Raw genomic sequence first — 56847 nt, 5'->3', positions numbered from 1 at the left:
GATCGTGCACTCGCTGCGGGGGCTGAACGCGAAGCTGGTGATCGCCGAGGACGACCCGTCGTTCGTCGTGGTCGGCTCGGCCGACGTCACCGCCGCCGGCCCGCGGCAGCTGTTCGAGGCCGTGACGCTCTCGCACGAGCGGCACACCGTCGAGGAGGCCCAGGAGGCCTGGCTCGAGTGGTGCGACCTCGCCGGCCCGTCGCTGACCGCCGGTGACCTGGAGCCGCTGCTGGAGCAGTACGGCGCCGGCAAGCCGGTCACGGCCCGCCCGGCCGCGACCCGGCCCGCCCCCACGCCCGTCCGGCCGGTGGTGACCAGCCGCCCGGCGACGCCGGTCCGCCCCGCGGCCGCGACGCCGCAGCCGTCGCCGGTGCGCCCGGCGACCCCGCCCGCTTCCCCGGTCCGCCCGGCAGCCACGACTCCGCCGCCCTCGCCGGTCCGGCCCGCGGCTCCGGCGCCTTCGCCCGTCCGGCCGGCCACGCCGCCCGCTGCCCCGGCCGCCGCCCCGCAGCCGAGCACGCCCGCAGCCGCCGAGCCGGACACCCCGGCCACCGAGCAGCCCGCCGTGCCCGCTGCCGCCCCCGAGCACCCCTCCGCGGCGCCTGCCACCACGGAACCGGTGGCACCCGAGCCGGAAGCCACCGAAGCCGGCGAAAACGCCGCCGACGTGCCCCGCCCGGCCTGGCCGCGCCCGGCCGAGCTGTACCTGGTCAGCCTCGTCGAAGGCGGCGAGCCGTCGGCCGAGGCCGAATACCGGCTCGAAGAGCTGGCCCGCGAGTACACCCACCCGGGCGACGACGGCGAATCGCCGTTCCGGGTCGAGCTGCTGTGGGCCGACGACGGCCAGGGCCAGGACCCGCCGCGCACGCTGCGCGCGGGGGTGCACGTGATCCCCGTCTACAGCCAGAAGCAGGGCCGGCCCCTCGTCGGGTCGCGGATCGAGGCCCCCGGTCTCGTCCTGCAGGCGCACATCGACGAATTCGCCTACCCCCGTCGCACGTACTGCTACGTCCTGACCCGGCAGTCGGCCGCCAAGCCGGCCTTCGGCGACCTCCGCAAGGCCCTCGCCGCGATCGGCGAGAAGCCGAACTTCCGGAACAGCTTCCAGGTCCCGCGGAAGATCGAAGCCCTGCTGGGCCTGTGGCCCGACCTGGGCTACGACCCCCGTTAGGGGCGGCGCACGCCACTCCGGGAGCGACAGCGCGCGGAAACTGTCGGGGCGGGCGGATATCCTGCACTACGGTGCAGGCGAGTCCGCACCACCACCAGCACTTTCGCGAGCCACGATCCGGGAGAACGACCCTGTGACTGCCGAGACCTTGTACGGGGCCGACGACCTGACGCATCTCGAGGGTCTCGAAGCCGTCCGCAAACGCCCCGGGATGTACATCGGCTCCACCGACAGCCGCGGCATCAACCACCTCTTCTCCGAGGTGGTGGACAACTCGACCGACGAGGGTGTCGCGGGCCACGCGACGAAGATCGTCGTCACGCTGCACGCCGACGGGAGCGTCCAGGTCGACGACGACGGCCGCGGCATCCCCACCGGCACCCACGCCAAGTCCGGTTTGTCCGGCGTCGAGCTGGTGCTGACGCGGCTGCACGCCGGCGGCAAGTTCGGCGGCTCCGGCTACAAGACCTCCGGCGGCCTGCACGGCGTCGGCGCTTCGGCGGTCAACGCGCTGTCCCACCGCTTCGACGTCACGGTGAAGCAGGACGGCAAGGTCCACCAGATGTCGTTCAAGCACGGCGTGCCGGGCACGTTCGACGCGCCCGGCCCGAAGGCGAAGTTCACCCGCCGGTCCGGGCTGAACGTCGTCGGCAAGATGAAGCGCGGCGAGCGCAGCGGCACCTCCATCCGCTACTGGTACGACTCGCGCTACTTCGAGTCCGGCGCGGCGCTCGACGTCGAAGGCGTGCGGGCCAAGCTGCGCAACACCGCCTTCCTCGTCCCGGGCGTCACGTACGTGCTGCGCACCGCGATCGAAGACACGATCAACGAGGAGACCTTCCACTTCCCCCACGGCCTGGCCGACATGGTCGACTTCCTGGCGCCGTCGGGCGAGAAGCCGGTCTGCGGCACGCTGCTGATCACCGGCGAAGGCACGTACAAGGAGAACGCGGCCGACGCCGCCGGCGTCATGCAGTCCAATGTGGAGCGCCACGCCGAGGTCGAGGTGGCGCTGCGCTGGGGCACCGGCTACGAGCGCACGGTCGAGTGCTTCACCAACACGATCCGCAACGTCCACGGCGGCACGCACCGCCGCGGCTTCGACCGCGCGGTCACGAAGGCTTTGCAAGAGGCCATCTCCAAGACCCGCGGGCTGCTGAAGCCCAAGGAGGACATGCCGACGATCGAGGACGTCCTCGAGGGCATGACGGCCGTGATCCACGTCCGGCTGCCGGAGCCGCAGTTCACCTCGCAGACCAAGGACGAGCTGTCCACCGCCGGCATCACCCGGGTCCTGCAGGGCATCGTCGACAAGCACGTCAAGGCGTGGACCGAGGATCGCAAGACCAAGTCCGAGGCCAAGGTCGTGCTGCAGAAGGTCGTCGACGCCTCGCGCGTCCGGCTCACCCAGAAGCAGCAGAAGGACGCCGCCCGGCGCAAGACCGCGCTCGAAGGCGCGGCGATGCCGCCGAAGCTCGTCGACTGCCGCACCACCGGCGTCTCCCGCAGCGAGCTGTTCCTGGTCGAGGGCGACAGCGCGCTGGGGTCGGCGCGGATGGCGCGCGTGTCCGAGTACCAGGCGCTGCTGCCGCTGCGCGGCAAGATCCTGAACGTCCAGAAGGCATCGCTGGGCGACACGCTGAAGAACGCCGAGATCGCGTCGATCGTCCAGGTGCTCGGCGCGGGCACCGGGCGCACGTTCGACCTGTCGACCATGCGCTACGGCCGGGTGATCCTGATGGCCGACGCCGATGTCGACGGCTCGCACATCCGCACGCTGCTGATCACGCTGTTCGCGAAGTACATGCGCCCGGTGATCGAAGACGGCCGGCTGTACGCGGCGATGCCGCCGCTGCACAAGCTCGTCACGAAGGGCCGCAACCCGGAGACGCACTTCACCTTCACCCAGCGGGAGATGGAGCAGAAGTTCGCCGAGCTGGAGCGGGCGGGCAAGAACATCGTCACGCCGGTGCCGCGGTTCAAGGGTCTCGGCGAGATGGACGCCGACGAGCTGTGGGAGACCACGATGAACCCGGCGACGCGCTCGGTGCGCCGCATCACCATGGACGACGCCGAGGCCGCGGAGGCGGCGCTGGAACTGCTGATGGGCGAGAAGGTCGAGCCCCGGCGGAACTGGCTGGTCGCCTCCTCCGACCGGGTCGACCGCGAAGCCATCGACGCCTGATTTTTCGTAGCTACCAAGGAGTTCTGCCGTGGCACGCCGCAAGGGCACCACCACCAAGGTCGATCCCAGCGCGTTCGACTCCCCCGGTGCGCACGTCTTCGACAACTCGCTGAAGACCGAGATCGAAGACTCCTACCTGGAGTACGCGTACTCGGTCATCCACTCGCGTGCCCTGCCGGACGCGCGGGACGGGCTGAAGCCGGTGCACCGCCGGATCCTGTACTCGATGAACGAAAACGGCTACCGCCCGACGCACGCGTACGTGAAGTCGTCGCGCGTGGTCGGCGACGTGATGGGCAAGTACCACCCCCACGGCGACGTCGCGATCTACGACGCGATGGTGCGGCTGGCGCAGGACTTCTCGCTGAACGTCCCGCTGATCGACGGCCACGGCAACTTCGGCTCCCCCGACGACGGCCCGGCCGCCTCGCGGTACACCGAAGCCCGCATGTCGCCCGAGGCGATGCAGCTGGTCGGCGAGCTCGGCGAGGACACCGTCGACTTCCGGCCCAACTACGACGGCTCGCTCGAAGAGCCGTCCGTGCTGCCCGCGGCGTTCCCGAACCTGCTGGTCAACGGCACGTCCGGGATCGCGGTCGGGATGGCGACCAACATGATCCCGCACAACCTCGGCGAGGTCATCGCCGCGGCGCGGTGGCTGATCACGCACCCGTCGGCGACGCTCGACAAGCTGATGGAGTTCGTGCCCGGCCCCGACCTGCCCACCGGCGGCAAGCTGCTGGGCCTCGACGAGGTGCGCCGCGCGTACGAGACCGGTCGCGGTGTGGTCCGGATGCGCGCGAACGTCGAGACCGGGCCCCTCGAGGGCAGCCGCGGGCGGCAGGCGATCACCGTCACCGAGCTGCCGTACGGCGTCGGCCCGGAGAAGGTGATCGAGAAGATCACCGACGAGGTCAACAAGTCCAAGCGGCTCACCGGCATCGCCGACGTCAAGGACCTCACCGACCGCGAGAACGGCACGCGGCTGGTCATCGAGTGCAAGGTCGGCGTCAACCCGCAGGCGCTGCTGGCCGATCTTTACCGGCTCACGCCGCTGGAGCAGTCGTTCGGCATCAACAACCTGGTGCTCGTCGACGGCCAGCCGCAGACCCTCGGGCTCAAGGAGCTGCTGGAGGTCTTCCTCCGCCACCGCTACGACGTCGTCACGCGGCGCACGAAGTACCGCCGCCGCAAGCGCGAAGAGCGTCTGCACCTGGTCGACGGCCTGCTGATCGCGCTGCTGAACATCGACAAGGTGATCAAGCTCATCCGCGAAAGCGAGAACGCGCAGGCCGCGAAGGACGGCCTGATGACGCGTTTCAAGCTGTCGGAGATCCAGGCCACGTACATCCTGGACACGCCGCTGCGCCGGCTGACCAAGTACGACCGCCTCGAACTCGAGTCCGAGCAGGAGCGGCTGCGCGAGGAGATCGCCGAGCTGACCAAGATCCTCGACGACGAGTCGGTGCTGAAGAAGCTCGTCTCGTCCGAGCTGGCGAAGATCGCGAAGGACTTCCCGACCGAGCGCCGCACCGCGCTGATCGACGGCGACCTGAAGGAGGTCCTGGCCGCGTCGAAGCCCTCGGGCCCCCTGGAGGTCGCGGACGACCCGTGCCAGGTGATCCTCTCGGCGACCGGGCTGGTGGCACGCACCGCGGCCGAGTCCGAAGAGGCGACCGAGACGCGTCGCCGCAACGGCCGGGTGAAGCACGACGCCGTGGCGGCCCTGGTCCACACGACCGCGCGCGGGCAGGTGCTGCTGGTCACCAGCCGCGGCCGGGCGTTCAAGACCGACGTGCTCCCGCTGCCGGTGCTGCCCGAGCAGGCCGGCACGGTGTCGCTGCGCGGCGGCATGGCGGCGCGCGAGCTGGTCCCGCTGGAAAAGGGCGAGACGGTCATCGGCATCGCGCCGCTCGGCGAGCAGGCGGCGGGCTCACCGGGCCTGGCGCTGGGCACGAAGGCCGGCGTCGTGAAGGTGTGCGCGCCGGAGTGGCCGGTCCGCTCGGACGAGTTCGAAGTGATCTCGCTGAAGGACGGCGACGAGGTCGTCGGCGCCACGTGGCTGACGGACGGCTCGGAGACGCTGGCGTTCGTGTCGTCGGAGGCGTCGCTGCTGAAGTACGCGGCGTCCCTGGTCCGCCCGCAGGGCCTGAAGGGCGGCGGCATGGCGGGCATGAACGTGGGTTCGGGGTCGGTGGTGTTCTTCGGCGCGGTCCGCACGGACGACGACGAGCACGGCGAGCCGCTGGTGATCACCTCGACGGGCCAGAGCGTGAAGGTGACACCGTTCAGCGAGTACCCGGCGAAGGGCCGCGCCACGGGCGGCGTCCGGGCCCAGCGCTTCCTCAAGGGCGAGACGGCGCTGCGGGTGGCCTGGATCGGCCCCCGCCCGGCCGGCGCGGCACGCAACGGCGACCCGGTGGAGCTCCCGGAGATCGACGTCCGCCGAGATGGTTCCGGGCACGCCCACCCCGGCCCGGACGTGGTGGGTCACCTCATCGAACGCGACTGACCGGCGGGCCGTAGAACTCCCGCAGCCTGCGGACCAGTTCTGCGGCCGCCGCCGGGTCGGCTTCACGCGGCGCGGCACCGGCGGGATCGTCGTCCCCGAACACGACGACCATCCCGCCGGTCCGCTGACCGGCTTCCGCCGCCGCGAAGATCGCCCGCACCGCACCCTCCGACCGTTCATGAAGAATGTTCATGTTAGCCAGGGTCGCGAGCCGAACGCTAGGCGACCTTGAACGACTGAGCGGCGCTGCCGCTACAGGCCGCCTGGACGAGCTGGACGCTGTCCGCGGTGGAGGCGCCCGGCACGGTCAGGCACCTGCCGCTGTGGCGGGCGACGAAGTGGTAGTACCCACCACCCTCGGCCACCGGCTGCCACTGCTGGTTGCCACCCCCGCTGTAGGACCACAGCTGCAGCCCGGCGTTGTCCGCGGCCGAGACGTCGGTGACGTCGATGACCTGCGCCGGGTTGGTCCGGTTGTCGATCCGGTCGTAGCCACCACTGGTCGGCGCGAACCGGTACTGCTGGGCCGCGGTGCCGTTGCACGTGTACTGCTGGATCACCGTGCCGTTGGCACTGCCGGCCGCGCGGGCGTCGACGCACTTGCCGGACGCCTTGTTCGTCACCGCGTACCAGGCCGCGGGGTCGATCGCGCCCGGGTCGGTCGGGGTCGTCGAACCGCCGCCGAGCCACTTCAGGCCGTCGAGCACGAACCGGTTCTGGCCGGCGCTCTCGAACGTCGACGACAGCGCGGTGTTCGTCTCGTAGTTCATCGCGTTGTGGCCGAAGTTGGCGTAGAGCATCTTGTAGTTCTTGTTCGTCCACGCGATCGGGTAGTAGCCGCTGTACCAGGTCTGGTTCGGGTCGGTGCCGATCGGGAAGGTGGAGCTGTCCATCGACGCCAGGACCGAAATGTTCGCGTTCTGGCGCAGGTCGTACTGCCAGGCGTACCACTCCGACGTCGACGACCGGATCGTCGCCGGCAGGTTCGCCGTCGACGGGTGCGTGCGGTTCTCGATCTTCAGCGTCTCCGGGGTCGGGCCCCACGTGTTCGACGTGAACCGGCCGGTGCCGAGGAAGTCGTTGTGGAACCAGTTCGCGTAGGACGGCGTGGAGCTGTCGTTGTAGGCCGTGACGTGGAAGCCGAAGAACCCGCCGCCGGCCTGCATGTACCGCTGGAAGCCCTGGAACTGCGCCTGCGACTGCGGCTGGTCGTCGAGGAACAGCACGACCTGGTACTGGTCCGGGGTGATCGTGGTGAGCTGGTTCCAGTTGGTCGTCGCGGTGTAGGTGAACCCGGTGGCCGCCGCCTGCTGCGGGAACCAGGCGTTCGCTTCCTTTTCGAAGCTGATGTGCGCGGCATCGTAGGTGCCGCTGTAGAAGGCGAGCACCTTGAACGGCGTGGCGGCTTCCACCGCGGGGGCTCCGAGCGAAAGCCCCAAGCAGGCGGCGAAGAAAGCCAGGACTCTGAACAGGGGACGGCGGGGCATGCGTGTTCCTTCCGGTGGGGACGGGGATCACCAAGGGAGGTGCGGGCACCGCACCCCGAGCCGTTCGGCCTGCGTCATCTGGCCAAGCAACCCGACGGCCGGCACATCGATGCCCAGCCCGCATCCGAGGCGCATCCGGTCCTCCTCGTCGAGAGACCAAAATTCACGCCTTGGATTAAGACACAGGCCGCGGTGGTTGGTCCAGACCTCTCAACGAACTCGGGTGCCGCTCACCGGGACGCCGACCAGCACGAAACTGTCGGTGCCCTGCCGTAACGTTGAAAACGGGGGCTGCTCAGCGGTCCGAGCGCAGCGAAGCCGGGTCGAAGCTCTCCCAGTACGCGTCCTCGTCCTCGGCACTCGCCACCGGTTCAGGTGATTCCGCGGGCGCCGACCCGAGCCGCTCCGCGCGCAGCCGCTGGAACTCCTCCACCGTCATCCCCGGGTCGTCGTCCTCCGCCCGGGCCGGCGCCGGCATGCCCGTCATCTGCTCGATCATCGCCGTCATGTCCTCGCCGAGCAGCAAGGCCACCTTGTTGTACCCGTCCTGGGTCGCCTCGCGCATGGCCGCCTGGGCGACCTCCACGATCAGCGGTCCCAGCTGCTCCCCCACGTTCACCGCCGAGGGTGCCAGCCACAACCGCAGCAGCTTGCCCCGGGCGTCGACCGTCACCTCGACCTGGCCGTCGCGGTCGTGCGCCGTGCCCGAGGCCGACGCCAACAGTTCCTCCACGCGGGCCATCGCCTCTTCGCGGGCGCGGGCCTGGGCGATCAGCTGGCGGGTCGTGATCACCGCGATCCCCCTCCGTACGAATACGTTTCGGCGTCCGGGTCGTCGTCCGGGATCGGCTCGTAGCCCAACGTCTCCAGCTGCGCAGCGTCCACCACCGGAGCGAGAGCGTGGTACATCCGGTCCCCCGCCCGCCGGGTCGCGCGCTGGGCCAGCTCGACGATCTGGTCGGCCAGCACCGCGGACCCGTGCCGCAGCGCCGAGCGGTGGATCGTCAGCCCCGTCAGCAGTCCGCCGGGCGCGACCTGGACCTCGATCCCGTCGGAAGCCGCCTTGCCCACCACCGGGCCCGAACGCGCGAACCGCGCGGACGCCTCGGATTCCGCCCGCGCCGCCTGCTCCGCGATCCGCGCGGAAGCCAGCTCGACGTCGAATTCAGCCACAACTCACCCCGTAGGCCGGTAGAAGCCGATGAACGACTGCCCCGCGTTCGTGGTGCGGATCTTGCTGATCTGCACCGGGTCGCCCGCCTCGACCATCTGGCCGTCGCCGATCACCATCGCCACGTGGCCGGACCACACGACGAGGTCGCCGGGCAGCAGCTGGTCGATCGACGGCACCTCGGCGCCGACCGTCTGCTGCGCCGCCGTGCGCGGCAGCTGCATCCCCGCGTCCTGGTAGGACGTCATGACCAGGCCGCTGCAGTCGAGGCCGACACCGCGCGCGGTCCCGCCCCAGACGTACGGCACGCCGAGCTGCGAAAGCGCCGCGCGCACGGCCTTCGCCGCCGTCTCGTTCGGCGCCATCACCTGCTTGCCGCCGGGCAGGTTGATCGCGACGCCGGAGCCGGGCTGCGGCGGGATCGCCACCGGCAGCCGCGGCTTGTGGACGGCGCCCCCGCCGCCGCCACCGCCCCCACCGCCGTCGGAGCCGCCCGAATAGCCGCTGCTGCTGTTGAACGACGACCCGACCTTGGTCGAGGACGCCGAAGACGACGACGTCGTCTGCTCCTCGCCGCCGAGGCGGGTGCCGATCGCGGTGAGCTCGTTGATCGTCTGCTCGCTGAACGTCGCGGCCTGGCCGGTCAGCTGGCTGATCTTGGTCTGCAGCTTCATCAGGATGTCGCGCGACGCGGCCGCGCGGCTCTCCGGCGGCTGGATCGACTTCACGGCCGCCAGCGCCTTCATCGACGCCGCGATCTCCTTGACGATCTGGTCGCGGACCTGGTCGTTCTTGATCTCGCCGACGTGCAGTGCCTCGGCCGCCTCGGTGACGGCCTTCTCGATCTCGGCGCTCTCGTCGAGGAGGTCCTGGACCTCCTTCTCCAGGCTCTGCGACGTCGCGGTGGCGCGGTCGGTCGTCGAGCCCGAGCTGGCCGAGGCCAGGTTGACGCGCTGCTCCGAGGCGACGTCGCGGGTGCGGCCCACCGACGTCTGCAGGGCGTAGTGCGCGTCACGGGCGCCGCCGATCGCGGCCGGGTCGTGGCGCAGCTTCTGCGCGAACTGGTTCGTGGTGTCCAGGCCGTGCCGGACGAGCTGGTCGGATTCGTGCTCGGTCACGCGCGGTCCTGCCCGAGGTCGCCGCCGAGCCGCCGGACGACGTCGCCGTGCTCGCCCTCGACCGCCGCGTAGTTGCGGTCGGTCTGCCGGGCGGCTTCGCCGACCTGCCGCCAGCCGCCGCCGACGCGGTGCATCTTCTCCTGCAGCGCGCGCATCCGGCCGCTGTAGGCACCGGAGAAGCCGGACTCGCCGCCCATCTCCGAAAAGCCGTGGCCGCCGAGCGTCACGTGCGGGCCGACGTGCTTGTCGGCCGCCCCTTTGACGTCGTCCCCGAGCGGGTCGACTTCGCGCGCGTACCGCGTGTACGCGCCGTCATCGACGTGAAACCCCGAACCGTCCACTGGCCCTCCCTGTCACCGGGGGTGCGACGTGCGCACGGCACCCCCGGTTCCCCTGCTGTGACATCCGGGCTTCGCCCGGGCCGGGGGCTCCGCCACCCGGACCCCCGAAAGATGTCGTGGGAATCAGCCTAGTCCACGGTCCGTACCCGAGTGGGCGAATTGCCCCGAGTCAGCCGGTGACCTTCGTGAGCCAGCCCGGGTCCTGCCAGGACACGATCGAGCCGTTCGCGGTGACCGTCGGCGTGCCGAACCCGCGCTGCCCGCCACCGAAGTCCTGCGCCAGCTTCGGGTCGTTCTCGATCTGCTGGAACGCGGTGTTGAGCTGCTGCTCGTAGGTGCCGGCGTTGACGGTCTGGGCGAACGCCGGGTCGGTGATCCCGACGTTCTTGCCGAGCTCGATCAGCTGCGCCTTGTCGTAGCCGCGCTTGCCCTCTTCGGGCTGGTTGGCGAACAGCGCGTCGTGGAACTGGAGGAACTTGCCGGCGTCGGCCGCGGCCAGCGCCGCGTTCGCCGAGTCGAGCGAGTAGCCCGGCGGGCTGGAACGCTGGGTGAGCAGCGGCACCATGTGGTAGCGCACCTGCAGCTTGCCGTCGTTGATCGCCTGCTCGATCTGGCCCTTGTACTGCTTCTCGAACTCGCCGCAGATCGGGCAGAGGAAGTCGGCGTAGACGTCGATCGTGGCCTTGGCGCCCGGCTTGCCCACGGTGACGACGACGCCGTCGCGCTTCTGCGTGACGTCGCCCGCCAGCGCGCTCGTCGTGCCGGCGTCGATGACCTGGCCTTCGGTCTTGTTCCGGTCCGAGATCGTCCAGATCACACCGCCGATCACGAGCGCGGCGACGACGACCACGGCGCCGATCCCGATGATCCACTTCCGCCGGTCGCCGGACGTCCCCCTGGCCTGCGCGACCACGTTCGAACCGGCCTGCGCCGCCTGACGACGCTTCCGAGCGGTCCGCTCAGCTCCACCCACTGTGTATCAGTTCCCTTCCGCGATACCCGAGTAGTCGTGTTCGGGCTCGCCCGAGTTCCCGCGACCTCGCGCCAGCCAGCCGTCGAGCGACAGCCACGTGCGCGGGCGCGCCACCAGCCAGACGGCGAGCAGCGCGAACCCCGTGTCGCGGAGGATCTCCTGCGGGTACTCGGTCTGCCCCGCCGCCACCTGGCCGCCGCCCCCGAAGCACCCGCAGTCGATGCTCAGGCCGCGCGCCCACGACTGGGCGATGCCGGCGATGAGCACGACGAGCAGCGCCAGCGAGGCCGCGGCGGCCCACCGGGTCGCCAGGCCCGCGAGCAGCAGCAGCCCGAGCACCAGCTCGACGAGCGGCAGCGCGAGGGCCACCACGTTTTCGAGTGCGCCCGGCAGCACCTGGTACGCCTGCACGGCGATCAGCGTCTGGCCGGGATCCGCCAGCTTGATGGCGCCGGAAACGAGCCAGACGGCTGCCAGCCCGAGCCGGGCGAGCGTGCCGACGGTGTTCAGCACGGGTTGGGACGGTCGCACCACGCACTTAGGCTAGCGGGGGGACCTGAGAACTTCGTGAGGCGGAGGGAGCGGCCGGATGCGGTGGCGCACACTGCTCGGCTCGGTGTTGCTCCTGGTCACGGCTTCGGCGTGCGGTCCGGCGCAGGTGTCGCCCACCGACTCGCTCGTCACCCGGGCGAGTGCCGCGGATCACCTGACGATCGGCATCCGGTTCGACGCGCCGGGCCTTTCGGAACGCACGATCGACGGCCGGTTCGTCGGGTTCGACGTCGATGTCGCGACTTTCGTCGCGAACGAGCTCGGCGTCGCCGCGAAGGACATCACGTGGCGCGAAACGACGTCGGCGACAAGGGAGACCGACCTCACCTCCGGCGCCGTCGACCTGGTCGTGGCGAGCTACTCGATCACCGACAAGCGCAAGGAGCTGGTGTCGTTCGCCGGCCCGTACTTCACGACCGGCCAGGACCTGCTGGTGCGGCGGACGTCGGCCGACATCACCGGGCCGGAGGTGCTCAACGGGCGGCGGCTGTGCTCGGTCACCGGCTCGACGCCGGCGCAGCAGGTGAAGGACAAGTTCGCCCAGGCCGTCCAGCTGGTCGAGTACCCGCGGTACTCCGGCTGCGTGACCGCGCTGCTCGCCGGGCAGATCGACGCGGTCACCACGGACGCGGTGATCCTGGCCGGCTACGTCGCGCGCGACCCGGAGCTGCTGAAGATCGTCGGGAAGCCGTTCTCGAAGGAGAACTACGGCGTCGGCCTGCGCAAGGGCGACACCGAGGGGGTGGCCGCGGTCGACGACGCGATCCGGAAGATGATCTCCTCCGGCGAATGGCTGCGCTCGCTCAACGCGAACATCGGCCCGTCCGGTTACCCGCTGCCCCCGCCCCCCGAGGTCACCGCGAAGTGAAGCTCCCCGACCTGCCGGTCCGGTCCGTGCTGCCCGACGTCCTGGCCGCGCTGGACTCCCACGGCGCCGCGGTGCTCGTGGCGCCGCCCGGCACGGGCAAGACGACGCTGGTCCCGCTGGCGCTGGCTTCGGGTGACGGCCGGGTCGTGGTCGCCGAGCCACGGCGGCTGGCGGCCCGCGCCGCGGCGGCCCGGATGGCGGCCATCCTCGGGGAGCCGGTCGGCGAGACCGTCGGGTACGCGGTGCGCGGCGACCGGAAGGTGTCCGCGCGGACCCGGATCGAGGTCGTGACCTCGGGCTTGCTGGTGCGGCGCGTGCAGGGCGACCCGGAACTGCCGGGTGTGTCGACGGTGCTGCTCGACGAGTGCCACGAGCGGCACCTGGACGCCGACCTGCTGCTCGCGCTGCTGCTGGACGTCCGCGCCGGGCTGCGCGAAGACCTGCGGCTGCTGGCGACGTCGGCGACGGTCGCGTCGGGACGGCTCGCGGCCCTGCTCGGCGACGCCCCGGTCGTCACGGCCACGGCCCGGACGTACCCGGTGGAGTTCTCGTACGTCCCGCCGGCGCGCGGCGAGCGCGTCGAGGCGTGCGTCGCGCGGGCGGTGCGGACGGCGTTGTCCTCGGGTGACGGCGACGTGCTGGCTTTCCTGCCCGGCGCGGGAGAGATCGCACGCACGTCGGGACTGCTGCGGTTGTCCGAATTGGACACTGTGGACGTTCTCCCCTTGCACGGCAGGCTGTCGGCAGCACACCAGGACGACGCGCTGCGGCCGCGCGACCGGCGCCGGGTGGTGCTGGCGACGGCGGTGGCGGAGTCGAGCCTGACGGTGCCGGGCGTGCGCGCGGTGGTGGACTCGGGCCTGGCGCGCGTGCCGCGCGTCGACCACCGGCGCGGGCTGCCGGGCCTGGCGACGGTCCGGGTGTCGGCGGCGGTGGCCGCGCAGCGGGCCGGACGTGCGGGGCGCGAGGCGCCGGGGCGGGCGTACCGCTGCTGGGCCGAGCACGAGCAGGCAACGCTGCCGGCGTACCCGGAGCCGGAGATCCGCACGGCCGAGCTGGCCCGCCTGGCGTTGGAGCTGGCGTGCTGGTCGACACCGGACGGCAGTGGGCTGGCCTGGTGGGACCCGCCGGGCGAGGGCGCGCTGGCGGCGGGCCGGGCGCTGCTGGCGACGCTGGGCGCGACGTCCGAAGACGGGACGGTGACCCCGCGCGGACGGCGGATGGCGGAGCTGGGCCTGCACCCACGCCTGGCCCGCGCACTGCTGGACGGCACCGCGGCGGTCGGAGCCCGCAACGCGGCGGAGGTGGTGGCACTGCTGGACGCGGGCGCGACCCTGACGGACGTGAACGCGGAGCTGCGCCGGTTGCGCTCGACGGGCGACGAAGGAGCGCGGCGCTGGAAGCGCGAGGCCCGGCGGCTGGAGGACTTGGTGACGCGGCGGCGCGCCGGGACCGAGGAAGCGGCTTCGTTCGCCGGTGGCAGTGGCGAGGCCGGTCACCGCCCCGATCCCGCCCTCGTCGTCGCCCTGGCCCATCCCGAACGGCTGGCTCGGCGCCGTCCGGGCGGCGCGCCCGTGTACCTCATGGCCGGCGGCACCGCGGCCGAGCTCCCACCAGGCAGCGGCCTCGACGCCGAGTGGCTGGCCATCGCCGAAGCCACCCGCGACCCCGGCCGCGTCCACGGCACCATCCGCCTCGCCGCGGCCGCCGACGAAGCCCTCGCCGTCCGCGTGGCCGGAGTGTCCGAAGTGGACGAAGTCACCTGGGACGGCGACGTCGTCGCCCGGCGTGTCCGCAAGCTCGGCGCCATCACGCTGTCCGAGAAACCGCTCAAGGACGCCGACGTCCACGACGCCCTCGTGACCGGCCTGCGCGAAAACGGCCTCGGCCTCCTCAAGTGGAGCCAGGACGCGACCCGCCTCCGCGCCCGGATGGCGTTCCTGCACCGCGTCCTCGGCCCGCCGTGGCCCGCGGTCGGCGACGCCGCCCTGCTGTCCGATGTGGACAGCTGGCTGAACCTCGGCGGGGCCCGCCGGAAAGCGGACCTCGCGAACCTCGACGCGGGCACGGCGTTGAAGGCGCTCCTCCCCTGGCCGGAAGCGGCGAAACTGGACGACCTCGCCCCGGACCGCCTCGCCGTGCCGTCGGGGTCGCACATCCGCGTCGACTACACCGGCGACCAGCCGGTACTGGCCGTGAAGCTCCAGGAGACCTTCGGCTGGACCGAGACCCCCGTGCTCGCCGGCGTCCCGGTGGTGCTGCACCTGCTGTCCCCCGCCGGCCGTCCCGCGGCGATCACCGCCGACCTGGCGTCGTTCTGGACGTCCGGCTACCCGGCCGTGCGCGCCGACCTGCGCGGCCGCTACCCCAAGCACCCCTGGCCGGAGGACCCGGCCGGCGCCGTCCCGACCCGGCACACCCGCCGCCGCACCTGACGAAAGTCGGGGGCGGCCCACGACCGTCGTCCGATGCCCGCGCACCCCCGCGGGCCGCAGACTTCGAGGCATGATCACACTCAGGGGACTCACGAAGCGCTACGGGGAGAAAACCGTCGTCGACGCGCTCACCTGCGACGTCGCGCCGGGTCAGGTGACCGGGTTTCTCGGCCCCAACGGCGCCGGGAAGTCGACGACCATGCGGATGACGGTCGGGCTCGACCGCCCGCAGGCGGGCGAGGTCCTGGTCGGCGGGAAGCGGTACGCGGAGCTGCGGCATCCGCTGCGCGAGGTCGGCGCGCTGCTCGACGCCAAGGCCCTGCACCCGGGCCGCAGCGCCGGGAAACACCTGCTGGCCATGGCCCGCAGCAACGGCATCGCGGCGAGCCGCGTCGAGGAGGTCCTGGCGACGGTCGGGCTGTCCGACGTCGCCGGCAAGCGGGCCGGCCAGTTCTCGCTCGGCATGGGACAGCGGCTGGGCATCGCGGGCGCACTGCTCGGCGACCCGGGGGTGCTGCTGTTCGACGAGCCGGTCAACGGCCTCGACCCGGACGGCGTCCGCTGGGTGCGGCAGCTGATGCGCTCGCTGGCGGCCGAGGGGCGGACGGTGTTCGTCTCGAGCCACCTGATGAGCGAGATGCAGCTGACCGCCGACCACCTGGTGGTGATCGGCAAGGGCAAGCTGCTGGCCGACGCGCCGGTGCCGGAGTTCATCGCGGGCAATTCCCGCACCACGGTCTCGGTCCGCGTCCCGGCCGACGCCGAGCGTTCCGCGTTGGACGCACGACTGCGCGCCGAGGGCGGGCTGACACACCCGGGCGAGCCGGGCGAGCTGGTGGTGTCCGGCCTCGACGTCACCCGCGTCGGCGACCTCGTGCACGAGCTGGGGATCCGCGTGCACGGCCTCGCGGAGCGGACGGCGTCGCTCGAGCAGGCGTACATGGAACTGACCGCTTCTTCGGTGGAATACGGGGTGTCGGCATGACTACGGCGGTGGAAGTACGCGGCGGCGGCCTGCCGGGCGCGGTGGCGGCGGAGTGGACGAAGTTCTGGTCGGTCCGGGCCACGTGGTGGTGCCTGGTGACGGGAACGGCGCTGATGTTGTTCTACGCCACGCTGTCGGCGATCGCCCAGCAGATCGGCGACGACCCCCAGGGAGCCGACACGATCGCCCTCGGCGGCGGTTTCTACTTGGCCCAGTTCGCGGTGATCGCGCTGGCAACGCTGTTCGTGACGAGCGAGTACGCGGGCGGAGGGATCCGGTCGACGCTGCTGTGGACACCGGTCCGCTCCCGGGTGGTCCTGGCCAAGGCGGCGGTGCTGGCACCGCTGCTGTTCGCGTACGGAGTGCTGCTGTCGTGCGCGGGAATGCTGCTGGCAACCGCGGTGATGGACGGCCACGGCCTGCCGACATCGTCCGAGGCGGCCTTCACGACGGCATCGGGCACGGGAGGGTACTTCGCACTGCTGGGCTTGCTGTGCACGGGAATCGGCTGGGCGTTGCGCAGCGCGGCGGGAACGCTGGTGTCGGTGATCGTGCTGCTGGTGCCGTTGCCGCTGATCGTGGCATCGCTGGGCGTGCCGGAGGCGATGCCGTACTTCCCGGGGATCGCCGGGGTGAACGCGATGGTCGAGGCGGGCCGGCCGAACCCGATCACGATGACGGTGGCACCGTACGCACCGTGGGTGGGGCTGGTGATCTGCGGCGCGTGGGCCGCGGCGGCGTTGGTGACGGGCGCGGCGGTGTTGCGCCGGCGGGACGCCTGACGGGGCGGGGGAGCGAGGGCTTGTCCAGGTCAGGTGTCGGCCAACCCGTCCAGAGTCGCTCTGACGGCTGCAACTTCGGGAAGGGCCAACTTCTGGTACAGGGCCAGGGCCTGGCGAAGGTACTCGGCTCCCCCAGCCTCGTCACCGGCTTTCAACGCGCTTCGCCCGAGCCCTTCGAGCGCTCGCCCCACCTGCAGCCGGACGCCGACGGCGCGGGCCATGTCGAGCGCTCGGCTGTGGAGCTCTGCAGGATCACCGGCTTCAGGCCAATCCAAGGCGAGACTGCCCAGGTTGTTCAAGTTCTCTGCCTGCCAGCTCTGGTCGTCGCCGAACAAGTCCTCGGCCCGGGTCAGGTACGTGAACGCCAGCCGGTGGTTACCCGCGGCATGGTGTAACCGTCCCAGATTGGTCAGAGTAACCGCCACCCGAGCCCGGTAGTCCAACTGGCTGTAAATGACCTGGGCACGGCTGTAATAGCTGTCAGCCGTCCCGTAGTTGCCGCAGTCGAAGTGCATACGGCCGAGGTTGTTCAACGCTCTTGCCTCACCGTATCGATCGCCAAGTTTCATCGACAACGACAGCGCCTGTGTGAGGGCGCTGACAGCGCAGGCGTAGTTTCCGGACATGCCTTGAGCACACCCGACGGCGAGCAGAGCTCCCATTTCACCGGGTTCATTGCCCAGCAGCCGATAGAGTTCGAGGCCGCGCTCCGCGTTCCTCCTCGCGGCTTCAAGATCGCACGACCGATACTGAACGTGGGTCAGCTGGGTGAGTGTGGCAGCCACACCGAGAGTGTTGTCGAGCTCTTCATACAGCTGGTGAGCGCGGCTCAGGTACGCGGTACCACCGGCGAAGTTGGAGAGGTCCAGCTCGACACGCCCTGCTTCGTTGAGCACGTCCGCTTCCCCGAGCGGGTTGCCGAGTTCGAAGTACAGGTCTCGAGCACGCGCCAAGGTGGCCGCGGCATCGTGATAGCGGCCGAGCAGGCGTTGTACTCTGCCCAGGTCCGCACGAGTCGCAGCCTCGGCGGCACGGTCCCCTGCCGCTTGCACCGCCGTGAGCACGGTCTGAAGGATGCGGTGTGCGTCGTGCCAGTGCCCGTGTTGCTGGAGGAACGGGTACAGCGCAGCAGCCATTTCGGCTGCCCGACGTACCCGGTTTTGGCCGACAGCGGAGCTGATGCATGCACCGAGGGTTGCCCGCTCCGCGATCAGCCAGGCGATCGCCTCGCCTTCAGTGTCGAATCTGCGGGAGGGAACCGGTAGCTGCGGCCCGAGTTCCAGTCGCGGTATAGGGCTGGCAGCGAAGTGGTTCGCCGCGCGAACAGTCTCGAGGTAGTAGTCGAGGAGACGCTCGAAGGCTCCATCGTCGGTGTCCGGGTCGGTGAGCGACCGGCTGTAGGCCTGTGTCAGGTCGTGTAGGCGGTAGCGACCGGGGGATGGTTCGTCGAGCAGGTGGTTGAGGTACAACACCTCGAGTTGTTCGCGAGTGGCGTCGGCGTCATTCCCGTCCAGGGCCGCGGCCGCCGCGACATCGATGTGGCTGCCGGGATGCAGGCTCAGCCGCCGGAACAGCCGCTGCTGGTCCGGGTTCAGGTCGCGGTAGGAGAGTTCGAATGCAGCAGCCACGCTCCGGTTGTCGGCGCGTAGCGTCTTCAGGCGGTTCCGCGAGCAGTTGAGGTCGTCGGCCAGCTGCCGAAGCGTCCAGCCCGGGTGGCTGCGCAGCCGGCCGGCGGTGAGTGAAATGGCCAGCGGCAGATTTCCGCACAACGTCATAAGCTCGGCCACTGCTCCGGGTTCGTGCTGCTCCGGGAAGGTGTAGCGATCGAACATCGCGGCCGCTTCCGCGGCCGGAAGCGTTTGCAGTGAGACGCGGCCGGCGTCGGCAATCGATTCGAGCCGGTGCCGGCCGGTGATCAGCACCAGGCTGCCGGCTCCACCAGGCAGGAGTGGCCGGATCTGATCTTCGTCGACGGCGTCGTCAAGCAGAAGCAGGACTTTCTTTCCGGCCAGCTTCTCGCGCCACAGTCGTGAGCGGTCATCGAGGTCGGCCGGGATGGCCAACGTCGGAACACCTCGGAGAAGCAGGAGTGAGGCAAGCGCATCGGCGGGAGCGACCGGGGCTTGCGACGGACTGTGGCCGTGGAGTTCCAGGAAAATCTGCCCGTCCGGGAAATGGGCAGCCAGCGAATATGCAGCGTGCACCGCGAAGGTCGTCTTTCCCGTTCCCGGCATGCCATCGATGACGTGGATCGCCACGCCGAGCGTGCTCTCCTCTGCCGCGGTGGCGACTGTCGAGGTGAGGGCGGCGAGCTGTTTTGCGCGTCCGGTGAAGACCGGGAGGTCTCGAGGCAGCGTGCACTGCCCGCGCGCCGAACTGTGGGTACCGGCCTCGGTCGGCTGTCGCGGTGAAATGGGAGAACCGCCCACGGGCTGCGGCGGATAGGGGTGGTCGGGCAGGCTGATCCAGCCGGTCGTGGTCGTCTCCTTGACGGCCACTTGCACCGGCCGGAATGTCGTCGCGTCCACGACATTGCTGCTGCGGACGACCTCATCGAAGAACCACGCCGACGTGATCAGTGCGAGGGTACCAGGCGATTCGGCCAGTGCAGATTTGAGCTGTGGCGCTTCGAGGAGACGAAACGTCCGGTTGATCGCCGGGCCGGTCGCGCCCTGGTCGTCGTATGCGACTTCTCCCGCGTGCAAAGCCATCCGCAGCCGGATCTGTTCCTCCGGTTGTCGAGCCTCGTTATGCCGTCGCAGCTCCCGGGCGAGTCCCTGGGACAAGACATCCACGAAGGGACCTTTCGGAACTTGAGCCGGGACCAGTACGAACGTGCCGTCACCCGTGTTCTCGTGACGGCAGTCGAACCACGGTACGCCCGCCTCGTCGAAGGCTCGACGCAGCGCGTAGTCAAGTCCCCGGCGAACCGTCAATCGATGCGGCGTCGTCCGGCGCAAGTCCCCATAACTCTCGATGTCCACCGCCAGGATGGTGCGATGAACAACTTGTCGTGAATGCTCCATATCCCCCCACCGGGTCGGCCTCAGCGTAAGAAGCGCCTGCCGGTCGCGCTACCTCGCTCGCGATGAACGGTGCAGTCAGCCGGACGAATGGTCGCGAGAGCAGAGCCGCGCCTAATCGGCAACAAGAGGGGAAGCAAACAAGTAGTGATCGACTTTCAGCCTACGCCGATGCCTGCCAAGATCTCCCGGGCGCTCGCCACCAGCTCCGCCAGGCCGGGCGGCGCGAGCGATCCCGTCCCCGCCAACGCCCCGAAGATCGTCCCCTCCATCCAGTCCACCACGATCCGGGCGTGCCGCGAAGGGTCCGTCGACCCGGCCGCCTCCAGCACCGCGGCCGCGTGGCGGCGGATCTGCAAACCTCCCTCGTCGTACACCGCGCGCAACTCCGGCCGCCGCGTCGCCTCCAGTGCGAACTCGTACCGCGCCAGCATCCGCGTTCGCCCCTTGGTGATCGCCTCGAACGCATACCCCGCGATGAACTCCGCCAACGACCCCGACGACGCCGGCGCAGCCTGGTCCAAGACCACGATCCGCCCGATCGTCAGCTCCAGCAGCGCCGCCCGCGTGCGCGCGTAGTACGACGTCGATCCCACCGGCAGGCCCGCCGCGCGGTCCACCGCCCGGTGGGTCAAGCCGCGCATGCCCTCCGCCGCGATCACCTCGATCGCTGCGTCCGCAATCACATCGATCCGCTCCACGCAGCGCACTCTACAGGTGTAGAGTCCTCTACACCTGCAGAGGAGGAAGCCATGCACGCGATAGTGGTCGGCGGCGGCATCGGCGGCCTGGCAGCGGCCGCGGGGCTGCACCGGGTCGGCTGGACGGTCACCGTCCTCGAGAAGGCACCCGCGTTCGGCGACGTCGGCGCCGGGATCTCGCTGTGGCCCAACGCCCTGCGCTGCCTCGACGAACTCGGCGTCGACCTCGGCGAGCGCCTGGCCCCGCAGCGGGAAGGCGGCTTCCGCGACCGGCGCGGCCGCCGGATCACCCGCTTCGACAGCGCCGAAGTCACCCGACGGCACGGGCGGCCGCTCGGTGCGATCCACCGGCGGGACCTCATCGCCGCCCTCCGCGACGCCGTCCCGGCCGACAGCCTCGAAACCGGCGCCGAAGTCACCGAAGTCCGCGAAGACGGCCTGGTCCGCGTAGGCGCCAAAGAACTGCGCGCCGACCTCGTCGTCGCGGCCGACGGCATCCACAGCCGGGTCCGCCACACCCTCTTCCCGGACCACCCGGAACCGGTGTACACCGGCAGCACGGCGTTCCGCGGCGTCGCGCACCTGCCCGGCACCGGGCTGAGCACGAGCTTCGACCGCGGCACCGAGGTCGGCGTCCTCCCGCTCACCGGCGGTGACGTCTACTGGTGGATCTCGACCCTGGCCGAGCCGGGCGCCCGCCGGGCCGACCTCGAGCAGGCCTTCGGCGGCTGGCACGAGCCGATCCCGGCTCTCCTCGCCGCCACCCCGCCGGAGGCCGTGCTGCACCACGACCTCTACTACCTGGGCACGCCGCTGAACACCTACACCCGCGGCCGGGTCGCGCTGCTCGGGGACGCCGCCCACGCCATGCCGCCGTTCCTCGGCCAGGGCGGCTGCCAGGCCATCGAGGACGCCGTCGTGCTCGCCCACGCCGTATCCACAGAGGACAGTGTCGAGGCGGCGCTCGGCAGCTACGACCGAAGCCGACGGCCCCGCAGCCAGAAAGTCGTCCGGGAGTCGGTCCGAATGGGCAAGCTCGGCCCGCAGCTGACCAACCCGGTCGCGACCGCGCTCCGGACCGCCGTGCTGAAGCGCCTGCCGGCCAAGGCGACGGCCCGCGTGGGCGCGGGGATCACGGGGTGGACGCCGCCGCGTCTCCCCCGACCAGTCCCGCCTCGTACGCCGTGATCGCCGCCTGCACCCGGTTCTTCGCGCCGAGCCGGGTCAGGATCGTGCTCACGTGCGCCTTCACCGTGCCCTCGACGACGAACATCTTCGCCGCGATGTCCGCATTGGACAGTCCGGATCCCAGCAGAGTCAGCACTTCCCGCTCGCGCGGAGTCAACGCGGCGATCCGCTCGCGGGCCGCGGCGGCGCGCGCCAGCTGCCCGCCGGACAGCCGGGCGATCACCCGCTGCGCCACCTTCGGCGAGAGGAACGCGGCGCCGCCGGCGACGGCGTGGATGCCGGCGAGGAGCTCGCGCGGGTCGCCCGACTTCAGCAGGAAGCCGCCCGCGCCCAGCCCCAGCGCGCGCTCGATGTAGTCGTCCTCGCCGAACGTGGTCAGCATGATCACCCCGGTGGCGGGCAGCAGCCGGCGGATCTCGGCGGCCGCGCCGAGGCCGTCCAGCCCCGGCATCCGGATGTCCAGCAGCACGACGTCCGGGTGCGTGGCGAGGACCTGCGAGACGGCCGAACGGCCGTCGGCGGCTTCGGCGACCACCTCGATCTCCGGGTCCGCGGCGAGGATCGCCGCCACCCCGGCTCGCATCATCGCTTCGTCGTCGGCCAGCACGACCCTGATCACGGCGCCCCCTCGGCGAACCTGTCCTTGGCCACCAGTTTCCCATCGGCGAAACACAACCGGTAAGCGGCATAGTTGTTGTTGAGCCACGACTGCCCGGTGCCGTAGTACTCGCACACGACCCCGGGCACCGCCGGCAGCGGCGGCTCGCCCCGCACCGGCCGGGAGACGCGCTCGCGCTCGGGCAACTGCGGCGCCACCTCCGCCCGCGGCTGCCCCGCCCGCAGCCGCTCGTAGACGCCGGCGGGCAGCTCCGAGGAGTTCCACTGGTAGAGGAACGCGATCCCGGCGACCGCGAGGACCATCGAGAACAGGGCGAGCGGGACGGCGACCGCCTGGATCAGGCTCCGCCGCACGTCGCGCCGAGCCAGCTCGAGCTCCCGGGCCGACGTCGACGGCTCGGCGTCGTCATCGGAGTTCTCGGAGAGCTCGGCCGGCGCGGCCCCGTGCGGCAACGTCGCGGTGACGGCGAACCCACCGGCGTCGGGCCCGGCCCGCAGCGTCCCGCCGACGAGCCGGACGCGCTCGCGCAGCCCGATCAGCCCGACGTGCCCGGACGCGGCCCCGGGCAACGGCCCGGCGGGCGGCGGCGCGTTGACCACGCTGACGTCGGTCCGCGAGCCCGTGCTGGTCACCCGGACCGTCACGGCGGCACCCGGCGCGTGCTTCGCCACGTTCGTCAGCGCTTCCTGCACCACGCGGTAGGCGGCGCGAGCCACCATCGGCGGCACCCCGTCCGCGTCCACTGTGGACTCGATGAGCAGTCCGGACGCCCGCGCCCTGGCGATCAGCTCGCCGAGGTCGCCCTGCACCGGTTCCACCGGAGCGGCGTCCTCGCGCAGCACACCGATGATTTCGCGCAGCCGCTCAGTCGCCGTCGCGGCGCTGGTCCGCAGCTGCGCGGCGGCGTCGCGCTGGGCGTCGTCGAGCCCACTGGCGACCTCGAGCGCGGCGGCACGGACGGCGATCAGGCTCAGCTCGTGCCCCAGCGAGTCGTGCATGTCGCTGGCGATCCGCGCGCGCTCGCGCAGCCGCGCCTGCTCGGCGACCAGCCGCTGCCGGCTTTCCATCTCCTCGGCCCGGCGCCAGCCCGTGCGCGCGAGTTCGCCGCGCACCCGGACGTACCGGCCGAGCAGCCACGGCGACAGCCCGGCGAAGACGAGGATCCCGACCATCGCCGCCCAGTCGCCGAGGCCGTCCGAGCCGAACACGAGCGCGATCGGCAGGCCCAGGACCGCGCAGGCCGTCCCGGTCAGGATCCCGGGGCGGGCACGCGGCATCCGCAGCCCGGCCTGGTAGCTCATCGCGACGAGTACGAAGACGACCCACACCGGGACGTGGTCGCCATAGGGGAACGGCACGGCCAGCGCCCCGGCCAGCGCGACGCCGAGCGAGACGGCCGGGTACCGCCGGGCCGTCGCCACCGAGCCGGCCACGACCGCGAGCCCGCCGGCCAGCTCCCAGTACGACCGGGCCTCGACCGTGCCCGCGACAACGGTGAACGCGAGAAACACCCCGACGGCGACGTCGAGCACCACCTGCCACCTGCGCTTCGTCACCGCCCGCACGAGTCCGAAGCTACAACCCGTAACGGCGGCCGACCACTGCCGAAAGTCAACCTTTCAGCGTGTCCCCGAACACCGGCGCCGAGGCCTGCGACCAGTACGGCATGGAACGCAACCGTGAGCAGTGCTCTCGAATTCGAATACCGCTCACAGCGGCACGCGAGCAGTGCTCCCGCCACCGCCGCGTGGACGCTGCGCGAGAGCAGCGCTCTCGATAGCGAGCACTGCTCACTGACGCAAGCAGTGCTCCAGAAGTCGAGCGCCGTCAGCCGCCGCTCGCCACCACGCGAGAGCAGTGCTCTCGAAAGCGAGCACCCCGCCGGAGCGGTCGCCGACACGGACGATGGACGTCTCGGTCCGCATATCCGCACGGCAGCGCCCAGGGTGTTGCATGATGATCCACCATGGCCGAGCGCACACTCGCCGATCAGTTGGGCGGCTACCTCCCCGAAGGCATCGAGGCCCTCGAAGAGCACGAGCGGCAGGACCTCGCCGACGCCCTGCGCGACGCGCGCAGACGGCAGGCGAAAGCCCTCGCCGAAGCGGGCGAAGAAGGCCTCCGGTACGTTCCCGCGCTGCTGCGCGGCGCCGTCCGGAAGGCGGTCGGCCTGTGACGCCAGCAAAGCGGGCCGAAAACTACGCGGCCGAGGCGGAGATCCTCAAGCTGGCCCGCGTCCTCGACGTCGAGCCGGCGCGGCTCGGGTACCTCGCCCGCGTCGATGCCGATGACCTGCAGGCGTTCCGCGAGCAGGTCACCGACACGCTGTTCGACGCCAACGCCGCCGTGCTGCAGCGGATGGCGCTGGCCGCGCGGCTCGTCCCGGTCGCGGTGCTCGCCAAGATCGCCGAGAAGGTCTTCGGGCCGCTGCTGTGCGCCCGGATCGCCGGGCTGGTCGACGTCGCGCGCGGTGTCGACGTCGCCAAGCGGCTGAGCCCGCGCTTCCTCGCCGAGGTGGCCGCGGAACTGGACCCGCGGCGGGCGAGCGCGATCATCACCCGCATCCCCCTGGACACCGTTCTCGCCGTCGCCGCCGAACTGGCGCGTAAGGAGGACTGGATCACCCTCGGCCGGTTCGTCGGGCACCTGCCGGACCTCACCGTGCGGCGGGCCCTGGACCAGATCGACGACCCGGGGCTGCTGCGGATCGCGTTCGTGCTCGACGACAAGCACCGCATCGACCACGTCGTCGGCCTGCTTCCGGCGCACCGGCTCGGCCGGCTGGTCACCGCGGCGAGCAAGCACGAAGACCTCTGGACGCCGGCGCTCGACCTGCTGACCCACCTGGGCGAAGCGCGCCGCGCCACGCTGGCGCCGCTGGTCGGCGGCCTCCCCGACGGATTCCGGGAACGCGTTCAGGCGACGATCAAGTAGATGCCGTAGCCGATGATCGCCGCGCAGGCGGCGAAGCAGACGATCGCGCCGGCCAGCGGCCCGGTGCCCGAGGCGCCCGACTCGCGGGCCGCGTCGCGGTGGGAAAGCCCCACCACACCAAAGGAAAAGAGGCTCGTCAGCACTACGACCGACGCCAAGGCGACGACGAGGACGAGTCCGAGAGAACCCCAATCGATGTGCACGGTGCTCCTCAGGCGTTGGCCGGCTGCGGAACGCCGGGTTCGGGCTGGGTGACGGAGTGGGCGCCGACCGGGTTCCGCTTCGACGCGAGCCAGATGCCCAGCGCGACGACGATGCCGGCCAGGCCGACCAGCACGGTGCCCCAGGTCCCGAGCGTCGATACCTCGGCAGCGAGCGCGCCGACGATCGCGGCGGCGGGCAGCGTCAGCGCCCAGGCCAGCACCATCCGGCCGGCGACGCCCCAGCGGACTTCGGCGAGCTTGCGGCCGAGCCCGGAGCCGATGATGCCGCCCGAGCAGACGTGCGTGGTGGACAGCGCGAAGCCGAGGTGCGCCGAGGTGAGGATGACCGCGGCGGCGCTGGTCTCGGCCGCGAACCCTTGCGGCGTCCGGATTTCGGTGAGCTTCTTGCCCATCGTCTGGATGATCCGCCAGCCGCCGAGGTAGGTGCCGAGCGCGATCGCGGCGCCGGCGGCCAGGACCACCCACAGCGGCGGGCCCGAGTTCGGGGCGAGCGTGCCGGAGGCGATCAGCGTCAGCGTGATGACGCCCATGGTCTTCTGCGCGTCGTTCGTGCCGTGCGCGAGCGAGACCAGCGACGCCGAAGCGATCTGGCCGGCCTTGAACGTGCGGCCCACCGTGTCCTGCTTCGCGCGGGCGGTGATCCGGTAGACGAGGAAGGTGCCCAGCGTCGCCACGATCCCGGCGACGATCGGCGAAGCGAGCGCCGGGATCAGGACCTTCTCGACAACCTTCCCGAAGTGGACGGCGTCGGCGCCCGAGGCGATCCAGGTCGCCCCGATGAGCCCGCCGAACAACGCGTGCGACGAGCTCGACGGCAGTCCGATCAGCCAGGTCACCAGGTTCCACACGATGGCGCCGACGAGCCCGGCGAAGATGATCACCGGCGTCACTTTCGTGTCGTCGACGATCCCGCCCGAAATCGTCTTCGCGACCTCCACCGACAGGAACGCGCCGACGAGGTTCAGCACGGCGGAAACGGCGACGGCGGTTCTCGGCTTGAGCGCCCCGGTGGCGATGGAGGTGGCCATCGCGTTGGCGGTGTCGTGGAAGCCGTTGGTGAAGTCGAAGGCCAGCGCCGCGACGATCACCACCAGCACGATCAGCGAGAAGTCCATGGACAGCCTGCTTTCGTTGCGGTGCCTCGGCAACGCTACTGATCGACAGGAACGCCGCCGATCCCTGTCGTGTGTCGGCTTACTGAACTCTGCATGAACCGAGGTGGGGTAAACCACACCAGAACACTGCGGTTTGCCCCAATGCGCCCACCCACGCCGCCTGAAACCCTCGAAACCGGGCGAAAGGGGCCACGATGAACAAGCTGGGATGGGCAGTCGTCGCGACAGTGGCGTCGGCGGCGTTGTTCTTCTTCGGCACCGGACTGGATCCGGTGCCCGAATTGGCTTGGCTTGCACCATTGCCGATCTTTTTGCTCACGCCACGCGTTCCCGGCGCCGCGGCGATGGCGTGCGCGTTCGTCGCCTACCTCGCCGGCAGCGCCGGAAGCTGGAACTACTTCTGGCATTCCCTGGCGATCCCGCGCCCCGCGGCGGTCGCGATCCTCGGCGGCAGCGCGTTGTCGTTCGCCTTGGCCACCGGGCTGTTCCGGCTGCTGGTCCGCCGCGGGCACGGCTTGCTGGCGGCCCTCGCCGCGCCCGCGTTGTGGACCGTCGTGCTCTACGTCGTTTCGCTGGTCAACCCGACCGGCGTCATGGACACCCTGATGACGACGCAGGCCGACCGGCCGTCCGTGCTGCGGCTCGCCGCGGTCACCGGCGGCTGGGGCGTCGAGTTCCTCGTGCTGTTCGCGCCGGCCGCCGTCGCCGCCGCGCTCGCCCCCGGCGTCCGCGGCCTCGCCCGGCTCGCCGGGCTGGTCACCGTCGCCGCCGCGCTGGGCGGACTGGTCTTCTGGACCACGCCGGCGCAAGCCGGGCCGTCGACGCGGGTGGCCCTGGTCGCGCCCGGCCAGAGCCGCTGGGCGGTCGACGTCGCCACGCCGGACGGCCAGGCACTACTTCGGTCCTATGTGGACCGGATCGGCCGGCTGCCCGACGGCGTCCAGGTCGTCGTGCTCCCCGAGGCCGTCTTCGCGGTGGACCAGACCAGCCGGCCGCGGCTCGTCGAGGCCTTCGCCGAGGTCGCCCGCACACGGAACCTCGACGTCGTCACCGGCGTCGTCGACACGACGCCGGACGGCCGGTTCAACGCCGCGCTGGCCATCCCGCCGTCCGGCCCGCCGGTGGAATACCGCAAGTGGCACAACGGGGATTCGCCGAACATGGCGTCCGGCACCCAGCTCGCGCACCTCGCCGGCATCGGGCTGATGGTGTGCATGGACGTCAACTTCGGCAACCCGAGCCGCGATTACGGCCGGGCCGGCACGGGCCTGGTGCTCATCCCGGCGTCCGACGAAGACGTCGACGGCTGGGCACACAGCCGCACGGCGCTCATCCGCGGCGTCGAGAACGGCTTCTCGGTGGCGTGGAGCGCGACCCGCGGGACGCCGATGCTCGCCGATTCGCGCGGGCACGTCCTGGCCGACGCCCACACCGGCGGCAGCCCGTTCACCGTGGTCGTGGCCAACGTCCCCCTCGGGCCGGGCAAGACGCCCTACGCGCGCTTCGGTGACTGGTTCGCGTGGCTCTGCGGCCTGGTCACGCTGGCCGGCCTGGCGGTCGGCGCCCGTCGCCCGTCGTTGTCACCCGTCACAACGAACGTGAGCCAAGTCTGAGCGTCTTCCCAGGTCGCCTCCAGCGGTATGTGACCGATCATGAGCTGCGTCACGTACTGACGGGTAACTGGAGGCAACGGAATGCGGGTCACCAACGGCGGTGCCAAGCGGATCCTGGCCGTGCTCGCCGCGGCACTCACCTTCGGCGCGATCGCACCGGCGGTCGCGGAGGCGGCCCCGAGCAGCGGCTGGAACGACTGGGGTTGCCGCCCGTCGGCCGCGCACCCGGAGCCCGTCGTGCTGGTGCACGGCCTCGGCGCGAACGACAGCGTCAACTGGTTCTTCCACGCACCGAAGATCGCCGCCCAGGGCTACTGCGTGTTCTCGCTGACGTACGGCACGGGCATCCTCGGCCCGAGCGTCGGCGGGCTGACGTCGATGCGCGACAGCGCCGCACAGCTCAGTCGATTTGTCGACAAGGTCAGGATGTCAACGGACGCGGCGAAGGTGGACATCGTCGGCCACTCCGAGGGCAGCACCATGCCCGCGTACTACCTGAAGTACGGCGGCGGCGCGGCCAAGGTCGCCCACTTCGTCGGCTTCGGCGCGAACTACCGCGGCACCACGCTCGGCGGCCTCGACACATTGGCCAAGGCCCTCCTGACGACGGTGCCCGGCCTCGCCACGGTCCTGCGCACGGCGTGCGGCGCGTGCTCGGAATACCTCGCGCCCTCGCCGTTCCTCGACGACCTCGCCCGCGGCGGCGTCCATGTCGCCGGCCCCACCTACACGAGCATCGTGAGCAGGTACGACGAGGTGGTGACGCCGTACACGAGCGGCATCCTCGACGAACCGGGCACGACGGACATCGTGCTGCAGGACTTCTGCGCCTCCGACGCCTCGGGCCACCTCAGCCAGGCGATCGACCCCAACGTCACGGGCCTGATCCTGCACGCCTTGGACGCGTCCTACGCCCCGACGTGCACGCCGTTCACCCTGCCACTCTGACCCCGGCGCGCCACACCGCGTGGGTCAGCGGGACGCCCGGCCGGTACGCCAGGTGCGTCACCGAAGGCGCGTCGAGGACGTGGACGTCGGCCCGCGCACCGGGCCGCAGGACGCCCACGTCCTCGCGACGCAGGGCCTTCGCGCCGCCCGCCGTCGCCGCCCAGACCGCTTCCTCGATCGTCATGCGCATCTGCAGCACCGCCGTCGCGACGCAGAACGCCATCGACGTCGTGTACGAGCTGCCCGGGTTGGTGTTGCTGGCCAGCGCCACCGTGACGCCCGCGTCGAGCAGCCGCCGCGCCGGGGCCAGGGGCTGGCGGGTCGACAGGTCGCACGCCGGCAGCAAGGTCGCCACCGTCTCGGACGCCGCCAACGCCGAAACATCCGCGTCCGAAAGGTACGTGCAGTGGTCGACGCTCGCCGCGCCCAGCTCCACGGCCAGCCGGACGCCCGGGCCTTCGCCGAGCTGGTTGCCGTGCACCCGCAGGCCCAGCCCGCGCTCGGCCGCGGCCTGCAGCACCCGCGCCGACTGGGCCTCGTCGAACGCTCCCGTCTCGCAGAACACGTCCGCCCAGCGCACGCTTTCCGCCACCGCGTCGAGCATCTCGCCGCACACCAGGTCCACATAGGACTCCGCGTCGGCGCCGGGCGGCACGAGGTGCGCACCGAGGAACGTCACCTCGTCGGCCACCTCGCCGGCGATCCGGGCGCTCCGCGCTTCGTCCGCGACCGTGAGCCCGTAGCCCGTCTTGGTCTCCAGGCAGGTCGTCCCCTGCCGGGCCGCCTCGTCGACGTGGCGGCGCAGGTTCGCCGCCAGCTGCTCGTCGGACGCCTCTCGCGTCGCCCCGACCGTGACCCCGATTCCGCCCGCGGTGTACGGCTTTCCGGCCATCCGCGCCTCGAACTCGGCGGTGCGGTCGCCGGCGAAGACGAGGTGCGTGTGGCTGTCGACCCAGCCCGGCAGCACCGCGCGGCCCTCGACGTCGACGCGCTCGTCGGCGTCCGGCGCGCTCGCCGCCGGGCCCACCCAGGCGACGCGCGAACCGTCGAGCACCAGGGCCGCGTCGGAAAGACGCCCCAGCGCCGGGTCGTTGGTGGTGAGCTCGCCGATGCCCGTGATCAGGACTGCCACAGTGCCTCGATCTCCTTCGCCAGCACGGTTTCCGGTCGTTCGATCAACTGGTGGACGCCGTCCCGCACGACTTCGCGGCCCGCGACGACGACGTGCCGGACATCGGGCGCCGACGCCGCGAACACGACTCCCGACGGCTCGATCCCGGCGGTCCGCACGGTATCCAACGCGACGGTGACGAAGTCCGCGCCCGCCCCCTCGGCGAGCGCGCCGACCCCGTCCCAGCCGATCGCCGCGAGGTCCGTGCCCGCTTCCAGGAGCTCCTCGGCGCTGAACCGGCCGCGTTCCTCGCTGGCCAGCCGGTCGTCCAGCTCCAGCGCCCGGGTCTCCTCGAAGGCGTCGACGACGGCGTTGCTGTCACTGCCGATGCTCAGCCGCACGCCGGCGTCCCGCAGGGCGCGGGCCGGGCCGATGCCGTCGCCGAGGTCGCGTTCGGTCGTCGGGCAGAAGCACGCCCGCGCGCCGCTCAGCCGCTCGATGTCCGACGTCGTCAGGTGCGTGGCGTGCACGGCGACCAGGCGCTCGGTCAGCACCCCGTGGTCGGCCAGCAGCTCGGTGGGCGTGCGGCCGTAGGCGGCCTGGCACTGCTCGTTTTCCGCGCGCTGCTCCGAAAGGTGGATGTGCACGACCCGCGGACTGTCCACAAGCGACAGCTGAGCCGCCGGCACGGCCCGCACCGAATGGATGGCCGCGCCGACCCGGAACAGCTCGTCTTCCTCCAGCGCGGCGACCCGCGCGGCCCACTCCGACGCCGAGCCGTCGGAGAACCGCCGCTGCGCCTCGTCGGGCTCGACGCCGATGCCGCCCGCCAGGTAGCACGTGTCGAGCAGCGTGAGCCGGATTCCCGCGTCGGCCGCGGCCTGCCGCAACGCCGCCCCCATCGCGTTCGGGTCGGCGTACGGCCGGCCGCCGGGCGCGTGGTGCAGGTAGTGGAACTCGCCGACGCTCGTGTACCCGCCGAGCACCATCTCGGCGTAGACCCCGCGGGCCAGCCGGTAGTACGTGTCCGGGTCGAGCCGGGACGCCAGCGCGTACATCCGCTCGCGCCACGTCCAGAACGTGCCGCGCTCGTGGTGCGTCCGGCCCCGCAGCGCCCGGTGGAAGGCGTGCGAATGCCCGTTCGCGAAGCCGGGCAGGGTCAGGCCGCCGAGGATCGTGCCCGTGCGCGGCGAATCGGGTGTCACCGTGGTGATCCGGCCGCCGGCGACGTCGAGCCGCACCGCGGACGCGATCCCGCCGGGCAGCCAGGCCTGTTCGCACCAGAAAACTGTCGGTGCCGAGCGATAGACTGGAACCGGGGGGCGCCCCCGCGAGCCGAGGGTCATCGCGCCAGCCGCTCCAGCACCGTGGCCAGCGCCGCGGCACCGGCTTCGACGTCGCCGGCCTCGGCGAACTCCTCCGGCGAGTGGCTGATGCCCGTCGGGTTGCGCACGTAGAGCATCCCGGACGGCACGAACCCGGCGAGCACGGCCGCGTCGTGCCCGGCGCCGGTGGGCAGCTCCGGCGGCGCGCCGAGCCATCCGCCGAGGTCGCGGCGCAGGGCGTCGTCGAACACGACGTCGTCCGAATAGGACTCCCGGGTCACCGTGACCCGGCAGCCCTCCTCCGCCGCGGCGGCCTCGGCGGCCAGTACGATCTCGGAGACCAGCTCCGGGGTCGCGGTTCCGGGCACCCGCGCGTCGAGCCAGAGGTCCACAGTGGACGCGATGACGTTGGTGCCGCCCGGTGTCGGCACCAGGCGGCCGACGGTCGCCCGCGCGTCCGGGACGCCCGCCGCCAGGCGCCGGACGGCGGTGACCGTCGCGGCCGCGGGGAGCATCGGGTCGGCGCGGTCGGCCAGCAGCGTCGCCCCGGCGTGGTTTCCCTGCCCCGCGAAGGAAAACCGCCATCGTCCGTGGGCGATCACCGTGCTTCCGACGGCCACCGGCGAGCCGAGGTCGATCAGCCCGCGGCCCTGCTCGACGTGCAGCTCGACGAACTTCCCGATCAGCCCGAGCCGCGCCGGATCCGCCCCTACCCGGTCCGGGTCGAACCCGGACTTCGCGGCCGCTTCGGCGAACGTCACGCCGTCGGCGTCCCGCAGGCCGCGGGCCTTGTCGGCGTCGATCGTGCCGGTGAGCAGCCGCGAGCCGAGGCACGGGACGCCGAACCGGCCGCCCTCCTCCTCGGCGAACACGACGACCGCGAACGGCTTCGTAGGCCGGAACCCGCGCGCCTGCAACGCTTCCACCGCGGCCAGTGCGCTCGCGACGCCGAGCGGGCCGTCGAACGCCCCGCCGCCGGGGACCGAGTCGAGGTGGCTGCCGGTGACGACGGCGTCCGGTCCCGGCGGCCCCCACCAGGCCCAGATGTTGCCGTTGTGGTCGGTGTCGACGTCGAGCCCGAGCCCCAGCGCGCGCTCGCCGAACCACGCCCGCAGGTCCTGCTCGGGCGCGTCGAAGGCGTGGCGCGAGTAGCCGCCGCGCTTCCGGTCGCGCCCGACGCCGTCGATCTCGCCGAGGAGCCCGGAGGCGGTCACGCACCCTCCCGCATCGGGACGCGCACGCCGCGCTCGCCGGCGACCTCGGCCGCGCGGTCGTAGCCGGCGTCGACGTGCCGGATGACGCCCATGCCCGGGTCGTTGGTGAGCACCCGCTCCAGCTTCTGCGCGGCCAGGAGCGTCCCGTCGGCCACGCTGACCTGGCCCGCGTGGATGGACCGGCCCATGCCGACGCCGCCGCCGTGGTGGATCGACACCCAGCTGGCGCCCGAGGACGTGTTGACCAGGGCGTTGAGCAGCGGCCAGTCGGCGATCGCGTCGGAGCCGTCGGCCATGCCCTCGGTCTCGCGGTACGGCGAGGCGACGCTGCCGGAGTCGAGGTGGTCGCGGCCGATGACGACCGGCGCCTTCAGCTCGCCGCTGGCCACCATCTCGTTGAACCGCAGGCCGGCCAGGTGCCGTTCGCCGTAGCCGAGCCAGCAGATCCGCGCCGGCAGGCCCTGGAACGCCACGCGCTCGCCGGCCAGCCGGATCCAGCGGGCGAGGGATTCGTTCTCCGGGAACAGTTCGAGCATCGCGCGGTCGGTGGCCGCGATGTCCTCGGGGTCGCCGGAGAGCGCGGCCCAGCGGAACGGGCCGTTGCCCTCGCAGAACAGCGGGCGGATGTAGGCGGGCACGAAGCCGGGGAAGTCGAACGCGCGCTCGCAGCCGCCGAGCTTGGCCTCGCCGCGCAGGGAGTTGCCGTAGTCGAAGACCTCGGCGCCGCGGTCCAGGAACCCGAGCATGGCCTCGACGTGCTCGGCCATCGACTCGCGCGAGCGGTCGGTGAACTCGTCGGGCTTCTTGGCCGCGTAGTCGTGCCAGTCGTCGACGCTGACACCCTTGGGCAGGTAGGAAAGCGGGTCGTGCGCGGACGTCTGGTCGGTGACGATGTCGACCTCGACGCCCCGCCGCAGCAGCTCCGGCAGCACCTCGGCGGCGTTGCCGACGACGCCGACCGACAGCGCTTTGCCTTCCTTCTTCGCCTTGGTGACGCGGGCGATCGCGCCGTCGAGGTCGTCGGCCACCTCGTCGAGGTAGCGGGTCTCGACGCGGCGGTGCGCGCGCTGCGGGTCGCACTCGACGACCAGCGCGACGCCGTCGTTCATGGTCACGGCCAGCGGCTGCGCGCCACCCATGCCGCCGAGTCCGGCGGTGACGGTGAGCGTCCCCTTCAGCGAGCCGCCGAACTTCTTCTTCGCCACGGCGGCGAACGTCTCGTAGGTGCCCTGGAGGATGCCCTGGGTGCCGATGTAGATCCACGAGCCCGCGGTCATCTGGCCGTACATGGTCAGGCCCTGCTGCTCGAGGCGGCGGAACTCGGGCCAGGTCGCCCAGTCGCCGACCAGGTTCGAGTTCGCGATCAGCACGCGCGGCGCCCACTCGTGTGTGCGGAACACGCCGACCGGCTTGCCCGACTGCACCAGCAGCGTCTCGTCGACGTCCAAAGTGGTCAGCTCGCGGGTGATGGCGTCGAAGCTCGCCCAGTTGCGGGCGGCCTTGCCGGTGCCGCCGTAGACGACCAGGTCGTCGGGCCGCTCGGCGACGTCGGGGTCGAGGTTGTTGTGGAACATCCGCAGCGCGGCTTCGGTCTGCCACGACTTGGCGGTGAGCTGGGTGCCGCGGGCGGCACGGACGACGCGGGACATTCTCAGACCTCCAGACGGGCGGCGTCGAGGACGGCGCCGGAGCGGACGAGTTCTTCGGCGGCCGCGATCTCCGGCGCCAGGTGGCGGTCGGGACCGGGGCCGTTCACCTTGGTGCGCAGCAGATCCCGGACGCGGCCGGTGACCGGCGACGGCTCCAGCGGCGCGCGGAAGTCAAGCGCCCGGGCCGCCGTCAGCAGCTCGACGGCGAGGACGGTCGTCAGGCCGTCGACGGCCTTGCGCAGCTTCCGCGCGGCCGACCAGCCCATGGAGACGTGGTCCTCCTGCATGGCGCTGCTCGGGATCGAGTCGACCGACGCCGGCACGGCGAGCCGCTTCAGCTCGCTGACCACGGCGGCCTGGGTGTACTGGGCGATCATGTGGCCGGAGTCGACGCCGGGGTCGTCGGCGAGGAACGGCGGCAGGCCGTGCGAGCGCGCCTTGTCGAGCATCCGGTCCGTGCGGCGCTCGGCGATGCTGGCGACGTCGGCGATCGGGATGGCCAGGAAGTCCAGCACGTACGCGACGGGCGCGCCGTGGAAGTTGCCGGTGGACTCGACACGGCCGTCGGCCAGCACGACCGGGTTGTCCACAGCGGACATCAGCTCGCGCTCGCCGACGAGCTCGGCGTGCGCGAGGCTGTCGCGCGCGGCGCCGTGGACCTGCGGGGCGCAGCGCAGCGAGTAGGCGTCCTGGACGCGGTTGCAGTCCGGGCCGCGGTGGCTCTCGACGATCTTCGAGCCCTGCAGCGCCTGCCACATCCGGGCCGCGGACTTCGCCTGGCCGGGGTGCGGGCGCAGGGCCTGGAGGTCCGCGGCGAACGCGCGGTCGGTGCCGAGCAGGGCCTCGACGCTCATCGCGGCGGTGAGGTCGGCGACGTCGAAGAGCCGGTGCAGGTCGGCGGCGGCGAGCAGGAGCATGCCGAGCATGCCGTCGGTGCCGTTGGTGAGCGCGAGGCCCTCCTTCTCGGCGAGGACGACCGGCTCGATCCCGGCGTGCTTCAGCGCTTCGCCTGCTTCGACGATCTCGCCGCGGTACGTCACTTCGCCTTCGCCCATGAGCGCGAGCGCGACGGCGGCGAGCGGCGCCAGGTCGCCGGAGCAGCCGAGCGAGCCGTACTCGTGGACGATCGGGGTGATGTCGGCGTTGAGCAGGGCCGCAAGCGTTTGCGCGGTGCCCGGCCGGACGCCGGTGTAGCCGCTGGCGAGGGTGCGCAGCCGCAGCAGCATCAGCGCGCGGACGACCTCGGCCTCGACGGCGGGCCCGGCGCCGGCGGCGTGCGAGCGGATCAGGCTGCGCTGCAGCGCGGTCCGGCTCTCGACCGGGATGTGACGGGTGGCGAGCGCGCCGAAGCCGGTCGAGACGCCGTAGGTCGGCGTGACGGCGTGCGCGAGGTTCTCGATGTGCTGGCGGGTCGCGGCGAGGTTCTTCTCGGCCGCGTCCGTGAGCCCGACGGGCGCGTGGCCGCGGACGACGTCGACGACCTGGGCGGCGGTCAGGGGTTCCGGGCCCAGGAGCACTTTTTCCGGCATGGGCCCATTGCACCCCTTCGGAACCGCTGGTGGCATGCCCCACGGAGTGGTTTTGTCTGGGATCCCAGACGCTAGGCTCGGGCCATGGGCGACAGCAGCGACGTCCCGGCGCTGCGCCGCGGGCTGGCGGTGCTGCGCCTGCTGGCGACCCGGCCCGGCCCGGTCACCGCGGCGGCGATCGCGCGCGAGGCGAACCTCCCCCGCTCGACCACGTACCACCTGCTCGGCGAACTGGAGGCCGCCGGTTTCGTCGTCCACCTGCCCGCGGAACGCCGTTACGGCCTGGGCATCGCGGCGTTCGAGCTGGGCTCGGCCTACCTGCGCCACGACCCGCTCGAGCGGCTGGCCGGGCCGTTGCTGCGCAAGCTCGTCGACCGCGTCGGGCACACCGCCCACCTGGGCGTCCTGCACGGCAACGAGTCGCTGTACCTGATCAAGGAACGCCCGGCCCGGCCGGAGACGCTGGTGACGGAGGTCGGCGTCCGGCTCCCGGCGCAGCTGACCGCGTCCGGCCGGGCGATCCTGCGGCACCTGCCCGCCCCGCACGTCCGCGCGCTGTTCCCCTCGGCGGCGGCGTTCGTGCTCCGCACCGGCCGCGGCCCGCGCACGCTGGCCGAGCTGCGCCGCACCCTGACCGCGGAACGCCGGCTCGGCTGGTCGGTCGAGGACGGCCACGTCACCGCGGGGTTCGCCTCGGTGGCCTGCCCGGTCTTCGACCACGGCGCCCGCCCGCTGGCGGCGATCAGCGTGACCCTGCGCCACCACTGCGCGGCCGAGCCCTGCCCGGAGACGTGGCCGGACCTCGCCGCGGACGTCGCGGCGACGGCGGCCGAGCTGACCACCCGGATCGGCGGCCATCCCGCCTGACGGCCGTCGCGGGCCGTCCGGGGGCCGGGGCTGGTGCGAACGGGGCAACTGTCACCGAACGGCTCGATTCCACTCCGGTCGGTGATTACCGTGGCTGGAGCCGCGGTTTCGAGGGGCACCGATGGATGACGCACGCGTGGAGAAGGTCGGTTTCGGCGCGGTGCTCGCCGTCGCCGAGTTCCGGGCGATGTGGGCCGCCGAGCTGCTGTCGATCTGCGGCGACCAGCTCGCCCGGGTCGCGCTCGCGGTCCTCGTCTTCCAGCGCACGTCCTCGGCCGCGCTGACCGGCCTCACCTACGCGCTGACGTACGTGCCCTCCCTGCTCGGCGGCATCCTGCTGGCCGGCGCGGGCGACCGGTGGCCGCGCCGCGACGTGATGGTCGCGACCGACCTGGCCCGGGCCGCGCTGGTCGCCGTCATCGCGATCCCCGGCGTCCCGCTGTGGGTGCTGTGCGTGCTGGTCGCGGTGATGACGGCGCTCGGCGGGCCGTTCAAGGCGGCACAGCAGGCGCTGCTGCCGTCGGTCCTCGAAGGCGAGCGGTATCTGGTCGGGATGGCCCTGCGGAACGTGACGATCCAGGGCGCGCAGCTGGCCGGGTTCGCCGGCGGCGGGGTGCTGATCGCCGCGCTCGCACCGTCCGCCGCGCTGGCCCTGGACGCGGCGACGTTCCTGCTCTCGGCGGTGTTCCTGGTCGCCGGCGTCCGGCGGCGGGCGGCGATCGCGCAGGCGGTCCGGCCGGGCTGGCCGGCCACGACGGGCGCGGGCCTCCGGCTGGTCTGGCGCGACCCGGCGCTGCGGACGCTGGTGGCGCTCAACTGGCTGGCCGGCTTCTACGTCGTCCCCGAAGCGCTGGCCGCGCCGTACGCGGCGGGCATCGGCGCGGGCGCGACGCTGGTGGGACTGCTGATGGCGGCGGACCCGGCGGGCAGCGTCCTCGGCGGCGTCGTGTTCGGCAAGTGGATCCCGGAACACGTCCAGGTCCGGGTGCTCGGGCTGCTCGGGATCGCGGCGGGCCTGCCGCTCGTGTTGTTCGTCTTCCAGCCGGGCCTGGTCGTCTCGGTGGTGCTGCTGGCAATATCCGGACTACTGGCGACTGGATACAATATCCAAGGAACAGTGTCGTTCATGCGGCGGGTGCCGGACGAGCACCGCGCGCAGTGCGCCGGGGTCAACTCGGCGGGCCTGATCACGGTGCAGGGAGTCGGCGCGGCCGCGGCGGGCGTGCTGGCCGACGTGCTGGGCCCGGCGCACACCATCGCGGCGGCCGGGGCGGCGGGTGCCGCGGTGGCCGTGCCGATCGCGAGGGCGTGGCGCCGGGTGGGGGTGGAGGATCGATGACCTCAGTTGTCGCGTCCGCACATGGTGCGCCTCCCTTCACCACGCCGAGCCGGACCGGCTCCGTTACCGGCCGGACACCATGAGTATGCGGACCGGCGGCGGGGTCCCGCGCACTGTGCCGCGTTTTCGTGACGTGCTCGTGGCACCGCGGCGCTGGGCGCTGTGGCGCCAGGGTCCGCGGGTGATCGTCTACTGCCTGGCGAGCGAAGTGGTGGCGGTGGTGCTGACGCTGCGCCCGTCCCCGATCGCGGTGGACCGCAGGACGCTGGCGATCCTGGCGGTGCTGCTCGTGCTCGGGGTGGCGCAGTCGGAGACGGGCCGGCGCGTGGAGCGCATCCGCCGTCGCGTGTCGGGGACACCGCACATCAACATGACGTCGGTCTGGACGTTCGCCGGCGTCCTGTTGCTGCCCCCGCTGCTGCTGGCGGTCCTGGTCGCGGGTTTGTACGCACACCTGGCGATCCGCAGCTGGTACCGCCTGCAGCGCGTCCCGGCCTCCCGCACGGTCAGCAACGCGGCGATCATCGTGCTGTCGTGTTACGCGGCCCAGTCGGTCCTGCGGGTTTCGGGCTTCGCCGACGTCCGCGCGGCCATGACGCACGCCTGGCTCGGAACGCTGGCCATCGCGGCGGCGGGGGTGACGTTCTTCGCGGTGAACGCCCTGCTGGTGCTCCCCGCCCGCCGCGAGGTCGGCCGGACACCGGAGGCGTTGTTCGGCACGTGGTCGGACAACGGCCTCGAGGTGGCGACGCTGTGCCTGGGCGCGTTGAACGCGGTGGCCCTGGCGACGTTGCCGGGCCTGGTGGCGCTGGCGTTCCCGCCGTTGCTGCTGTTGCACCGGACGGTGCTGGTGAAGCAGCTGGAGGTGGCGGCCCACCGCGACGAGAAGACGGGGCTGTACAACACGAGCGGCTGGCACGCGCTGGCGGAGCGCACCCTGGCGGCCACGGCCCGCCAGCGCGGCACGTTCGGCTTGCTGATGCTGGACCTGGACCACTTCAAGCAGGTGAACGACACGTACGGCCACTTGGCGGGCGACGCGGTGTTGAAGGCGGTGGCCCAATCGATCATCTCGGCGGTCCGCGGCCGGGGTGACGCGGTGGGCCGTTTCGGCGGCGAAGAGTTCGTGGTGCTGCTGCCGGGCATCACCCAGCCGGACATCGGAGCGGTGGCGGAGCGCATCAGGCGGGCGATCAGCGCGCTGAAGGTCCCGGCGGGCCAGCTGTCGATAACGGGCCTGTCGGTCTCGATAGGAATAGCGGTCTACCCGATGGCGGGCACGTCACTGCAGCGTTTGCTGGACGCGGCGGACACGGCGCTGTACCACGCGAAGGCGACGGGCCGGAACAAGGTGGTCCACGTGGCGGACCTGGTGTGAGGCGCTCAGGCGGTCCGTTGCCGTCGACGCCCGGCGTCGAGCCCGAGCATGGCGAGCAGTTCGGCACATTCCCGCGAGTCGGCGGAGTGCCCGGCCACGGTGAGAACGGCCCGATCGTTTTGTTCGCCGAGTCGCACGGCCTCTTCAGCCCGGATCACACCCATCCGGCTGTCTTCATCGTTGGCAAGAGAGCTGCCGCTGCGTCGGGCCCAGGTCATCTGGCCACCTACTTCCGGCCCCACGGGTGCGGAGCCATGGTCGGACCCCCAGCATGACACTAACGAAAATTTCACTCACAAGTGGCCCCCGCCACACCCACCTCACCACCCAACGCAACCACCCCGGGGGTCCAGGGGACGGAGCCCCCTGGCGGGGGCTTGGGGGTCCGACCCCCAAAGACACGACAGAACGAAGGAAAGGCCCAGCCCCGAAGGGGCGTGGGCCTTTCCGCGAAGTGCCGTGGAGGTGCCGGGAATTGAACCCGGGTCCTCTGGCGTATCAACAGGGCTTCTCCGTGCGCAGTCCGCTACGTCTCTGCTTGGCTCCCTCGGTCACGCGAACAAGCCGAGGTGACGAGCCCAGCCACTGTTTGCTTCACGACTGTTCCCCGTGGCCGGGACAGTCGCTGAGCCTCCTAGCTGATGCCGGTACCCGGGCCGGAGGCGAACCCGGGCCGACAGAGTCGCACTCGCTCAGGCGGCGAGGGCGAACTCGCGCTGACTGGAGTCGGCGCTTATTTGGTTGCGATGACGCTTACGGTGGTCTCTCGCCTGCACCGGCACGCTTCTCCTGAATCAACGTCCAAAGTCGAAACCGTTCACCCCCTTGTTGGGTCGTAGCCATCATAACGCCCGGCGCCACCGCTTTAGTCCGGGCGGGGTGGGGTGGGGCCAGCCCTACCGCCGGGATGCCCGCTCGCACCATGTCGCACACCTCGGCCGGCCGCGATGCTGGTAGCCGTCGAAAGGAGTGCGTCATGGTGCGCGAGAGGCGGGATCCGCCGTTCGGTGGTTCGGTGGTGTTCTTGCTGATGAACCTGCCGCTGGGGATCCTGGCGTTCGGGTTCCTCACGGCCCTGGTCTCGGCCGGTGTCGGGACCGCCGTGGTGTGGGTCGGCGTGGGCCTGCTCGCCGTCGTCGTGCTCGGTGTGCGCGGAGCCGCCCGGCTGGAGCGGGCGCGGGTCTACGCGCTGCTGGACCGCTACATCGACCTCCCCTACCTGCCGCTGCCCGCCGGCAAGCAGTCCGCGCGGTGGAAGGGGCGGCTGAAGGACCCCTCGACCTGGCGGGACCTCGCCTACTTCGCCCTCCTCTTCCCGGTGGGCCTGGTCGAGTTCGTGCTCGTGACGACGTTCTGGGCGACGAGCCTCGCGCTCGCCTTCCTGCCGGTCTACTTCCGGTGGCTGCCCGGCGGCGAGTACCGCTTCCCGGACTGGGAGGCGCCGTGGCTGACCGTCGACTCCACCTTCGAAGCGCTACCGTGGGCGGCACTGGGGGTGTTGTGCATCGCGTTGTCGGTGGCGCTGACCAAGGCGCTGGCGGGGACGCACGCCCGGCTGGCGCACGCGCTGCTCGGGCCGACGGTGGGGCAGCGCCGCCGGATGGAGCGCTGGTGGGCCGACGTGGAAGAGAAGAACCTGGTGGCGGGATGAGCGAGGCGCAACAGCTGGAACACCCGCGGCCGCACCCGGCTCGCACGATCCTCTACATGCTCGTCAGCTTCGTCTTCCGGCTCGTGCAGTTCGTGCTGGTCGTGGTCGGCATGGCCGTCGGCATCGCCACGGCGGTGGTCTGGGTCGGGTTCCCGATCCTGCTGGCGACGACGAGCTTCGTCCGCTGGTCCGGCGACCGCGAGCGGGGCTGGGCCGGCAAGCTGCTGAGCGTGCCGCTGCCGCCGGTGGAGCGCCGCTCGCTCGTGGGGCAGACGCCGGTGCGGCGGTGGGTCACCCGGCTGAGCGACCCGACGACGTGGCGTGACCTGGCGTACCTGATGGCGGCGTTCCCGCTGGCGTGCGTGGAGTTCGCGATCGCGCTGGCGTCGATCGTGCTGCTGCCGATGGCGATCTGGGTGACGCCGTGGCTGGGCTGGCTGCACGGCGAGCTGGCGCTGGCGCTGCTCGGGCCGAACCGCACGAAGCGGCTGGAGCAGAAGGCCCAGCGGCTGCAGGCGTCGCGGGCCCGCGGTGTCGACGCGGCCGAAGCCGAACGCCGCCGCATCGAGCGTGACCTGCACGACGGCGCGCAGCAGCGGCTGGTGGCCGTCGCGATGAGCCTGGGGCGCGCGAAGTCGAAGTTCGACCACGACCCGCAGGCGGTGCGGGAGCTGATCGACGAGGCGCACACGGACGCGAAGCTCGCCGTGTCGGAGCTGCGCGACCTGGCGCGCGGCATCTACCCGGCCGTCCTCGGCGACCGGGGGCTGGACGCGGCGCTGTCGGCGCAGGCGGCGAAGTCGCCGATCCCGGTGGACGTCTCGGTGGCGGTCGACCCGCGCCCGCCGGCCGCGGTGGAGACGACGGCGTACTTCATCGTCGGCGAGACGCTGACGAACATCGCCAAGCACTCCGGAGCGACCGAAGCCGGGGTGAAGGTGTGGCGGACCGACGACCACGTCGTCGTCGAGATCACCGACAACGGCCACGGCGGCGCGGAAGTGCGCCCCGGCGGCGGGCTGGCCGGCCTGGCCGACCGCGCCGCGACGATCGACGGCGTCATCACCGTGGTCAGCCCGGTGGGCGGGCCGACCGTGATCCGGGCTGACCTCCCCTGCCAGTGGTGAATAGGCTGGACCCCGTTCATCCACGAGCTTGGGGGCCGGATGCGGGTAGTCATCGCCGAGGACGCCGTGCTGCTGCGGGCCGGGGTGACCCGCCTGCTCGCCGACGAGGGCATCGAGACGGCCGCGGCCGTCGACAACGGGGACGACCTCCTCGGCGCGGTCAAGGAACACCGTCCTGACCTGGCGATCGTCGACGTCCGCATGCCACCGACGTTCACCGACGAGGGTCTGCGCGCGGCGCTGGCGGCGCGCAAGGAGATCCCGGGCCTGCCGGTGCTGGTGCTGTCGCAGTACGTCGAGGAGTCGTACGCGGTCGAGCTGCTCTCGGGCGGCGCGGGCGGCGTCGGCTACCTGCTGAAGGAGCGCGTGGCGGACGTCGCGGACTTCCTGGACGCGGTCCGCCGCGTGGCGAACGGCGGCACGGCGATCGACCCGGACGTCATCGCCCAGCTGATGGCCCGCGGCCGCCGCAACCCGCTCGACGCGCTGACCGCCCGCGAGTCCGAGGTCCTGGGGCTGATGGCGCAGGGCCTGTCGAACACGGCGATCGCGAACTCCCTGGTCGTTTCGCACGGCGCGGTGGAGAAGCACATCGGCAACATCTTCTCGAAGCTCGGGCTCGAAGCCAGCGCGGAGGAACACCGCCGCGTGCGTGCGGTGTTGACGTACCTGGGCCGCTGAGGAACAGCGCGTGACCGGAAGTCCCGTAGGGTGGACAACGAGTCACCCGTTCCGCGGGCGGCACCGGTGTGAGCGCTCACCTACCATGAGCGGAACTGTCGTCGAGAGGAGCGCGCAGATGTCCGACGAGACTCGCTGCGTCCGTTTCTTCGGCGGCCCGCTCGACGGCCGCGTCCAGGAGCTCGGGGACGCCGAACCGGTGCCCGGCACCGTCATCCGGCACATCCACCTCCACGGCGGCCCGAAGATCGAGACCCGTTACGAGCTCGGCCTCACCGAGCACGGCTGGGAGTACCGGCTCGCCGCCACGCAGCACGAGCCGGAACCCGAGCCGGACGGCCTGAGGTAGGGGAAACCCCCGTCTCCACCGGGGGTCAACAGCACCTCGAAGAGGCCGGTCAGCACCGCTGTTTCCCCAGGTCGAAGCGGCCAAGCTGATCAGCATGCACACGAGCCGGGACAGGTTTCTCGACGTCGTCCGGGCGGGGGCCATCCTCGCCGTCATCGCCCAGCACTGGACCATGCCGGTGCTCTCCTACTCCGACGGGCACCTCGCCACCGGCAACGCCCTCGCGACGCCGGGCTGGTGGGTCGTCACGTGGCTCAGCCAAGTGATGCCCTTGGTCTTCTTCGCCGGCGGCGCGGCGAACCTGATCTCGTTCCGCCGCGCGGCGTCCCCGCGGCAGTGGCTCGCCGGGCGCATCAAGCGCCTGATGGTGCCGGTGCTGCCGCTGCTGGCGGTCTGGCTGATCGTGCCGGACTTCCTGCGCGGCCTGGGCGTCCCGCCGCAGCCGGTGCAGGTCGGCAGCGCGATCGCCGCGCAGCTGCTGTGGTTCCTCGCCGTGTACGTGCTCGTCGTGCTGCTCACGCCGCTCATGGCCGCCGCGCACCGGCGCTGGGGCCTGAAAGTGCCGCTCGCCATGGGCGCGGCGGGCATCCTCGTCGACGTCGCCCGCTTCAACGACTTCGGCTACATCGGTTACGCCAACGCGATCTTCGTCTGGGTCGCGGTGCACCAGCTCGGCTTCCACTACGTCGAAGGCCGCCTCGGCTCGCTGAGCCGCCGCGGCGCGCTGACGCTGTCCGCCGCCGGGTTCGGCGTCACCGCGCTGATGGTCGCGTTCGGACCGTACCCGGCCAGCATGATCGGCATGCCCGGCGCGCCGGTGTCGAACATGAGCCCGCCGACCGTGCTGCTCGCCTTCCTCGCCGTCGGCCAGATCGGCCTGCTGCTCGCCTTCCGCCCGCAGCTCAACGCGCTCGCGGCGCGCCCCGGCGTCGGCGACGCCCTCGGCTGGCTCGGCGCCCGGTTCATGAGCGTCTACCTCTGGCACATGCCGGCGCTGATCGTCGTCGCGGGCGTGACCGTCTACGGGCTCGGTTACCGGACGCCGGCGCCGGGCACGGTGTTCTGGCTGGTCATGGCACCCGGGTGGTTCGCGGCGTGCGGGCTGGTGCTGCTGGGGCTGCTGCGGCTGTTCGCCCACTTCGAGATGCAGCGCGACACCGGCGCACTCACCGTCCGGACGCCGCAGCTGGTCGTGGCCGGGCTCATGGTGTCGGGTGGCCTGCTCGGCCTGGCGGCGCACGGGTTCGCCCCGCTCTCGGACGGCATCGCCCATGGCCCGGTGCCATGGGTGCTGCTGGCGACGGCCGGGTTCCTCCTGGCGGGCAGGCAGATCCCGGTGTCCGACCTGCTCGGCCGGGCGGTCGCCGTCAGCGAACGAGCTGCGCTCAAGCGCTGAGGAGGCGCGACGGCGTGTCGTGCAGGACCGCCCGCAGGAACGGCTCCCCCAGGCGATCGTCGGCCGCGGCCCAGCCGGCGATCGCCTGCAGCTGCGTCGCGTACGGGTACGGGATGTTCGGGAAGTCCGTGCCGAGCACGACGCGGTCGGCGTATGCGGCCAGCCGCGCTGTCCAGTCCGGCGGCAGCGGCGACATCGCCTCGGCGAAGGGCACGCCGACCATCGTGGTGTCCAGGTGCACCCGCGGGTACTTGGCCAGGAGGTCGAACGCCGCCCCGAACTCCGGCATCGCCGCGTGCGCGAGCACCGCCGTCAGCTTCGGGTGCCGCGCCAGGACTTCGCCGAAGACCGCCAACCCGGTGAAGTCGCCCCGCAACGGCCCGTGTCCACAGTGGACGACGACCGGGACACCGGCGTCGGCCAGCGCACCCCACACCGGCTTCAGCCGGTCGTCACGCGGGTCGTAGGCACCCACCTGCACGTGCGCCTTGAACACCCGGGCGCCGGCCCGCAGCGCACCGTCCACAGCGGACCCGGCGCCGGGTTCGGGGTAGAACGTCCCGGTCGGCACCGCGTCCGGGACCCGCGAAGCGAACTCGAGTGCCCAGTCGGTCAGCCACTGCGCCATCCCCGGCTTGTGCGGGTAGACCAGTGGCGCGAAGCGCGTGACACCGAGCGAACGCAGCGTCCGCAGGCGCTCCTCTTCGGACGTCCGGTAGAACACCGGCCACTCGGTGCCGTAGTGCGTCGAGGCCCGGTCGAAGTACGCCCAGACCTTGTCCAGCACCGGCTTCGGCAGGAAGTGGACGTGCAGGTCGACCAGGCCCGGCAGCCCCAGCGACGCCGTCCAGCCGGCGACGTCGGCATCGGCGGCCGGGCCGGGCGTCACTCCGTGAACCGGCCCTTGAGCGCGCGGCCCATGGCCTTCCTGATGTCCCGCTCCGCGTCGCGCTTGGCGAGCGTCTGCCGCTTGTCGTAGGCCTTCTTGCCCTGGGCCAGCGCGATCTCGACCTTGACCTTGCCGTCCTTGAAGTACATCGACAGCGGCACCAGGGAGAGCCCGCTCTCCTTGGTCTTGCCGATGAGCTTCTCGATCTCGCGCCGGTGCAGCAGCAGCTTCCGGGTGCGCCGCGGCATGTGGTTGGTCCACGTGCCCTGCGTGTACTCCGGGATGTGCACGTTGCGCAGCCACACTTCGCCGTCGTCGACCGTCGCGAACGCGTCCGCCAGCGACGCCTTGCCCTCGCGCAGGCTCTTGACCTCGGTGCCGACGAGCACGAGACCGCACTCGTAGGTGTCGAGGATGGAGTAATCGTGCCGCGCCTTGCGGTTCGACACGATCACCTTCTGGCCACGTTCCTTGGGCATACGACCACTCTACGTGATTCTCGGAGCGACGAGCAGCTGGTTAAAACTAGTGCCGGACGTACAGCCGCAGCGTGACGTACCCGGTGATGGCGGAGATCAGCACGGACACCCCGAGCAGGATCGGCGCGACCGGGAACAGCAGCTCCAGCGTGGTGATCTTCGGGAAGACGTCGCCGGTGAACACCGAGTCGAGGAAGCTGACCTTGGTGAGCACCAGCATGAGGATCCCGAGGACCGCGCCGACCACGCCGGCGACCACCGCCTCCAGGAGGAACGGCAGCTGTGTGTACCACCGCGTCGCGCCGACCAGCCGCATGATGCCGACCTCGGTGCGCCGGGTGAACGCGGACACCTGGATCGTGTTGGCGATCAGCAGCAGCGCGGCGATGGCCATGATGAGCGCGGCGCCGAAGGCCATGTTGCGGACGCCGTTGAAGGCGTTGAAGACGCGGTCGAGGAACTTCTTCTGGTCGTCGACCTTCCGCACGCCCGGCTTGTTCGCGTACTCCTGCACGATCGCGTCGCTGCGGTCCGGGTCCTTCAGCTTCACGTGCAGCGACGCGGGCAGCGATTCGGGGCCGGTGAGCGCGATCAGCTCCGGCTGGCTCTCGAAGATCTTCTTGAAGCGGTCGAAGGCCTGGTCGCGGTTCTCGAACACGACCGACTCGACGCCGTTGTTGCTCTGCAGCGAGCTCCGCAGCGACTGGCACAGCGCCTGCGTGCAGTTCTTGTCGTTCGCGCTGATGTCGTCGGTGAGGTAGACCGAAACCTCGACGTCGGCGAGGAAGTTGGACTTCATCTTGTCGATGGTGCGCACGGCGAGGAGGCCGCCGCCGAGCATGGCGAGCGACACGGCCGTGGTCAGCATCATCGCGATGGTCATCGTGACGTTCCGGCGCAGGCCGGTGACTACCTCACTGAAGACGAAACTGGCGCGCATGGCGGGTGCAGGTCCTTGGGTTCGGGGGCGGCTTGGCGGGGCGGCGTCGGTACGGGATGCGTGGTCAGCGACCGATGCCGTAGACGCCGCGGGCGTCGTCGCGGATCACCCGGCCGAGCTGCAGCTCGACGACTCGGCGCCGCATGGAGTCCACGATGGAGTGATCGTGGGTGGCCATCAGGACGGTCGTGCCGGTGCGGTTGATCCGCTCCAGCAGCAGCATGATGTCCTGGCTGGTGTCGGGGTCCAGGTTCCCGGTCGGTTCGTCGGCGAGCAGCACCAGCGGGCGGTTCACGAACGCGCGCGCGATCGCGACGCGCTGCTGCTCACCACCGGAGAGCTCGTTGGGGAGCCGGTCGGCCTTGCCGTCGAGGCCGACGAGTTCCAGCACCTCGGGGACGACCTTCTTGATGGTCGGGCCGGGCTTGCCGATGACCTCGAGGGCGAACGCCACGTTCTCCGCGACGGTCTTGTTCGCCAGGAGGCGGAAGTCCTGGAAGACGCAGCCGATGGTCTGCCGCAGGCGGGGGACCCGGCGGCGGGCCAGCTTGGCGACGTCGAAGTTGGACACCATCACACGGCCCTTGCTGGGCGTCTCTTCGCGCAGCAGCAGCCGGAGGAAGGTCGACTTCCCCGATCCCGAGGGACCGATGAGGAAGACGAACTCACCCTTTTCGATGTCGACGGACACCCGCTCGAGCGCGGGCCGCGTCGAGGTCTTGTAGACCTTGGAAACCTCTTCGAGCCGGATCACGATTCGGCATACTACCCACCGGTCTCGTGAAGCCCCGGTTGCCCGGGCCACCCGGGTGGAGCAGCGGGTGTTTGCGTACGGTGAGCGGTCGCGCAAACACCCCCTGCGCCGATCAGGCGGTCTGCTTGCGCCAGCGGATGCCGGCGTCGAGGAAGCCGTCGATGTCGCCGTCGAGCACCGCGGTGGGGTTGCCGACCTCGAACTCGGTCCGCAGGTCCTTCACCATCTGGTACGGGTGCAGCACGTAGGAGCGCATCTGGTTGCCCCAGCTGGAGCCGCCGTCCTTGAGCGCGTCCATCTCCTTGCGCTCTTCCTCCTTTTTCCGCTGCAGCAGCCGGGCCTGGAGGACCTTCATCGCGGCCGCCTTGTTCTGCAGCTGCGACTTCTCGTTCTGGCAGGAGACGACGATGTTCGTCGGGAGGTGCGTGATGCGCACCGCGGAGTCGGTCGTGTTCACGCTCTGTCCACCGGGGCCCGACGAGCGGTAGACGTCGACCCGGATGTCCTTTTCCGGGATGTCGACGTGGTCGACCTCTTCGACCTCGGGCAGCACCTCGACGTGCGCGAACGACGTCTGGCGGCGGCTCTGGTTGTCGAACGGCGAGATCCGGACGAGCCGGTGGGTGCCCTGCTCGACGGAGAGGGTGCCGTAGACGTAGGGGGCGCTGACCTTGAACGTCGCCGACTTGATGCCCGCCTCTTCGGCGTAGGAGATGTCGTAGACGTCGGTCGGGTAGCCGTGGCGCTCCGCCCAGCGCAGGTACATGCGCAGGAGCATCTCGGCGAAGTCGGCGGCGTCGACGCCGCCGGCCTCGGAGCGGATGGTGACGACGGCGTTGCGGTCGTCGTACTCGCCGGAGAGCAGGGTGCGGACCTCGAGGCCGTCGATGGCCTTGCCGAGGTCGGCGAGCTCGGTCTCGGCCTCGCCCATGCTGCCGGAGTCGCCCTCGGCCTCGGCGAGCTCGTAGAGCACGCCCAGGTCGTCGAGCCGCTGGCGCAGGTCGGAGACCCGGCGCAGCTCGCCCTGCCGGTGGGACAGCTGGCTGGTGACCTTCTGCGCCGCCTCCGGGTCGTCCCAGAGCGTCGGGCTCGAGGCCTGTTGCTCCAGGTCGGCCACCTGGGCACGCAGCGCATCCAGGTCCATCACCGACTCGATCTGCGTCAGCTTGCCGGCCAGGTCCTTCAGTGCCGCGTCGAACTCATCACTCACGTTTGTCAAGGTTACGGCAAAACCCGCGACCGGTTGCGGGGACCGGTCGCGGGCGCGCGAACCTCAGGCCGCGGGGATGGCGTCGAGCAGCTTCAGCGCGGCCTTGGCCTGCGCCTGGGCGAACTCGGCGACGGCCTTCTCGTACGGCCCCTCGGCCGCCTTGGTGGCCGCCTTGGCGTCGTCGAGCTGCTGGCTGTAGCTGGCCCGGGCGGAGTCGAGCAGCGTCTGGCGCTGCTTCGCCGTCAGCGAGCCGGCGTGCACGAGCCGCAGGATGAGCGGGCTGCGCAGGTGGTCGGGGCCGGCTTCGGAGGTCAGCCAGGCCTTGAAGGCCTTCTTGCCGGCGGCGGTGATCAGGTACTGCTGGCTGGAGCGCGGGCCCTGCTTGCCGAGCCGGACGAGGCCTTCCTTGGACAGCGCCGGGAGCTCCCGGTACACCTGGCTGCGGGTGACGCTGAAGAAGGCACCGAACCGCTCTCCGGCTCCGGCGACGAGCTGCCCGCCGGTGGCGGGACCGTCGTGGAGCAGACCGAGCAGGGCGGCGGCTGTTGCATTCAATTCGGACACGCCTCCTAGATTCCCACTTATCGGCCGCTGTGTCCACAGTGGTCAGCGTATCTGTCCATTGTGGCTAGTGAGATCCCCTCGTTCGGCCCAATGCGACCAGGTCCACTGTGGACCTGAATACGCTCTGCAACCGCTCCCAGGAAATTTTGGTCCAACCAGACGCACGCGGGCCGCCCCGGAGCCTCCAGGCAGGTGAGTTCGGCGGCCGGCACTCCCCGGCTTGGCGCACCGCGGACACGCACCGCAACCACCCAAACCGGACGTCCACATCGTGGGATCCGCAGCTTTCCGCAGTCCGGACGGAAGGTTCAGCAGCAAAAGCCGCCCCAACATGAAAAAAGAGGCGCGTTCCCGGATTTCCCGAGAACGCGCCTCTTGGTGGTAGCGGGGACAGGATTTGAACCTGCGACCTCTGGGTTATGAGCCCAGCGAGCTACCGAGCTGCTCCACCCCGCGCCGTTGTGGTACTCGAATAGATTACACGGACCCCCCAAGCCCATTACAGGGGGGTCCCAAAACCCCCTTGACCAGCAACAACACACCCCCAGCCCCCAAGCCGCTCCACTGAGGACCACGACAGCCCCACCCCCGAACCGCGGAGCGGTGCGCGAGCGAATGCACGAGCAAACAGGCACTCGAAGACCCGAACAGCGAAGCCCCCGGCCTCGTTCGCGACAGTCGCGGACAGACACTCCCGAACGCAGCCAACCCATTCCACAAAGGAACCTGGCCCCAACGACCAAAAACCCCAGCCCCCCAGCCACAAACAGAGGTAGTCGTAGCCACAGAAGCCCCGGCCCCACACAGCAAACAAAAGAGCGGCAACAAAACCCCGGCACCGAACACCCACCCACCCACCCACCCACCCAGCCACCCAACCCAGCCCACCGCAGGGGGGTCCAGGGGCGGCGAAGCCCCCCTGGCGGGGGTCTGGGGGTCCGACCCCCAGAAGCAATGCGAAAAGAGGCGTGGCTCGCGATTTCCGCGAGCACACGCCTCCTACCTCTGTAGCGGGGACAGGATTTGAACCTGCGACCTCTGGGTTATGAGCCCAGCGAGCTACCGAGCTGCTCCACCCCGCGTCGTGGCACCTACCTTACGCCTGCCTTTCGGGCGGGTGCAAAGCAGGTGCCGCTTCGGTTACCGACGTCACCCTCCGGGCTGGGTGCTGGGTGGTGCCGTACTGGTGCCGGGTGCCGCGGTCTTGGCTGCTTCGTAGGCCTTGGCGGCGGCGTCGAGGGCGGCCAGTGCGGCGCCTTGGTCGGTGAAGTTGCCGGATTGCTGGGCGGCTTTGAGCTTGGCGAGGGCCGACTGGATGTCGGCGACTGCCCGGTCGAGGGCCGCGTTGCCGCCGCCGCTGCCGGGGGGCGGGGTGGTGGTCGGGTTCGTGGATGTCGGGGGGTTGGTCGTCGGCTGGCCGGCTTGGGGTGGCGTGGTGGTGGCTTCGCCGGTGCCGGCGCCGAAGACCTGGTCGAGGGCTTCCTGGAGGGTGGCGCCGTAGCCGACCTTGGGTCCGTAGGAGACGAGGACGCGGGCCAGCTGCGGGTAGCTGTTCTGGTTGCGTTGCCGGATGTAGACGGGTTCGACGTAGAGGAAGCCGTCGGCGACCGGGAGCGTGATCAGGTTGCCGTAGATGGGGGTGACGTTGGGGTTGTTGAACAGGGTGCGGTCCTGGGCGACGCGGGAGTCGCTCTGGAAGCGGTTCTGGACTTGGACCGGGCCGTCGACCTGGGTGGCTCCGGTGGCCGCGCTGGGTAGCTGGAGGACGCGGATCTTGCCGTAGTCGGCTGGGTCGGAGGACACCGACATCCAGGACGCGAGGTATTGGCGTTGGAGACCGGTCAGGGAGCTGGTCAGCTGGAACGTCGGCTTGGTCTGGCCGGGGGTGTCGGCGAGGACGTAGTAGCCGGGCTGGTTGGCCGCGCCGGCCGCGGCCGGGTTGGAGCCGCCTTCGGCGGTCGGGTCCTGCGGGACGCTCCAGAAGGCCTGCTGCGAGTAGAACTCCTGCGGGTTGCTGACGTGGTAGCGCGACAGCAGCTCACGCTGGATCTTGAAGAGGTCCTCGGGGTAGCGGAAGTGGGCGCGCAGGTCCGGGGAGATCTCGGAGCTGGGCTTCACGAGCCCGGGGAAGACCTTCTCCCAGGCGTTGAGGACCGGTTCCTTGTCGTCGATCGAGTACAGCGTGACGGTGCCGTTGAAGGCGTCGACGGTGGCTTTGACCGAGTTGCGGATGTAGTTGATGGAGCTGTTGGCCTGCCGGGCGACGCCGGTGAGGGAGTCGTTGGTGGCCGCGCCGAGCTGGGTCTGCTGGGCGTACGGGAAGTTGTTGAGCGTGGTGTAGCCGTCGATGATCCACTGGATCTTGCCGTCGACGACCGCCGGGTACGGGTCGCCGTCGAGGGTCAGCCACGGCGCGACCTTGCTGACGCGGTCGCGCGGGTCGCGGTTGTACATGATCTTGGAGTTGTCGCCGATGGCGTCGGAGAACAGGATGTTCCGTTCGCCGTACTCGGCGGCGAAGGCGAGGCGGTTGAACAAGTTGTCGATGGGGACGCCGCCGGTGCCCTTGTAGGTGTAGCGGTCGGTGGCGGTGTCGTACTCGCCGGGCGCGTTGCCGGACGTGCCGCCGACGATGGCGTAGTCGGATTGCGCCGCGGACAGCTCGCCGTAGTAGATGCGGGGTTCCTTGACCTCGATGCCGGGCTGGCCGGGCGCGGGTGCGCCGGCCCCCGCCGGGTTCTGCGTGTCACTGGTCGTGGCGATCGGGTAGCCGCCGTCGGAGTTGGCGTCCTTGACCGCGCGGTCGATGGTGTTGGCGGGCGCGACGACGAAGCCGTTGCCGTGGGTGTAGACGAGGTGCTTGTTGATCCAGCTGGTCTGGTTGCCGGTCAGGCCCTCGGTCTTGATCTCCTTGGCCGCGACGATGTAGTCCTGCGTCACGCCGCCGACGGTGTAGCGGTCGATGTCCAGCTTGGCCGGGAAGCCGTAGAAGTTCTCGCGGCCGACGCGCTGGGTGAAGGTGTCGGAGAGGATGTTCGGGTCGAGCAGCCGGATGTTCGACATCGTCCCGGTGTCGCTCTTGATCTGGTCCGGGGTGGCGTCCGACTTGCCCGTGTAGGGCTGGTACTGGACGTCGGTGAGGCCGTAGGCGCGGCGGGTGGCGTCCATGTTGCGCTGGATGGACGCCGCTTCCTTCTCGTTGGCGTTCGGCTTCACCGAGAACTGGTCGAGGATGGCGGGCCAGGCGACGCCGACGAGGATGCCGGACAGGATCAGCAGCACGAGCGAGATGGCCGGGAGCTGCAGGTTGCGCAGGAAGGCGCCGGCGAAGAACGCGATCGCGCAGATCACCGAGATGCACAGCAGGATCAGCTTGGCCGGCAGCACCGCGTTGAGGTCGGTGTAGGTGGCGCCGATGAACAGCGGGGCACCGCGGTCGGACAGCAGCAGGTTGTACCGGTCGAAGAAGTACTCGACGGCCTTCAGGAGCACGAAGAGGCCGACGGTGATGGCGAGCTGCGCGCGGGTCGGGCCGGCGAGCTGGCCGCCCTTGCCGGCCAGCCGGATGCCGCCGAAGACGTAGTGCGAGATCAGCGCGCCGAAGAAGGAGATGACGACGGTGATGAACAGCCAGCCGAGGAGCCAGTTGTAGAACGGCAGGTCGAAGGCGTAGAAGCCGACGTCCTTGCCGAACTCGGGGTCGGTCTGGCCGAACGAGGTGCCGTTGAGGAACAGCTGCACGACCTGCCAGTCGCCCTGCGCGGAGAGGCCGGCGATGAGGCCGGTGAGCACCGGGATGCCGATGCCGAAGAGGCGGATCCGGGCGACGATCGCCGAGCGGTAGCGCGCCAGCGGGTCGTCGGCGCCGGAGATCGGCACGAACACCGGGCGGGTGCGGTAGGCGATCATCAGGCTGACCGCCAGCGCGCCGCCGACCAGCAGGCCGACGGCGAAGAACAGGATGATCCGGGTCACCACCTGCGTGGTGAACACCGACCGCGCGCCGACTTCGCCGAACCACAGCCAGTCGACGTACGTGTCGAGGAGGCGGGCTCCGAGCAGCAACGCCAGCACGATCACCGCGGCGATGATGAGGAGGATCCGGCTCCGCCGGGACAGCTTTGGCAGGCTCACCGGGGGCCGAGTCGCCACGGCACACGCTCCTGTCTTCGTCAATACCTGAACAGGGGCGCGTGCGCCCCCTGATTCCCTAACTCTACGGATGCCCGGTGAAGTTCCCGGGACCCGCCCAAACCGGACTCGCGGCGGCTGCGCCCCGGCCGACCTGACACGATGTGCGCATGGCAGCGAACGAAGCGCGACAGGCCGGCGTGGCCGCGCTCGCCCGTGAGATCGAGGAGTTCATGGCGGCGGGCGGCTGGGACCAGCCTCCGCAGCTGTTCGCGCTGGTGCCGACGGCGGCGCTGCTCGACGAGCAGCCGGAGCTGGCCGGGCAGCTGGACCGGGCGAACCCGCTGACGCCGGTGGCCCAGGAAGCGCTGCCCGAGGGCGACCTCGCCGAGGCGCTGGGCCGGATCGCCTGGCCCGACCTCGTCATCGGGTGCGCGCTGGCCCAGGAGATCATCGTGCTGCCGCCGGGCTCGGAGTCGGAGCTGCCGGACGTCGCCGAGGCGGACGCCGAGAGCCTCCGCCGCGCGGCCGCCGACCACCCGCAGCGCACGGAGGCCCGTCTGGTGGCGGCCGTCGTGCGCGACGGCGAGGGCGCCTGCGTCATGCGGCTGCGCGGGGCCGGCACCGACGAGACGATGGACGAGATCGTGGAAAGCCCCGACCTGGCACCGAACCTGGTGGAAGCGCTGAAGGCCACGCTGCTGCCCTAGCAGGAAGCCGTCGGGCGGCCCGCCTTCAGGTTGGCCAGCTGGGCGAGCGCGTCGTCCAGTGTGGACACCTTGATGAGGTTGAGCCCGGCTGGTGCGGTGGTCTTGGCCTCGGCACAGTTGTGCGCGGGCACCAGGAAGTCGGTGGCGCCTGCTTCGCGGGCGCCGATGACCTTGAACGAGATCCCCCCGATCGGGCCGACCTCGCCGGTCTCGGTGATCTCGCCGGTGCCGGCGATGTGCCGCCCGCCCGCGATGTCGTCGCCCTTGAGCCGGTCGATGATGGCGAGGGTGAACATCAGCCCGGCCGACGGGCCGCCGACGTCCTGCAGGGAGATGTTGACGGTGAACGGCACGTCGGCGCGGTCGGCCGCGGTGAGGCCGATGAAGCCCTCCTTGCGGTCGGGGCGCGCGGCGAGGGTGAGCGGCACGGTGCGTTCGGGCTGGCCGTCCGACTGGAAGGTGATCTGGACGGTCTGGCCGGGCAGGGTGCCGGCGAGCGCGGCGCGCACGTCGGCGGCCTCGACGATCTTCTTGCCGTTGACGGTGATCAGCTTGTCGCCGGGCGAGAGCACGTGGTCGGCCGGGCTGCCGGAGACGATCTGCTTCGCCACCACCTTGATCGGGTTGCCGAGCTTGCGCAGGGCGGCGACCTGGGCGTTCGTCTGCGAGTCCTGCAGCTGCTGGATGTTCTCCTGCTTGACCTGCTCGTTCGTCTCGCCCGGCTTGAAGTACTCCTCGCGCGGGGCGAGCGCGTAGCGGCCGCTCGCCCAGAAGCCGAGGCCCTGGAAGAGGGTGACGCCGTCGTGCAGGGAGACGGTCGTCATCCGCAGCTCGCCGGTGGTCGGGTGGGTCTCGTGCCCGGTGACCTGGATGACGGGGTTGCCGGCGGCGTCGCGACCGAGCGTGTCGTAGGTCGGGCCGGGGCTGATCGCCACGAACGGCACCGGCACGACCGAGCCGAGCACCACGAAGATCAGGAACAGCGAGCCGCTGACCACGAGCGTCCAGCCACGGCGGGTCATCCGGCGGGCCTCGCCGGCCGGCTCCGCGGCGAGTTCCGGGGCGCTCTTCGCGGGGGCGGTCTCCTCGGAGGACTTGGTCACGACCGACAGCGTACGGTGACCGCGTTCGCTTCCCGGTGAAGGCCACGCACATGGGTCCGGTTGACGCGCTCGACGGGCCCCGACCCGCGTACGGTGGACGCATGAGCAAACCCCCGTTCGGCTTCGGACCTTCCGATCCCGACAAACGAGGTGAGAACGAGCCTCCGGAGCCCTCCGGCGCCGAGGCCTTCAACCAGCTCGGGCAGATGCTGAGCCAGCTGGGCCAGATGCTCAGCCAGGCCGGCAGCTCCAGCGGGCCGGTGAACTACGACCTCGCCAAGCAGATCGCCCTGCAGACGCTGGGCAGCGCCGGCAACACCGGCGAGAGCAAGCTCGGCTTCCGCGGCGGCGACGACGCGAACGCGGCGGTCCGCGACGCGGCCCACCTGGCCGAGCTGTGGCTCGACGCGGCCACGGTGTTCCCGGCCGGCGCGACGTCGACGGTCGCCTGGTCGCCGCGGTCCTGGGTGGAGAAGACGCTCCCGACGTGGCAGCGGCTGTGCGACCCGGTGGCCCGGCAGATCTCCGGTGCCTGGATGCAGGCGCTGCCGGAGGAGGCCAAGCAGGCCGCGGGCCCGCTGCTCCAGATGATGGGGCAGATGGGCGGGATGGCCTTCGGCTCCCAGCTCGGCAACGCGCTGGCCCAGCTGGCGTCGGAGATGCTGACGTCGACGGAGATCGGTCTCCCGCTGGCCCCGGCCGGCACGTCGGCGCTGCTGCCGGCGAACATCGAGAAGTTCGCCGAGGGGCTCGAGCTGCCGAACAGCGAGATCCTGGTGTTCCTGGCCGCCCGCGAGGCAGCGCACCAGCGCCTGTTCACGCACGTGCCGTGGTTGCGGCAGCGCCTGCTGGCGACGGTCGAGGAGTTCGCCCACGGGATTTCGGTGGACACGTCGGCCCTGGAGTCCTTGGCGGGCCGCATCGACCCGTCGAACCCGGCCAGCATCGAAGAGGCGATGTCGTCGGGGCTGCTGGAGCCCCAGACGACGGAGGAACAGAAGGTGGCGCTGCGTCGCCTCGAGACGCTCCTGGCGCTGGTCGAGGGCTGGGTGGACGTCACGGTGGCCGAAGCGGTCGGCGACCGCCTGCCGGGAGCGGACGCGCTGCGCGAGACGCTGCGCCGCCGCCGGGCCACGGGCGGCCCGGCGGAGCAGACGTTCGCGACGCTGGTGGGCCTGGAGCTGCGTCCCCGCCGGATGCGCGACGCCTCGAACCTGTGGAAGCTGGTGGGCGACCGGCACGGCCTGGAGAAGCGCGACGGCCTGTGGTCCCACCCGGACCTGATGCCGACGGCGGAGGACCTGGACGAGCCGATCGACTTCGCGGACCGGGTGGGTGAGGCGGGGTCGCTCGACGACCTCGATCCGATCGCCGAGCTGGAGCGCACGGAGAAGGCCGAGCGAGCGGAGAAGGACGAGAAGGGCGAGCCCCCCTCCGACGAGGGCGGCAAGCAGTCCTGAACTGAGTTCCGGAAGGCCGGTGACCCGCGGTGTCGGGTCACCCGCC

Annotated in this window: 50 protein-coding genes, 2 tRNA genes and 1 other RNA gene (1 of these 53 only partly in view); 22 read left to right on the top strand and 31 right to left on the bottom strand. The window is 71.2% G+C overall.

The features are described 5' to 3' along the window. From I4Q55_RS25730 to I4Q55_RS25720, 3 genes are all read left to right on the top strand, one after another. Positions 1-1171, top strand: the 3' portion of a protein-coding gene (locus tag I4Q55_RS25730; protein ID WP_206791157.1) for a hypothetical protein. It extends 260 nt beyond the left edge of the window; only the last 1171 of its 1431 coding nucleotides appear in the window; the start codon falls outside the window, past its left edge; its stop codon occupies positions 1169-1171. Positions 1172-1304: 133 nt separating this feature from the next. Further along, positions 1305-3356, top strand: coding sequence for a type IIA DNA topoisomerase subunit B (locus I4Q55_RS25725; RefSeq protein ID WP_206791156.1), 2052 nt, complete (start codon positions 1305-1307; stop codon positions 3354-3356). A 28-nt stretch (positions 3357-3384) separates the two neighbouring features. Further along, positions 3385-5868: a DNA topoisomerase (ATP-hydrolyzing) gene (locus tag I4Q55_RS25720; RefSeq protein WP_206791155.1), complete on the top strand. Its 2484-nt coding sequence runs from the start codon at positions 3385-3387 to the stop codon at positions 5866-5868. Here the strand turns inward: I4Q55_RS25720 and I4Q55_RS25715 are convergent. The 8 genes from I4Q55_RS25715 to I4Q55_RS25680 all read right to left on the bottom strand — a co-directional run bounded on the left by I4Q55_RS25715 (position 5852) and on the right by I4Q55_RS25680 (position 11471). Further along, positions 5852-6061 carry a hypothetical protein gene (locus I4Q55_RS25715; RefSeq protein ID WP_206791154.1) on the bottom strand — a complete coding sequence of 70 codons (210 nt, stop codon included), beginning with the start codon at positions 6059-6061 and terminating at the stop codon, positions 5852-5854. The two genes, I4Q55_RS25720 and I4Q55_RS25715, sit on opposite strands and share 17 nt — an antisense overlap. Positions 6062-6086: 25 nt before the next feature. After that, entirely contained in the window at positions 6087-7355 is a 1269-nt protein-coding gene (locus tag I4Q55_RS25710; protein WP_206791153.1) for a ThuA domain-containing protein, read from the bottom strand. 295 nt (positions 7356-7650) lie between these two features. Next, positions 7651-8148, bottom strand: a complete 498-nt coding sequence (locus tag I4Q55_RS25705; protein WP_206791152.1) for a YbaB/EbfC family nucleoid-associated protein — start codon at positions 8146-8148, stop codon at positions 7651-7653. Then, positions 8145-8528: a YbaB/EbfC family DNA-binding protein gene (locus I4Q55_RS25700; protein ID WP_206791151.1), complete on the bottom strand. Its 384-nt coding sequence runs from the start codon at positions 8526-8528 to the stop codon at positions 8145-8147. Before I4Q55_RS25700 ends, I4Q55_RS25705 begins: the two co-directional genes overlap by 4 nt. A gap of 3 nt (positions 8529-8531) precedes the next feature. Further along, positions 8532-9644: a C40 family peptidase gene (locus tag I4Q55_RS25695; RefSeq protein ID WP_206791150.1), complete on the bottom strand. Its 1113-nt coding sequence runs from the start codon at positions 9642-9644 to the stop codon at positions 8532-8534. Beyond that, on the bottom strand, positions 9641-9985 hold the full coding sequence (locus I4Q55_RS25690; RefSeq protein WP_206791148.1) for a hypothetical protein: 345 nt from the start codon (positions 9983-9985) through the stop codon (positions 9641-9643). Before I4Q55_RS25690 ends, I4Q55_RS25695 begins: the two co-directional genes overlap by 4 nt. Before the next feature lie 169 nt (positions 9986-10154). Beyond that, complete coding sequence (locus I4Q55_RS25685) at positions 10155-10898, bottom strand: thioredoxin domain-containing protein (RefSeq protein WP_206791353.1); 744 nt, start codon at positions 10896-10898, stop codon at positions 10155-10157. A gap of 66 nt (positions 10899-10964) precedes the next feature. After that, positions 10965-11471, bottom strand: coding sequence for a MauE/DoxX family redox-associated membrane protein (locus I4Q55_RS25680; RefSeq protein ID WP_206791351.1), 507 nt, complete (start codon positions 11469-11471; stop codon positions 10965-10967). 76 nt (positions 11472-11547) lie between these two features. Between I4Q55_RS25680 and I4Q55_RS25675 the strand changes: the two genes are divergently transcribed. The 4 genes from I4Q55_RS25675 to I4Q55_RS25660 all read left to right on the top strand — a co-directional run bounded on the left by I4Q55_RS25675 (position 11548) and on the right by I4Q55_RS25660 (position 16580). Beyond that, positions 11548-12378: a glutamate ABC transporter substrate-binding protein gene (locus I4Q55_RS25675; protein ID WP_206791147.1), complete on the top strand. Its 831-nt coding sequence runs from the start codon at positions 11548-11550 to the stop codon at positions 12376-12378. Next, entirely contained in the window at positions 12375-14813 is a 2439-nt protein-coding gene (hrpB, locus tag I4Q55_RS25670; protein WP_206791146.1) for an ATP-dependent helicase HrpB, read from the top strand. The genes I4Q55_RS25675 and hrpB overlap by 4 nt, the downstream gene beginning before the upstream one ends. Before the next feature lie 70 nt (positions 14814-14883). After that, a complete protein-coding gene (locus I4Q55_RS25665; RefSeq protein ID WP_206791145.1) occupies positions 14884-15798 on the top strand; it encodes an ATP-binding cassette domain-containing protein in 915 nt (304 codons plus the stop codon). Then, positions 15795-16580 carry an ABC transporter permease gene (locus I4Q55_RS25660; protein ID WP_206791141.1) on the top strand — a complete coding sequence of 262 codons (786 nt, stop codon included), beginning with the start codon at positions 15795-15797 and terminating at the stop codon, positions 16578-16580. Before I4Q55_RS25665 ends, I4Q55_RS25660 begins: the two co-directional genes overlap by 4 nt. Before the next feature lie 29 nt (positions 16581-16609). On the opposite strand, the gene I4Q55_RS25655 is transcribed toward I4Q55_RS25660, so the two are convergent. Together I4Q55_RS25655 and I4Q55_RS25650 are read right to left on the bottom strand one after the other, a co-directional pair. Further along, positions 16610-19564, bottom strand: coding sequence for a tetratricopeptide repeat protein (locus I4Q55_RS25655; RefSeq protein ID WP_307793303.1), 2955 nt, complete (start codon positions 19562-19564; stop codon positions 16610-16612). A 197-nt stretch (positions 19565-19761) separates the two neighbouring features. After that, a complete protein-coding gene (locus I4Q55_RS25650; protein WP_242546755.1) occupies positions 19762-20247 on the bottom strand; it encodes a TetR/AcrR family transcriptional regulator in 486 nt (161 codons plus the stop codon). Positions 20248-20355: 108 nt separating this feature from the next. Here I4Q55_RS25650 and I4Q55_RS25645 point away from each other — a divergent pair, with 108 nt between their 5' ends. Next, positions 20356-21492, top strand: coding sequence for an FAD-dependent monooxygenase (locus I4Q55_RS25645; RefSeq protein WP_242546736.1), 1137 nt, complete (start codon positions 20356-20358; stop codon positions 21490-21492). Here the strand turns inward: I4Q55_RS25645 and I4Q55_RS25640 are convergent. Together I4Q55_RS25640 and I4Q55_RS25635 are read right to left on the bottom strand one after the other, a co-directional pair. Beyond that, positions 21437-22111: a response regulator gene (locus I4Q55_RS25640; protein WP_206791138.1), complete on the bottom strand. Its 675-nt coding sequence runs from the start codon at positions 22109-22111 to the stop codon at positions 21437-21439. The two genes, I4Q55_RS25645 and I4Q55_RS25640, sit on opposite strands and share 56 nt — an antisense overlap. Next, positions 22108-23676: a sensor histidine kinase gene (locus I4Q55_RS25635; protein ID WP_206791137.1), complete on the bottom strand. Its 1569-nt coding sequence runs from the start codon at positions 23674-23676 to the stop codon at positions 22108-22110. Before I4Q55_RS25635 ends, I4Q55_RS25640 begins: the two co-directional genes overlap by 4 nt. A 401-nt stretch (positions 23677-24077) precedes the next feature. Between I4Q55_RS25635 and I4Q55_RS25630 the strand changes: the two genes are divergently transcribed. Together I4Q55_RS25630 and I4Q55_RS25625 are read left to right on the top strand one after the other, a co-directional pair. Further along, positions 24078-24287 (top strand): hypothetical protein, encoded by a 210-nt coding sequence (locus I4Q55_RS25630; protein WP_003082038.1) that lies wholly within the window; start codon positions 24078-24080, stop codon positions 24285-24287. Then, on the top strand, positions 24284-25045 hold the full coding sequence (locus I4Q55_RS25625; protein ID WP_206791136.1) for a hypothetical protein: 762 nt from the start codon (positions 24284-24286) through the stop codon (positions 25043-25045). Before I4Q55_RS25630 ends, I4Q55_RS25625 begins: the two co-directional genes overlap by 4 nt. Here the strand turns inward: I4Q55_RS25625 and I4Q55_RS25620 are convergent. Then, positions 25027-25248, bottom strand: coding sequence for a hypothetical protein (locus tag I4Q55_RS25620; RefSeq protein ID WP_206791134.1), 222 nt, complete (start codon positions 25246-25248; stop codon positions 25027-25029). The genes I4Q55_RS25625 and I4Q55_RS25620 overlap by 19 nt on opposite strands. Positions 25249-25256: 8 nt before the next feature. Continuing rightward, positions 25257-26384, bottom strand: coding sequence for an inorganic phosphate transporter (locus I4Q55_RS25615; RefSeq protein ID WP_206791132.1), 1128 nt, complete (start codon positions 26382-26384; stop codon positions 25257-25259). 194 nt (positions 26385-26578) lie between these two features. On the opposite strand from I4Q55_RS25615, the gene I4Q55_RS25610 reads away from it, so the two are divergent. Both I4Q55_RS25610 and I4Q55_RS25605 read left to right on the top strand, forming a co-directional pair. After that, on the top strand, positions 26579-27997 hold the full coding sequence (locus tag I4Q55_RS25610; protein ID WP_206791130.1) for a nitrilase-related carbon-nitrogen hydrolase: 1419 nt from the start codon (positions 26579-26581) through the stop codon (positions 27995-27997). An 81-nt stretch (positions 27998-28078) separates the two neighbouring features. Then, the gene (locus I4Q55_RS25605) at positions 28079-28945 is read left to right on the top strand and encodes a lipase (RefSeq protein ID WP_206791127.1); all 867 of its coding nucleotides are present in this window, start codon (positions 28079-28081) and stop codon (positions 28943-28945) included. On the opposite strand, the gene hutI is transcribed toward I4Q55_RS25605, so the two are convergent. The 5 genes from hutI to hutH form a co-directional block, all read right to left on the bottom strand. Further along, a complete protein-coding gene (hutI, locus tag I4Q55_RS25600) occupies positions 28929-30077 on the bottom strand; it encodes an imidazolonepropionase (RefSeq protein WP_206791125.1) in 1149 nt (382 codons plus the stop codon). The two genes, I4Q55_RS25605 and hutI, sit on opposite strands and share 17 nt — an antisense overlap. Then, complete coding sequence (locus I4Q55_RS25595; RefSeq protein ID WP_307793301.1) at positions 30065-31297, bottom strand: formimidoylglutamate deiminase; 1233 nt, start codon at positions 31295-31297, stop codon at positions 30065-30067. The genes hutI and I4Q55_RS25595 overlap by 13 nt, the downstream gene beginning before the upstream one ends. 101 nt (positions 31298-31398) lie before the next feature. Then, positions 31399-32595, bottom strand: coding sequence for an allantoate amidohydrolase (locus I4Q55_RS25590; protein WP_206791123.1), 1197 nt, complete (start codon positions 32593-32595; stop codon positions 31399-31401). Continuing rightward, a complete protein-coding gene (hutU, locus tag I4Q55_RS25585) occupies positions 32592-34244 on the bottom strand; it encodes a urocanate hydratase (protein WP_206791122.1) in 1653 nt (550 codons plus the stop codon). The genes I4Q55_RS25590 and hutU overlap by 4 nt, the downstream gene beginning before the upstream one ends. A 2-nt stretch (positions 34245-34246) precedes the next feature. Next, complete coding sequence (gene hutH / locus I4Q55_RS25580) at positions 34247-35773, bottom strand: histidine ammonia-lyase (protein ID WP_206791121.1); 1527 nt, start codon at positions 35771-35773, stop codon at positions 34247-34249. An 84-nt stretch (positions 35774-35857) separates the two neighbouring features. Here hutH and I4Q55_RS25575 point away from each other — a divergent pair, with 84 nt between their 5' ends. The 3 genes from I4Q55_RS25575 (at position 35858) to I4Q55_RS25565 (ending at position 39357) form a co-directional block, all read left to right on the top strand. After that, positions 35858-36640: an IclR family transcriptional regulator gene (locus I4Q55_RS25575; protein ID WP_206791120.1), complete on the top strand. Its 783-nt coding sequence runs from the start codon at positions 35858-35860 to the stop codon at positions 36638-36640. A 121-nt stretch (positions 36641-36761) separates the two neighbouring features. Continuing rightward, on the top strand, positions 36762-37979 hold the full coding sequence (locus I4Q55_RS25570) for an MFS transporter (protein ID WP_206791119.1): 1218 nt from the start codon (positions 36762-36764) through the stop codon (positions 37977-37979). Between the two features lie 139 nt (positions 37980-38118). Then, positions 38119-39357, top strand: coding sequence for a GGDEF domain-containing protein (locus tag I4Q55_RS25565; RefSeq protein WP_206791348.1), 1239 nt, complete (start codon positions 38119-38121; stop codon positions 39355-39357). Between the two features lie 5 nt (positions 39358-39362). On the opposite strand, the gene I4Q55_RS25560 is transcribed toward I4Q55_RS25565, so the two are convergent. Together I4Q55_RS25560 and ssrA are read right to left on the bottom strand one after the other, a co-directional pair. Continuing rightward, complete coding sequence (locus I4Q55_RS25560) at positions 39363-39575, bottom strand: hypothetical protein (protein ID WP_206791378.1); 213 nt, start codon at positions 39573-39575, stop codon at positions 39363-39365. Positions 39576-39814: 239 nt separating this feature from the next. Beyond that, positions 39815-40182, bottom strand: a transfer-messenger RNA (tmRNA) gene (ssrA, locus tag I4Q55_RS25555). Positions 40183-40333: 151 nt separating this feature from the next. On the opposite strand from ssrA, the gene I4Q55_RS25550 reads away from it, so the two are divergent. From I4Q55_RS25550 to I4Q55_RS25530, 5 genes are all read left to right on the top strand, one after another. Further along, positions 40334-41008: a sensor domain-containing protein gene (locus I4Q55_RS25550; RefSeq protein WP_206791117.1), complete on the top strand. Its 675-nt coding sequence runs from the start codon at positions 40334-40336 to the stop codon at positions 41006-41008. After that, positions 41005-42135, top strand: coding sequence for a sensor histidine kinase (locus tag I4Q55_RS25545; protein WP_206791116.1), 1131 nt, complete (start codon positions 41005-41007; stop codon positions 42133-42135). Before I4Q55_RS25550 ends, I4Q55_RS25545 begins: the two co-directional genes overlap by 4 nt. Before the next feature lie 39 nt (positions 42136-42174). Then, positions 42175-42816 carry a response regulator transcription factor gene (locus I4Q55_RS25540; RefSeq protein ID WP_086864789.1) on the top strand — a complete coding sequence of 214 codons (642 nt, stop codon included), beginning with the start codon at positions 42175-42177 and terminating at the stop codon, positions 42814-42816. Between the two features lie 118 nt (positions 42817-42934). After that, entirely contained in the window at positions 42935-43165 is a 231-nt protein-coding gene (locus tag I4Q55_RS25535; RefSeq protein ID WP_091304206.1) for a hypothetical protein, read from the top strand. A gap of 94 nt (positions 43166-43259) precedes the next feature. Next, complete coding sequence (locus tag I4Q55_RS25530; protein WP_206791115.1) at positions 43260-44561, top strand: acyltransferase; 1302 nt, start codon at positions 43260-43262, stop codon at positions 44559-44561. Here the strand turns inward: I4Q55_RS25530 and I4Q55_RS25525 are convergent. The 9 genes from I4Q55_RS25525 to I4Q55_RS25485 form a co-directional block, all read right to left on the bottom strand. Next, positions 44551-45450, bottom strand: a complete 900-nt coding sequence (locus tag I4Q55_RS25525; RefSeq protein WP_206791114.1) for an amidohydrolase family protein — start codon at positions 45448-45450, stop codon at positions 44551-44553. The two genes, I4Q55_RS25530 and I4Q55_RS25525, sit on opposite strands and share 11 nt — an antisense overlap. Continuing rightward, positions 45447-45929 (bottom strand): SsrA-binding protein SmpB, encoded by a 483-nt coding sequence (gene smpB, locus I4Q55_RS25520; protein WP_043776590.1) that lies wholly within the window; start codon positions 45927-45929, stop codon positions 45447-45449. The genes I4Q55_RS25525 and smpB overlap by 4 nt, the downstream gene beginning before the upstream one ends. Positions 45930-45975: 46 nt before the next feature. Then, positions 45976-46869: a permease-like cell division protein FtsX gene (ftsX, locus tag I4Q55_RS25515; protein WP_206791113.1), complete on the bottom strand. Its 894-nt coding sequence runs from the start codon at positions 46867-46869 to the stop codon at positions 45976-45978. 64 nt (positions 46870-46933) lie between these two features. After that, positions 46934-47623: a cell division ATP-binding protein FtsE gene (gene ftsE / locus I4Q55_RS25510; protein ID WP_003082104.1), complete on the bottom strand. Its 690-nt coding sequence runs from the start codon at positions 47621-47623 to the stop codon at positions 46934-46936. Between the two features lie 112 nt (positions 47624-47735). Beyond that, positions 47736-48833, bottom strand: a complete 1098-nt coding sequence (gene prfB / locus I4Q55_RS25505; RefSeq protein WP_206791112.1) for a peptide chain release factor 2 — start codon at positions 48831-48833, stop codon at positions 47736-47738. 63 nt (positions 48834-48896) lie between these two features. Next, positions 48897-49397, bottom strand: coding sequence for a PadR family transcriptional regulator (locus I4Q55_RS25500; protein ID WP_206791111.1), 501 nt, complete (start codon positions 49395-49397; stop codon positions 48897-48899). 379 nt (positions 49398-49776) lie between these two features. Further along, a tRNA-Met gene (locus I4Q55_RS25495) sits at positions 49777-49853 on the bottom strand. Positions 49854-50405: 552 nt separating this feature from the next. Next, positions 50406-50479 (bottom strand) — tRNA-Met (locus I4Q55_RS25490). Between the two features lie 67 nt (positions 50480-50546). Continuing rightward, positions 50547-53549: a UPF0182 family protein gene (locus I4Q55_RS25485; protein WP_307793300.1), complete on the bottom strand. Its 3003-nt coding sequence runs from the start codon at positions 53547-53549 to the stop codon at positions 50547-50549. A gap of 149 nt (positions 53550-53698) precedes the next feature. Here I4Q55_RS25485 and I4Q55_RS25480 point away from each other — a divergent pair, with 149 nt between their 5' ends. Beyond that, positions 53699-54238 (top strand): PPA1309 family protein, encoded by a 540-nt coding sequence (locus tag I4Q55_RS25480; protein ID WP_206791110.1) that lies wholly within the window; start codon positions 53699-53701, stop codon positions 54236-54238. Here the strand turns inward: I4Q55_RS25480 and I4Q55_RS25475 are convergent. After that, positions 54235-55260 carry a PDZ domain-containing protein gene (locus I4Q55_RS25475; RefSeq protein WP_206791346.1) on the bottom strand — a complete coding sequence of 342 codons (1026 nt, stop codon included), beginning with the start codon at positions 55258-55260 and terminating at the stop codon, positions 54235-54237. The two genes, I4Q55_RS25480 and I4Q55_RS25475, sit on opposite strands and share 4 nt — an antisense overlap. A gap of 182 nt (positions 55261-55442) precedes the next feature. Here I4Q55_RS25475 and I4Q55_RS25470 point away from each other — a divergent pair, with 182 nt between their 5' ends. After that, the gene (locus tag I4Q55_RS25470; protein WP_206791108.1) at positions 55443-56801 is read left to right on the top strand and encodes a zinc-dependent metalloprotease; all 1359 of its coding nucleotides are present in this window, start codon (positions 55443-55445) and stop codon (positions 56799-56801) included. Positions 56802-56847 lie beyond the last annotated feature (46 nt).

This window comes from Amycolatopsis sp. MtRt-6, assembly GCF_017308975.1.
Taxonomy (GTDB): Bacteria; Actinomycetota; Actinomycetes; order Mycobacteriales; family Pseudonocardiaceae; genus Amycolatopsis.
The sequence above is the reverse complement of the archived record's forward strand: the minus strand, read 5'-3'. Positions and strand labels throughout refer to the sequence as shown.

What these genes read in the sequence shown, in the direction of transcription:
- I4Q55_RS25715 (WP_206791154.1), bottom strand. Translation starts at nt 6,061, where the DNA reads ATGAACATTCTTCATGAACGGTCGGAGGGTGCGGTGCGGGCGATCTTC.
- I4Q55_RS25710 (WP_206791153.1), bottom strand. Translation starts at nt 7,355, where the DNA reads ATGCCCCGCCGTCCCCTGTTCAGAGTCCTGGCTTTCTTCGCCGCCTGC.
- I4Q55_RS25675 (WP_206791147.1), top strand. Translation starts at nt 11,548, where the DNA reads ATGCGGTGGCGCACACTGCTCGGCTCGGTGTTGCTCCTGGTCACGGCT.
- I4Q55_RS25665 (WP_206791145.1), top strand. Translation starts at nt 14,884, where the DNA reads ATGATCACACTCAGGGGACTCACGAAGCGCTACGGGGAGAAAACCGTC.
- I4Q55_RS25660 (WP_206791141.1), top strand. Translation starts at nt 15,795, where the DNA reads ATGACTACGGCGGTGGAAGTACGCGGCGGCGGCCTGCCGGGCGCGGTG.
- I4Q55_RS25650 (WP_242546755.1), bottom strand. Translation starts at nt 20,247, where the DNA reads ATGCGCGGCTTGACCCACCGGGCGGTGGACCGCGCGGCGGGCCTGCCG.
- I4Q55_RS25645 (WP_242546736.1), top strand. Translation starts at nt 20,356, where the DNA reads ATGCACGCGATAGTGGTCGGCGGCGGCATCGGCGGCCTGGCAGCGGCC.
- I4Q55_RS25630 (WP_003082038.1), top strand. Translation starts at nt 24,078, where the DNA reads ATGGCCGAGCGCACACTCGCCGATCAGTTGGGCGGCTACCTCCCCGAA.
- I4Q55_RS25615 (WP_206791132.1), bottom strand. Translation starts at nt 26,384, where the DNA reads ATGGACTTCTCGCTGATCGTGCTGGTGGTGATCGTCGCGGCGCTGGCC.
- I4Q55_RS25610 (WP_206791130.1), top strand. Translation starts at nt 26,579, where the DNA reads ATGAACAAGCTGGGATGGGCAGTCGTCGCGACAGTGGCGTCGGCGGCG.
- I4Q55_RS25605 (WP_206791127.1), top strand. Translation starts at nt 28,079, where the DNA reads ATGCGGGTCACCAACGGCGGTGCCAAGCGGATCCTGGCCGTGCTCGCC.
- hutU (WP_206791122.1), bottom strand. Translation starts at nt 34,244, where the DNA reads ATGTCCCGCGTCGTCCGTGCCGCCCGCGGCACCCAGCTCACCGCCAAG.
- hutH (WP_206791121.1), bottom strand. Translation starts at nt 35,773, where the DNA reads ATGCCGGAAAAAGTGCTCCTGGGCCCGGAACCCCTGACCGCCGCCCAG.
- I4Q55_RS25575 (WP_206791120.1), top strand. Translation starts at nt 35,858, where the DNA reads ATGGGCGACAGCAGCGACGTCCCGGCGCTGCGCCGCGGGCTGGCGGTG.
- I4Q55_RS25570 (WP_206791119.1), top strand. Translation starts at nt 36,762, where the DNA reads ATGGATGACGCACGCGTGGAGAAGGTCGGTTTCGGCGCGGTGCTCGCC.
- I4Q55_RS25560 (WP_206791378.1), bottom strand. Translation starts at nt 39,575, where the DNA reads ATGACCTGGGCCCGACGCAGCGGCAGCTCTCTTGCCAACGATGAAGAC.
- I4Q55_RS25550 (WP_206791117.1), top strand. Translation starts at nt 40,334, where the DNA reads ATGGTGCGCGAGAGGCGGGATCCGCCGTTCGGTGGTTCGGTGGTGTTC.
- I4Q55_RS25545 (WP_206791116.1), top strand. Translation starts at nt 41,005, where the DNA reads ATGAGCGAGGCGCAACAGCTGGAACACCCGCGGCCGCACCCGGCTCGC.
- I4Q55_RS25540 (WP_086864789.1), top strand. Translation starts at nt 42,175, where the DNA reads ATGCGGGTAGTCATCGCCGAGGACGCCGTGCTGCTGCGGGCCGGGGTG.
- I4Q55_RS25535 (WP_091304206.1), top strand. Translation starts at nt 42,935, where the DNA reads ATGTCCGACGAGACTCGCTGCGTCCGTTTCTTCGGCGGCCCGCTCGAC.
- I4Q55_RS25530 (WP_206791115.1), top strand. Translation starts at nt 43,260, where the DNA reads ATGCACACGAGCCGGGACAGGTTTCTCGACGTCGTCCGGGCGGGGGCC.
- smpB (WP_043776590.1), bottom strand. Translation starts at nt 45,929, where the DNA reads ATGCCCAAGGAACGTGGCCAGAAGGTGATCGTGTCGAACCGCAAGGCG.
- ftsX (WP_206791113.1), bottom strand. Translation starts at nt 46,869, where the DNA reads ATGCGCGCCAGTTTCGTCTTCAGTGAGGTAGTCACCGGCCTGCGCCGG.
- I4Q55_RS25480 (WP_206791110.1), top strand. Translation starts at nt 53,699, where the DNA reads ATGGCAGCGAACGAAGCGCGACAGGCCGGCGTGGCCGCGCTCGCCCGT.
- I4Q55_RS25475 (WP_206791346.1), bottom strand. Translation starts at nt 55,260, where the DNA reads ATGACCCGCCGTGGCTGGACGCTCGTGGTCAGCGGCTCGCTGTTCCTG.
- I4Q55_RS25470 (WP_206791108.1), top strand. Translation starts at nt 55,443, where the DNA reads ATGAGCAAACCCCCGTTCGGCTTCGGACCTTCCGATCCCGACAAACGA.